Source organism: Planktothrix sp., from assembly GCF_046067725.1.
Taxonomy (GTDB): Bacteria; Cyanobacteriota; Cyanobacteriia; order Cyanobacteriales; family Microcoleaceae; genus Planktothrix.
In genome coordinates this window covers 1-57,671 of sequence record NZ_JBJUDF010000234.1, presented here as the reverse complement: position 1 = coordinate 57,671, position 57,671 = coordinate 1, and the positions used below count along the sequence as shown (strand labels likewise).

General features: G+C 40.2%; 52 protein-coding genes and 3 pseudogenes (1 of these 55 running past the window's edge). 28 read left to right on the top strand and 27 right to left on the bottom strand.

Annotation, left to right across the window (positions count from 1 at the left end):
* From ACKPEB_RS14560 to ACKPEB_RS14550, 3 genes are all read left to right on the top strand, one after another.
* Positions 1 to 428, top strand: the 3' portion of a protein-coding gene (locus tag ACKPEB_RS14560; RefSeq protein ID WP_408965644.1) for a phosphoribosyltransferase. Its footprint begins 76 nt before the window's first position; only the last 428 of its 504 coding nucleotides appear in the window; the start codon falls outside the window, past its left edge; the stop codon is at positions 426 to 428.
* Positions 429 to 884: 456 nt separating this feature from the next.
* On the top strand, positions 885 to 1,166 hold the full coding sequence (locus ACKPEB_RS14555; protein ID WP_408965643.1) for a 4a-hydroxytetrahydrobiopterin dehydratase: 282 nt from the start codon (positions 885 to 887) through the stop codon (positions 1,164 to 1,166).
* Between the two features lie 103 nt (positions 1,167 to 1,269).
* Positions 1,270 to 2,913 carry an HD domain-containing phosphohydrolase gene (locus ACKPEB_RS14550; protein ID WP_408965642.1) on the top strand — a complete coding sequence of 548 codons (1,644 nt, stop codon included), beginning with the start codon at positions 1,270 to 1,272 and terminating at the stop codon, positions 2,911 to 2,913.
* Between the two features lie 176 nt (positions 2,914 to 3,089).
* On the opposite strand, the gene ACKPEB_RS14545 is transcribed toward ACKPEB_RS14550, so the two are convergent.
* Positions 3,090 to 3,698 (bottom strand): CHAP domain-containing protein, encoded by a 609-nt coding sequence (locus ACKPEB_RS14545; protein ID WP_408965641.1) that lies wholly within the window; start codon positions 3,696 to 3,698, stop codon positions 3,090 to 3,092.
* A gap of 535 nt (positions 3,699 to 4,233) precedes the next feature.
* Between ACKPEB_RS14545 and ACKPEB_RS14540 the strand changes: the two genes are divergently transcribed.
* The gene (locus tag ACKPEB_RS14540; protein ID WP_408965640.1) at positions 4,234 to 5,046 is read left to right on the top strand and encodes a creatininase family protein; all 813 of its coding nucleotides are present in this window, start codon (positions 4,234 to 4,236) and stop codon (positions 5,044 to 5,046) included.
* An 86-nt stretch (positions 5,047 to 5,132) separates the two neighbouring features.
* Positions 5,133 to 5,876, top strand: coding sequence for a DUF561 domain-containing protein (locus tag ACKPEB_RS14535; protein ID WP_408965639.1), 744 nt, complete (start codon positions 5,133 to 5,135; stop codon positions 5,874 to 5,876).
* A 95-nt stretch (positions 5,877 to 5,971) separates the two neighbouring features.
* Here the strand turns inward: ACKPEB_RS14535 and ACKPEB_RS14530 are convergent, their stop codons facing one another.
* Positions 5,972 to 6,604 carry a hypothetical protein gene (locus tag ACKPEB_RS14530; RefSeq protein ID WP_408965638.1) on the bottom strand — a complete coding sequence of 211 codons (633 nt, stop codon included), beginning with the start codon at positions 6,602 to 6,604 and terminating at the stop codon, positions 5,972 to 5,974.
* 197 nt (positions 6,605 to 6,801) lie between these two features.
* Here ACKPEB_RS14530 and ACKPEB_RS14525 point away from each other — a divergent pair, with 197 nt between their 5' ends.
* A complete protein-coding gene (locus tag ACKPEB_RS14525) occupies positions 6,802 to 7,458 on the top strand; it encodes a DUF2301 domain-containing membrane protein (RefSeq protein ID WP_408965637.1) in 657 nt (218 codons plus the stop codon).
* A gap of 50 nt (positions 7,459 to 7,508) precedes the next feature.
* On the opposite strand, the gene ACKPEB_RS14520 is transcribed toward ACKPEB_RS14525, so the two are convergent.
* Positions 7,509 to 8,846, bottom strand: coding sequence for a cytosine deaminase (locus ACKPEB_RS14520; RefSeq protein WP_408965636.1), 1,338 nt, complete (start codon positions 8,844 to 8,846; stop codon positions 7,509 to 7,511).
* Between the two features lie 578 nt (positions 8,847 to 9,424).
* Here ACKPEB_RS14520 and ACKPEB_RS14515 point away from each other — a divergent pair.
* The 8 genes and pseudogenes from ACKPEB_RS14515 to ACKPEB_RS14480 all read left to right on the top strand — a co-directional run.
* Positions 9,425 to 10,954: pseudogene (locus ACKPEB_RS14515) on the top strand (ferredoxin--nitrite reductase); the annotation flags it as partial.
* 33 nt (positions 10,955 to 10,987) lie between these two features.
* Entirely contained in the window at positions 10,988 to 11,281 is a 294-nt protein-coding gene (locus ACKPEB_RS14510; protein WP_408965648.1) for a 2Fe-2S iron-sulfur cluster-binding protein, read from the top strand.
* 65 nt (positions 11,282 to 11,346) lie between these two features.
* Positions 11,347 to 12,684: a CmpA/NrtA family ABC transporter substrate-binding protein gene (locus ACKPEB_RS14505; protein WP_408965635.1), complete on the top strand. Its 1,338-nt coding sequence runs from the start codon at positions 11,347 to 11,349 to the stop codon at positions 12,682 to 12,684.
* 89 nt (positions 12,685 to 12,773) lie between these two features.
* The gene (ntrB, locus tag ACKPEB_RS14500; RefSeq protein WP_408965634.1) at positions 12,774 to 13,613 is read left to right on the top strand and encodes a nitrate ABC transporter permease; all 840 of its coding nucleotides are present in this window, start codon (positions 12,774 to 12,776) and stop codon (positions 13,611 to 13,613) included.
* 42 nt (positions 13,614 to 13,655) lie between these two features.
* Positions 13,656 to 15,659, top strand: a complete 2,004-nt coding sequence (locus ACKPEB_RS14495; RefSeq protein WP_408965633.1) for a nitrate ABC transporter ATP-binding protein — start codon at positions 13,656 to 13,658, stop codon at positions 15,657 to 15,659.
* Positions 15,660 to 15,692: 33 nt separating this feature from the next.
* Positions 15,693 to 16,523: pseudogene (locus ACKPEB_RS14490) on the top strand (nitrate ABC transporter ATP-binding protein); the annotation flags it as partial.
* 1,205 nt (positions 16,524 to 17,728) lie between these two features.
* The gene (locus tag ACKPEB_RS14485) at positions 17,729 to 19,909 is read left to right on the top strand and encodes a molybdopterin oxidoreductase family protein (protein ID WP_408965632.1); all 2,181 of its coding nucleotides are present in this window, start codon (positions 17,729 to 17,731) and stop codon (positions 19,907 to 19,909) included.
* Positions 19,910 to 20,170: 261 nt separating this feature from the next.
* The gene (locus tag ACKPEB_RS14480) at positions 20,171 to 20,893 is read left to right on the top strand and encodes a hypothetical protein (protein WP_408965631.1); all 723 of its coding nucleotides are present in this window, start codon (positions 20,171 to 20,173) and stop codon (positions 20,891 to 20,893) included.
* Between the two features lie 286 nt (positions 20,894 to 21,179).
* On the opposite strand, the gene ACKPEB_RS14475 is transcribed toward ACKPEB_RS14480, so the two are convergent.
* Together ACKPEB_RS14475 and ACKPEB_RS14470 are read right to left on the bottom strand one after the other, a co-directional pair.
* Complete coding sequence (locus ACKPEB_RS14475; RefSeq protein WP_408965630.1) at positions 21,180 to 21,590, bottom strand: response regulator; 411 nt, start codon at positions 21,588 to 21,590, stop codon at positions 21,180 to 21,182.
* Entirely contained in the window at positions 21,587 to 22,786 is a 1,200-nt protein-coding gene (locus ACKPEB_RS14470; RefSeq protein WP_408965629.1) for a GAF domain-containing protein, read from the bottom strand. The genes ACKPEB_RS14475 and ACKPEB_RS14470 overlap by 4 nt, the downstream gene beginning before the upstream one ends.
* Before the next feature lie 383 nt (positions 22,787 to 23,169).
* Between ACKPEB_RS14470 and ACKPEB_RS14465 the strand changes: the two genes are divergently transcribed.
* The 6 genes from ACKPEB_RS14465 (at position 23,170) to ACKPEB_RS14440 (ending at position 28,812) form a co-directional block, all read left to right on the top strand.
* Entirely contained in the window at positions 23,170 to 24,204 is a 1,035-nt protein-coding gene (locus tag ACKPEB_RS14465; RefSeq protein WP_408965647.1) for a hypothetical protein, read from the top strand.
* A 205-nt stretch (positions 24,205 to 24,409) separates the two neighbouring features.
* On the top strand, positions 24,410 to 25,705 hold the full coding sequence (purB, locus tag ACKPEB_RS14460) for an adenylosuccinate lyase (RefSeq protein WP_408965628.1): 1,296 nt from the start codon (positions 24,410 to 24,412) through the stop codon (positions 25,703 to 25,705).
* Positions 25,706 to 25,971: 266 nt separating this feature from the next.
* Positions 25,972 to 26,667 carry a M15 family metallopeptidase gene (locus tag ACKPEB_RS14455; protein WP_408965627.1) on the top strand — a complete coding sequence of 232 codons (696 nt, stop codon included), beginning with the start codon at positions 25,972 to 25,974 and terminating at the stop codon, positions 26,665 to 26,667.
* Between the two features lie 165 nt (positions 26,668 to 26,832).
* Positions 26,833 to 27,021: a hypothetical protein gene (locus ACKPEB_RS14450; protein ID WP_408965626.1), complete on the top strand. Its 189-nt coding sequence runs from the start codon at positions 26,833 to 26,835 to the stop codon at positions 27,019 to 27,021.
* 1 nt (position 27,022) lies between these two features.
* On the top strand, positions 27,023 to 27,832 hold the full coding sequence (gene menH / locus ACKPEB_RS14445) for a 2-succinyl-6-hydroxy-2,4-cyclohexadiene-1-carboxylate synthase (protein WP_408965625.1): 810 nt from the start codon (positions 27,023 to 27,025) through the stop codon (positions 27,830 to 27,832).
* Positions 27,829 to 28,812: an o-succinylbenzoate synthase gene (locus ACKPEB_RS14440; protein WP_408965624.1), complete on the top strand. Its 984-nt coding sequence runs from the start codon at positions 27,829 to 27,831 to the stop codon at positions 28,810 to 28,812. The genes menH and ACKPEB_RS14440 overlap by 4 nt, the downstream gene beginning before the upstream one ends.
* 63 nt (positions 28,813 to 28,875) lie before the next feature.
* Here the strand turns inward: ACKPEB_RS14440 and ACKPEB_RS14435 are convergent, their stop codons facing one another.
* The 14 genes from ACKPEB_RS14435 to ACKPEB_RS14370 form a co-directional block, all read right to left on the bottom strand.
* Positions 28,876 to 29,625, bottom strand: a complete 750-nt coding sequence (locus ACKPEB_RS14435) for an MAE_28990/MAE_18760 family HEPN-like nuclease (RefSeq protein ID WP_408965623.1) — start codon at positions 29,623 to 29,625, stop codon at positions 28,876 to 28,878.
* Between the two features lie 33 nt (positions 29,626 to 29,658).
* On the bottom strand, positions 29,659 to 30,177 hold the full coding sequence (locus ACKPEB_RS14430; protein WP_408965622.1) for a DUF262 domain-containing protein: 519 nt from the start codon (positions 30,175 to 30,177) through the stop codon (positions 29,659 to 29,661).
* 189 nt (positions 30,178 to 30,366) lie between these two features.
* Positions 30,367 to 31,428 (bottom strand): N-acetyl-gamma-glutamyl-phosphate reductase, encoded by a 1,062-nt coding sequence (gene argC / locus ACKPEB_RS14425; protein ID WP_408965621.1) that lies wholly within the window; start codon positions 31,426 to 31,428, stop codon positions 30,367 to 30,369.
* Between the two features lie 120 nt (positions 31,429 to 31,548).
* A complete protein-coding gene (locus tag ACKPEB_RS14420) occupies positions 31,549 to 32,742 on the bottom strand; it encodes a tetratricopeptide repeat protein (RefSeq protein WP_408965620.1) in 1,194 nt (397 codons plus the stop codon).
* Between the two features lie 47 nt (positions 32,743 to 32,789).
* Entirely contained in the window at positions 32,790 to 33,398 is a 609-nt protein-coding gene (locus ACKPEB_RS14415; RefSeq protein WP_408965619.1) for a fasciclin domain-containing protein, read from the bottom strand.
* A 24-nt stretch (positions 33,399 to 33,422) separates the two neighbouring features.
* On the bottom strand, positions 33,423 to 33,986 hold the full coding sequence (locus ACKPEB_RS14410) for a fasciclin domain-containing protein (RefSeq protein ID WP_408965618.1): 564 nt from the start codon (positions 33,984 to 33,986) through the stop codon (positions 33,423 to 33,425).
* Between the two features lie 46 nt (positions 33,987 to 34,032).
* Positions 34,033 to 34,836: an MBL fold metallo-hydrolase gene (locus tag ACKPEB_RS14405; protein ID WP_408965617.1), complete on the bottom strand. Its 804-nt coding sequence runs from the start codon at positions 34,834 to 34,836 to the stop codon at positions 34,033 to 34,035.
* Positions 34,837 to 34,875: 39 nt separating this feature from the next.
* The gene (locus tag ACKPEB_RS14400; protein ID WP_408965616.1) at positions 34,876 to 35,463 is read right to left on the bottom strand and encodes an anthranilate synthase component II; all 588 of its coding nucleotides are present in this window, start codon (positions 35,461 to 35,463) and stop codon (positions 34,876 to 34,878) included.
* A gap of 11 nt (positions 35,464 to 35,474) precedes the next feature.
* Complete coding sequence (locus ACKPEB_RS14395; RefSeq protein WP_408965615.1) at positions 35,475 to 35,984, bottom strand: diacylglycerol kinase; 510 nt, start codon at positions 35,982 to 35,984, stop codon at positions 35,475 to 35,477.
* Positions 35,985 to 36,236: 252 nt separating this feature from the next.
* Complete coding sequence (ybeY, locus tag ACKPEB_RS14390; RefSeq protein ID WP_408965614.1) at positions 36,237 to 36,776, bottom strand: rRNA maturation RNase YbeY; 540 nt, start codon at positions 36,774 to 36,776, stop codon at positions 36,237 to 36,239.
* Positions 36,777 to 36,809: 33 nt separating this feature from the next.
* Entirely contained in the window at positions 36,810 to 37,010 is a 201-nt protein-coding gene (locus ACKPEB_RS14385) for a DUF3285 domain-containing protein (protein WP_408965613.1), read from the bottom strand.
* Between the two features lie 120 nt (positions 37,011 to 37,130).
* A complete protein-coding gene (locus ACKPEB_RS14380) occupies positions 37,131 to 37,748 on the bottom strand; it encodes a thylakoid membrane photosystem I accumulation factor (RefSeq protein ID WP_408965612.1) in 618 nt (205 codons plus the stop codon).
* A gap of 209 nt (positions 37,749 to 37,957) precedes the next feature.
* Positions 37,958 to 38,095: a hypothetical protein gene (locus tag ACKPEB_RS14375; protein ID WP_408965611.1), complete on the bottom strand. Its 138-nt coding sequence runs from the start codon at positions 38,093 to 38,095 to the stop codon at positions 37,958 to 37,960.
* The gene (locus tag ACKPEB_RS14370; protein ID WP_408965610.1) at positions 38,085 to 38,327 is read right to left on the bottom strand and encodes a cation transporter dimerization domain-containing protein; all 243 of its coding nucleotides are present in this window, start codon (positions 38,325 to 38,327) and stop codon (positions 38,085 to 38,087) included. The genes ACKPEB_RS14375 and ACKPEB_RS14370 overlap by 11 nt, the downstream gene beginning before the upstream one ends.
* A gap of 562 nt (positions 38,328 to 38,889) precedes the next feature.
* Here ACKPEB_RS14370 and apcA point away from each other — a divergent pair.
* The 6 genes from apcA (at position 38,890) to ACKPEB_RS14340 (ending at position 48,093) form a co-directional block, all read left to right on the top strand.
* The gene (gene apcA, locus ACKPEB_RS14365) at positions 38,890 to 39,375 is read left to right on the top strand and encodes an allophycocyanin subunit alpha (RefSeq protein ID WP_408965609.1); all 486 of its coding nucleotides are present in this window, start codon (positions 38,890 to 38,892) and stop codon (positions 39,373 to 39,375) included.
* A gap of 68 nt (positions 39,376 to 39,443) precedes the next feature.
* Entirely contained in the window at positions 39,444 to 39,929 is a 486-nt protein-coding gene (gene apcB, locus ACKPEB_RS14360; RefSeq protein ID WP_408965608.1) for an allophycocyanin subunit beta, read from the top strand.
* Between the two features lie 306 nt (positions 39,930 to 40,235).
* Entirely contained in the window at positions 40,236 to 40,439 is a 204-nt protein-coding gene (locus ACKPEB_RS14355; protein WP_072720266.1) for a phycobilisome linker polypeptide, read from the top strand.
* A gap of 179 nt (positions 40,440 to 40,618) precedes the next feature.
* Positions 40,619 to 42,724 (top strand): hypothetical protein, encoded by a 2,106-nt coding sequence (locus tag ACKPEB_RS14350; RefSeq protein WP_408965607.1) that lies wholly within the window; start codon positions 40,619 to 40,621, stop codon positions 42,722 to 42,724.
* Between the two features lie 138 nt (positions 42,725 to 42,862).
* Positions 42,863 to 46,399: an AAA-like domain-containing protein gene (locus tag ACKPEB_RS14345; RefSeq protein WP_408965606.1), complete on the top strand. Its 3,537-nt coding sequence runs from the start codon at positions 42,863 to 42,865 to the stop codon at positions 46,397 to 46,399.
* A 677-nt stretch (positions 46,400 to 47,076) separates the two neighbouring features.
* Entirely contained in the window at positions 47,077 to 48,093 is a 1,017-nt protein-coding gene (locus ACKPEB_RS14340; RefSeq protein WP_408965605.1) for a type I glyceraldehyde-3-phosphate dehydrogenase, read from the top strand.
* A 147-nt stretch (positions 48,094 to 48,240) separates the two neighbouring features.
* Here ACKPEB_RS14340 and thiL read toward each other — a convergent pair whose 3' ends face one another.
* Both thiL and ACKPEB_RS14330 read right to left on the bottom strand, forming a co-directional pair.
* On the bottom strand, positions 48,241 to 49,239 hold the full coding sequence (gene thiL, locus ACKPEB_RS14335; protein ID WP_408965604.1) for a thiamine-phosphate kinase: 999 nt from the start codon (positions 49,237 to 49,239) through the stop codon (positions 48,241 to 48,243).
* A gap of 48 nt (positions 49,240 to 49,287) precedes the next feature.
* Positions 49,288 to 50,769: an isochorismate synthase MenF gene (locus tag ACKPEB_RS14330; RefSeq protein ID WP_408965603.1), complete on the bottom strand. Its 1,482-nt coding sequence runs from the start codon at positions 50,767 to 50,769 to the stop codon at positions 49,288 to 49,290.
* A gap of 339 nt (positions 50,770 to 51,108) precedes the next feature.
* Here ACKPEB_RS14330 and menA point away from each other — a divergent pair, with 339 nt between their 5' ends.
* Positions 51,109 to 52,008, top strand: a complete 900-nt coding sequence (gene menA, locus ACKPEB_RS14325) for a 2-carboxy-1,4-naphthoquinone phytyltransferase (RefSeq protein ID WP_408965602.1) — start codon at positions 51,109 to 51,111, stop codon at positions 52,006 to 52,008.
* A 185-nt stretch (positions 52,009 to 52,193) separates the two neighbouring features.
* A complete protein-coding gene (locus ACKPEB_RS14320) occupies positions 52,194 to 52,613 on the top strand; it encodes a DoxX family protein (RefSeq protein ID WP_408965601.1) in 420 nt (139 codons plus the stop codon).
* Here the strand turns inward: ACKPEB_RS14320 and ACKPEB_RS14315 are convergent.
* The 6 genes and pseudogenes from ACKPEB_RS14315 to ACKPEB_RS14290 form a co-directional block, all read right to left on the bottom strand.
* Positions 52,591 to 53,964: a 2-succinylbenzoate--CoA ligase gene (locus ACKPEB_RS14315; RefSeq protein ID WP_408965600.1), complete on the bottom strand. Its 1,374-nt coding sequence runs from the start codon at positions 53,962 to 53,964 to the stop codon at positions 52,591 to 52,593. The genes ACKPEB_RS14320 and ACKPEB_RS14315 overlap by 23 nt on opposite strands.
* A gap of 98 nt (positions 53,965 to 54,062) precedes the next feature.
* Positions 54,063 to 54,842, bottom strand: a complete 780-nt coding sequence (locus ACKPEB_RS14310; RefSeq protein WP_408965599.1) for an SDR family NAD(P)-dependent oxidoreductase — start codon at positions 54,840 to 54,842, stop codon at positions 54,063 to 54,065.
* Positions 54,843 to 55,080: 238 nt separating this feature from the next.
* A complete protein-coding gene (locus ACKPEB_RS14305) occupies positions 55,081 to 55,416 on the bottom strand; it encodes a XisI protein (protein ID WP_190515429.1) in 336 nt (111 codons plus the stop codon).
* Positions 55,404 to 55,817 carry a XisH family protein gene (locus ACKPEB_RS14300; RefSeq protein WP_408965598.1) on the bottom strand — a complete coding sequence of 138 codons (414 nt, stop codon included), beginning with the start codon at positions 55,815 to 55,817 and terminating at the stop codon, positions 55,404 to 55,406. Before ACKPEB_RS14300 ends, ACKPEB_RS14305 begins: the two co-directional genes overlap by 13 nt.
* 133 nt (positions 55,818 to 55,950) lie before the next feature.
* Positions 55,951 to 57,123: a hormogonium polysaccharide biosynthesis glycosyltransferase HpsP gene (gene hpsP / locus ACKPEB_RS14295; protein ID WP_408965597.1), complete on the bottom strand. Its 1,173-nt coding sequence runs from the start codon at positions 57,121 to 57,123 to the stop codon at positions 55,951 to 55,953.
* A gap of 113 nt (positions 57,124 to 57,236) precedes the next feature.
* Positions 57,237 to 57,671 (bottom strand): annotated as a pseudogene (locus ACKPEB_RS14290) (MFS transporter); the annotation flags it as partial.

The window sequence follows — 57,671 nt, the reverse complement described above, 5'->3', positions numbered from 1 at the left end:
AATGGCAATTTAATCAAATTGTTTGTTTAGCCCGGGGAGGCTTACGAGTCGGAGATCTTCTCTCCCGTATTTTTGAACAACCTATGGCAATTTTAGGCACATCATCCTATCACGGTGTCGGAGGTAAAGTTCGAGGTAAAATCAAAATTGCTGAACACCTAACCATGACAACAGATACCTTGGGAAGTCACGTTTTATTAGTCGATGATTTAGTTGATTCTGGGATGAGTCTACAAGAATCAATCCATTGGTTAAAATCTCGCTATCCTCAAATTCAAGATTTAAAAACCGCCGTTCTCTGGTATAAAAGTTGTTCAGTGATTCCGCCGGATTATTATGTCGATTATCTAGGGGATAACCCCTGGATTCATCAACCCTTTGAATGTTATGAAAACATGAACTTAGCCGAACTCAAACCTCAAACTTAAGAAATGCTCAACCGTCAACCCACAGCGAACAAACTGCCATAGATTGCAAATATTAATTTTACTGCCGTAAAATATTTGATTTTCTTACGCATTGGAAACACACAATTCTAAAATCCTGTGTTATCTTGAAAATCGTAAACACTGAACGCATAAAACCGTTTAGGGAGCCAAGGAGGTGATGCCCATGATTGAAAGTAGTAAACCCATGGGTCACCGGATTGGAAAATGCCGGCTGTGCGCCGGGGCTGTCCTCTAGTGAAATGTCTGTGTTCCGTTAGGACACTTGCTGACCTAGATAACCGGACTCATTAGAGTGATCTTCCGGCAGTCAGGTTTCAATCCAGGAGACCCGCTAGACCGCTCTCATCCCACTTGCACTGACAACTCGCAGAGCAACTTCGGGGTGAGAGCGGATAGTTATTTAATGATCAGTTGATGATAAATCCAGAACAGCCAATGGTAAGATTACTAAGTGATAGTGAAATTGAAACCTATGCGAGTCAACTCTCCGGTTGGACGGTTGAAGGAAAGACTTTAAAATTAGTCAAAAGATTTAAAGATTTTATTGAAGCCATTGAATTTGTAAACAAATTAGTTGAACCATCTGAAGCCGCTGGACATCACCCGGATTTAACAATTTCTTATAATCGCGTCACAATCAACCTAACAACTCATGACGCCGGGGGTTTAACTCAAAAAGATTTTACTTTAGCTCAAGAAATTTCAGCGCTGAAGTAAATATTAACTCTAGGTGCTGATTTTAGGGATTGAATATTTTAATTCAGAGCAGCTTAAATCTAGCAGGGTTAATACTCAGAGGGAACTGGAGCAAAAACACTACATGAAGATCATTTTTGAGAAACCCGAATTGTTCCATAACTTTGATGAGCAAGCTGAACTGATTGAGAAACTACTTGATATCGGTACGGCTTTATCTGAAACTCAAGATTTAAGTGTTCTACTCAATTTAATTTTAACCAAAAGTCGAGAAATTACTTGGAGTGATGCGGGCAGTGTCTATCTCATCGATCACACCGATAACACCTCGAAATTACTGTTTAAAGTTGCACAAAATGCGTCTTTACCCAATTTATCCTTTCAAGAATTTTCCATCCCTTTAACACCCCGAAGTTTAGCCGGATATGTCGCCTTAAAATCGGTTTCATTAAATATTCCCGATGCCTATAATTTACCCGCAAATGAACCGTATCAACTTGATCGCAGTTTTGATGAAAATATTAGTTATCGTACCTGTTCGGTTTTAGTGGTTCCGATGCAAAACCGCAAAGGAGAGGTAATAGGGGTTCTACAACTGATTAACCGTAAAGTTAAACCGGGTGTGGAAATTACGGCGGAAAATGCAGTGGAAATGACGCAACCTTATTCGATTTGGGAAGAGCGAATTTTGCGCTCGCTGGCTTCCCAAGCCGCAATTTCAATTGAACGAAATCATTTACAAGAAAGTATTGAACATCTCTTTGAGGGGTTTGTACGAGCTTCTGTCCAAGTCATTGAAGCCCGTGATCCCTGCACTTTTGGTCACTCAGAGCGAGTTGCAAAATTAGCTGTGCGTTTAAGTGAAGAAGTTAATACCATCACTTCAGGTTCCTTAGCTTCATTTTCTTTTAGCAATCGTCAACTACAAGAACTCCGCTATGCAGCATTACTCCATGATTTTGGTAAAGTCGGTGTTCCTGAAGCCATTTTAACTAAACCGAAAAAACTTTATCCGCTTCAATTAGAAATCATTCGTCATCGGTTTGCCTTAGCACAACGTACCTTAGAATTAGAAACAACGCAAAAAAAATATGAACATTTATTGAAGCATTCTGCTCAAAAAATGACAAAAGAAACTGAATGTAAGTTTTGTCAAACTCTGCCAGAATTAGAAACAAAATTATCAGAATCACTTGCTAAATTAAGCCATTATTGGACAGTTTTATTAGAAGCAAATGAACCCAGAGTTTTAGCAGAAACTCCTATCAATCAACTCAGGGAAATTGCTCAGATGACCTATCAAGATTTAGACGGAGAAATGAAACCGTTATTAACTCCCGAAGAAATCGAACAGTTATTAGTGGAACGAGGGAATTTAACCGCAGAAGAACGAGAAAAAATTGAATCCCATGTCACTCATACCTATGGATTTTTAAGACAAATTCCTTGGACAAATGACTTAAAAGAGGTTCCAACCATCGCCTATCGACATCATGAAAAAATCGATGGAAGCGGATATCCTTTAGGATTAAAATCATCCGAAATTCCCATTCAAGCTCAAATTATTACCATAGCTGATATTTATGATGCACTAACAGCAGGCGATCGCCCATATAAAACCGGATTACCGACTGTAACAGCTTTAAAAATCTTACAACAAGAAGCCGCCAAAAATAAAATTAATGCTGATTGTTTAGAACTGTTTAAACAACGAAGGGTTTATGAAGTCTTAGGACATACAATTGATGTCGTCATGGAATTAGCATAAACCAGCCAGACTAGCCAGAAAAACTAATGGGGATATCAGGGATTGTAGGGGGGTATCCTATTAACTGTTCGGATTATTCTCATGAATCAGGACGCTCAAAAGTTAAGCTGATGGTAAATATCAATAGACAGGGAACATTAAGAAAAGTCCCCGGTCTATTCATGAATCAAATTTAACTATTTTTTGGGGGATGAATTGGATTTATTACCAATCAATCGATCAACTAAATCTTTATGATAATTTGGAGGAACTTTAGGAACTTCTCGATGGGGAGGGGCGGGGGTGGGTGTCGTTGGACGGGAGACTTGAGTTTGAGAAGCAACAGGATTGGTATAGGGTGGCCGTCCGCAGCCTAAAATGATCCCAGGAGTCCGAGTTCGACGCATCACTTCACCGCCATTCGCATCATTTCCGATCCCTGTATTCCCTTCAATACTAATAATACTGCCATCGGGTTTAACAGATTCAACGATTCCCACGTGATCGGCTATTCCATCTCCTCGCCAACAGAAAAATACAACATCTCCCGCTTTGGGGTCATGGAACCATTGACCCCGGTTTCTAAACCAAGACACACCATCGGGACAGTAAGCAAAACCCTTCGCGCTTCTGATAGGAAGAGGTAAATCAATTTGATCAAAACAGTAGGAGACAAAAATTGCACACCAAGGCACGTAATTCATCCCATACCATTGACCATACTTGTTACCATTACTACCCGGAGGAGATTCCGTGTATCCGACTTCACCAGCAGCAAAGCGAATTAAATTGGCAGCAGTTGTCATTAGAATTCTCCAAAATTGTTGATTAATTGGAATCAAGTAGGGTGCTCAGTGCATGATGGGTTTCGATTTTGGCTGAATTTTAGCCCCCCCTACTGCAAGGCTCTTTACTTCTGTTCTAACATAGTTTTTCAAGGGTTTTCAGGTATTAAATTCAACTTAACATTAGTGCGATCAAGTGGGATGTCTCTAAATAGGTCAGGATTTGGATTATCTAAGAAGGTTTAGAAATCATAAATATTTGGCTCAGAATCATTCATAATATCCTCAATTTTCTTTAAAAAACCTTAATCGTAGGGTGCGTAAGCGCAGTGCACACATCAACATTATATCACATTTGTTTAAAAAACCTTAATCGTAGGGTGCGTAAGCACAGCGCACCCACCAATATTAGATCACAACCCCAGAGATATTTATTATGCACTCAATTTATTGTCAGCGATCGCACAATCTTTTGAGCAATTTATATTAAAAATTAATGAACCTGAATTAGTATACAATAGTTCAATCATTATCTTGAATTAACAAAATTGAACCCATGCTCCACAATTTTATTCCCCCTGAACGGTTTTTTCCTTATTTAACCTGGACAGAAATTGAATCAATGGCTGATAAAAATAATGTGGTTATTTTACAACCCATTGGAGCGATTGAACAACATGGCCCCCATTTACCGTTAATTGTTGATGCAGCGATCGCAACGGCTGTAACAGGTCAAGCTTTAGCCCAACTTAATGATAACATTCCAGCTTATGCTTTACCCACAATTTATTATGGAAAATCTAACGAGCATTGGCATTTCCCCGGAACAATCACGTTAAGTTCCCAAACTTTAATGGCGGTATTAATGGAACTAGGCGAAAGCATTTATAGGGCGGGATTTAGAAAATTAGCTTTTATTAATGCTCATGGCGGACAACCCCAAATATTAGAGATGGTAGCACGAGATTTACATCAAAAATATGAAGATTTTTCCGTATTTCCTTTATTTGTTTGGCGGGTTCCTAACGTTGCTGGGGAACTCTTAACCCCGAAAGAATTAGAGTTAGGAATTCATGCCGGAGATGCTGAAACCAGTTTAATGTTATCCTTACTGCCAGAACAAGTTAAAATGGAGAAAGCCGTTTGTGAATATCCGCACGGTTTACCTGAAAATAGTTTATTAAGTATGGAGGGAAAATTACCCTTTGCTTGGGTAACGCAAGATTTAACGAAAACTGGCGTTTTAGGGGATGCAACGGTAGCGACAAAGGAAAAAGGCGATCGCATTTTAGCGTCTTTAGTCAACAGTTGGGTGAAAGTTATTGAGGATTTATATCAATTTAAACAACCCCAAAAGTTTAAGGAGTAAAATAATTTTTCGGGTGAGGATGACCTGAATGTCATCGATTATGTCACAATATTGTTTACGAAAAATTGACAAAAACAATACTATCCATGAATTCATCCTTACAACGGGCATTCAACCAAGGTAACGCCCTGAAAGTGATTAGCGGTTTAACCAATTTTAACGTCGGACGGGTTGCCTCTGTGGTGAAAGCAGCCACTCAAGGCGGCGCAACCTTTGTGGATATTGCAGCCGATCCTAGCTTAGTTCAAATCGTCCGTCAATTAACTTCTCTCCCCATCTGTGTTTCTGCGGTTGAACCTGAAAAATTTCTCCCTTGCGTCGAAGCAGGTGCAGACTTAATTGAAATTGGTAACTTTGATGCGTTCTATGCTCAAGGACGCCGTTTTGAAGCCGCAGAAGTTCTGCAACTGACCCATGAAACTCGCGCGTTATTACCCCATATTACCTTGTCGGTTACTGTTCCCCATATCCTCGAACTTGACCAACAAGTTGAACTCGCCTTAGAACTCGTTAAAGCGGGTGCAGATATCATCCAAACCGAAGGCGGAACCAGTTCTTCCCCAGTTCATGGTGGCACATTAGGGCTCATTGAAAAAGCAGCCCCGACCTTAGCCGCCGCCTCAGAAATTTCTCGCGCTGTCTCCGTCCCGGTGTTATGCGCTTCGGGTATTTCTAATGTTACAGCACCGATGGCTATTGCTGCGGGCGCGGCGGGGGTTGGTGTGGGTTCGGCCATTAACCGCCTCGATAACGAAGTCGCAATGGTAGCTGTAGTTCGGAGCTTAGTTGAAGCTTTAGCAACGGTTCAAGCTAACCGAGTTTACGCTTAAAAAGGCAATAGGGAATTACAATTACGAATTACGAATAGGGAATGGGAAAGAAAGCTTCTATTTTCTGTTCCCTATTCCCTATTCCCTGTTCCCTCTTATAAATAATTGACAAACCAGGTTAAATAATCTTCTATTAAACTATAGTTTGGCGACTCTTCATCAGATGCTTTTAATTCAGCTAAAGGAATGGTAAATTTTCGATTATCACTCACTCGTTTAACATCAACAATAATTCCTTCCATTTCATCGGTTTTTTCTTGAAATTTTCCTAATAAAAAAATATCGGTGTAAGAAGGATTTGTTTTTTTCAGTTTTTCATAATCCTTAGAACTTCCTGAACCATAGAGATATTCTTCTTCCCAGAGAAATTCCTCTGTTCCTGTTAAATAACAAGGTAATTTAATCTGAGCTTTTAAATATTTCAGATATCGATTTAAAGTTTTAGGAGTGACTTCTAGGTCATCAGTACCTAGAATTTTTTCCATTTTCGCCTCAAATTCTTCTACATTAAAATCATCATCTTCAAACAAACTGGAAACATTCAAAAATCCCATTGACTCCATTTGTTCAATAATATTAGTCATGGAATTGAGTAACTCTTCTTTAAAATTCTCTCTTTGCTTATTAACTAAACCCGATACAATTGTTTCATCAATTTGCAGGGGTTTTAAATCCTCTCCAGGGGGTTGTAATTTTTTTTTGTTTTTGTTTTGATACAGTTTAGACATTCCGTTATACCAAGCACAGTAGTTCTTGATCTCAACCCTAGATGATTTTAAATTGATCTTTTTTAAGGTTTTAAGTTGTAGAGACGCTTGAAGGCAGATCTCGACCCATTTCGACCTCAAGATTTTTTAATTGGGAAGGGAGTAAAATTTAGTATATCGTGGTACAGGTCTTTTTTGAATTGCCAAGGGAAACAATTATGGTACAAACAGAACAACCCGCTATACCCGTTATTTATCAAGGACAGTTTGGAGAGTACACAATTAACGAGGGGGATCGTTGGGGTGTGCTCATTTATCGCGCTGGCTTAATCATAGCAGCCCTATGCTTTACGGTGGCAACAGCATTAGTTTTGTTTCAAGGAAATAACCCTTTAGTGATACAAGCATTAACGCCTCTCTACTTCGGTTTTTGGTTGGGGTTAGGAGTGAGTTTATTAACGATTCATATTTATTTAATTCCTTTACACCAATTATTACAACTTTTTTGGTTAATTGGAGGAATTGCTTCTGCGGTTTTTGCTTGGGTCGATGAAGAACCTTTGGCTTTAACTATTTATCACCATCCCTATACTTTGTTTGGCGTCGGTTTTACCTTTGTTGCTTTAACGGGAATTTATTTTAAAGAAGCTTTCTGTTTTAATCGCATGGAAACTAAACTATTAACCCCGCTAGTTCCTTTATTATTACTGGGATTTATTGCGGGAATTTGGTCGGTTTCTGCTCAAAAAATTTTCTTAGCATTTTGGGCGATTCAATTTATCATTTTTGCAGGTCGAAAAATCTTTCAGGATATTCCTGGGGATATTGGGGATAAAAGCGTTTTTGACTATTTAAAAAATAGAAAAGCCGCCTAATACATTAATTTTGGGCGTAAGGGCGAGGTCACCTCGCCCCTACCAGTAATCTAAAGATCACTTTGAAAATCAAAAATTAAATCATCTAATTCTGAATAATCGGGTAAGTTATCTTCTAATATTTTACCGTTTCTAACGACAATGCGATCGCTTTGTTGACGGGATAAGATTTCACTGAAATAACGACCTTTAAAAATAATAAAATCTGCTGGAAGTCCGACACCAATTCGTCCGACATCTGATAACCCCATTAAATCGGCTGGAGTTGTTGTAACACTGCATAACCAATCTTCAAACGGTCGATCTAAATGACAAATTCTCACCGCCATTTTAAACACTTCTAAGCCATCATGATCGCCAAATCCATAAAATGGATCACGACAATTATCACTCGCAAATGCAACAGGAACCCCGGTTTGTTTCAATTCATGAACTAAGGTTGTCCCGCGCCAGTGAGGGGTTTTTGGAGATTGAGATTGATCAGATTGACGATCTTGTAAATACAGGTTACACATCGGTAAACTAACCACCCCAATTCCGGCGGATTTCACTAACTTTAAAGTTTGTTGAACAACATCATCGGGTTGTACGGCTAAACTACAACAATGTCCGCAAACAATTTGACCTTCAAACTTATATTTTAACGTGGCTTCTGCAATTTTTTGTAAACAAATAGATTCTATTTCTCCATTTTCATCTACATGAAAATCTAAGTTTAATTTCCGCTCTTTTGCAATTTCAAAAACTCGGTCAATTTGCTGATCTAAATCAGGATTCATATAGGCAACTCCCCCTAAAATACCGCCTGATTCTGAAATTTTATTAACGAGTTTTTCAGCCTCTGGCGTTAAATAATAATCTAAAGAAGCTAAAGCAACCGCCTGCAAAATTAAGCGATTTTCCCATTGTTTTCTTAGGGTTTTAAACGCATCCCAACTTAAATCTATTAACCGTCCTGAAGAATCTAAATGAGTCCTAATCGCTTTTGTTCCATGTACATAACTACACTTTAATCCAAATTCCATACGTCGATAAATATCTTCCGCCGTCCAGATTTCTTCATCTTTAAACGTCGCCGTTAACGCATCGTTAAAGGTTCCTTTTTGATTCGGCGAACGTTCCCAAATATGACCTTTATCTAAATGGGTATGAACATCTACAAAACAAGGCCAAATTTGTTTCCCCTGTAAATCTACTGTGGGAATAGAATCTGACTCACTTTGACCCGCAATCACAATTTTCTCAAAGAGTCCCGATGCTATTTTAACATCCACTAACGTCATCCCATCTTGATTGGCTGAATTTGCGATCGCCTCATTTTTATCTTTAAGTACACAAACGGGAACACGAACATTTTTTAACCAATAACCAGAGGTATTAGGAATCATAAGTGGGGACTAGAAACCGCGTTTCTCTACTTTTTAACATGATTTCAGCAAGCATGGAGAAGAAACCCGGTTTTTGAGCTTAAGCAGGGAACTAGAAACCGCGTTTCTCTACTTTTTAACATGATTTCAGCAACCATGAAGAAGAAACCCGGTTTCTGAGTCTAAGTAGGGGAATAGAAACCGGGTTTCTCTGCTTTTTTAGCATTGTTTCAGCAACCATGAAGAAGAAACCCGGTTTCCCGCCAAAGCTAAAAACTGTCTAAAGATTCAGGGTTATGCAAAAAACGTATGGTATTAATGCTAAATCTTCATAAAGTTTTAAGTTTTGTAACATTAGCTACGATTATATCGAGTTTCCGGCACTAACTTATTCATATTCCTTAACCTTTCGGTTGAAGAACACAGGTGAAAGCTCTCACTTGAGGATGATTTTCACCCTAAACTTAAGCAATTTTTGACATTTGAGTCTCGCATGATACGGTTTGCCTTCAATAGACCTGTTACGATTTGGCCAAATTTGATCCATTTCTCATTTTGGCCTAACAAGTTCGAGACCGAGCAATACTGAGGAATAGGTTATGACCAGCACACTCCCACAAAAAGTGGCTACCAACAAATTTGAGAAGATCAAAGCAGAAAAAGACGGTTTAGCCGTTAAAGACGAAATCGAAACCTTAGCCCGTTTAGGTTGGGAAGCAATGGACGAAACTGACCGAGACTACCGCCTGAAATGGTTAGGGGTCTTCTTCCGTCCGGTGACTCCGGGTAAATTCATGCTGCGGATGCGTTTACCGAATGGGGTCATCACCAGTGAGCAGATGCGGGTTTTGGGGGAAATCGTGCAACGCTACGGTGATGACGGTAATGCTGATATTACCACAAGACAAAACCTTCAGTTAAGAGGAATTCGGCTTGAAGATATTCCTGACATTTTCCGACGCTTTGAAACCGTTGGGCTCACCAGCATTCAGTCAGGAATGGATAACGTGCGAAACATCACAGGTTCACCCGTTGCGGGGTTAGATGCGGATGAACTGTATGATACCCGTGAGTTAGTCCAACAAGTTCAAGACTTAATTACCAATCACGGAAAAGGCAATATTGAATTTACTAATTTACCGCGAAAATTCAATATTGCCATCGCCGGATGTCGGGATAATTCCGTTCATGCTGAAATCAATGATATTGCCTTTGTTCCCGCATTTAAACAGGATATTTTGGGGTTCAATGTCTTAGTGGGAGGCTTCTTTTCTGCCACCCGTTGTGCGGCTGCTATTCCCTTAAATGTCTGGGTACAACCTGATCAAGTTGTGGGGTTATGTCGTGGTATTTTAGAAGTTTATCGAGACAATGGGTTAAGAGGAAGTCGTCAAAAATCTCGGCTGATGTGGTTAATTGATGAATGGGGAATTAATAGGTTCCGTTCAGAAGTGGAAAAACAAATGGGTTATTCCTTAGAACCTGAAGCCGAAAAAGACGAAATTCTCTGGGAAAAACGGGATCATATTGGGGTTTATCAGCAAAAGCAACCGGGATTCAACTATGTGGGATTAAACGTTCCCGTTGGGCGGTTGTATGCCAACGATATGTTAGAATTAGCCCGAATTGCTGAAGTTTATGGTGCTGGTGAAATTCGCTTAACCGTTGAACAAAATGTCATTATTCCCCATATTTCTGATAGCCGTTTAGAAGCTTTTCTCACTGAACCACTTTTAGATAAATTTTCCATTAGTCCCTCTAGTTTAAGCCGAGGCTTAGTGTCCTGTACAGGCGCACAATTCTGTAACTTTGCTTTAGTTGAAACTAAAAATAGAGCTACGGCATTAGTGAAAGAATTAGAAGCAGAATTAACCGTTGAAAAACCTGTGCGAATTCATTGGACAGGCTGCCCTAATTCCTGCGGACAACCCCAAGTCGCTGATATTGGATTAATGGGAACAAAAGCCCGCAAAGACGGTAAAGTTGTTGAAGGCGTTAACCTCTATATGGGCGGAAAAGTTGGGAAAGATGCTCAACTCGGTGAATGTGTTCAAAAGTCCATTCCCTGTGAGGATCTAAAACCCATTTTGCGACAAATTCTTGTAGAGCAATTTGGTGCTAGACTTAAAGATGGAGTCGATTTAACGAGTTCAGACTCTAAGATTAATTCCCCAAACAGTACCGATGATACACCTGCTAAACCAGCAACAATTGTTTTTGCAAAATCGGGTAAAACCATTACCTGTGCAGAAAATGAACTCATTCTCGACGTAGCAGAACGGGAAGGGATTTTGATTCCCAGTAGTTGCCGTTCAGGAAATTGTGGAACCTGCCAACAAAAATTAATTGAAGGGCAGATCCAATATAATAATCCTGATGCAGCAAAAGACCTAGAACCGGGTATGATTTTAACCTGTAATGCCCAGGCAATAAATACAGTCGTTATTGATGCTTAACGACTCAAAAATTGAACAAGAAAACTCCATCAATTATTGACCAACACGGAATAAAGATATAGGACATGAGTAAGCTTTCACGACGTAAATTCCTTTTGACGGCTGGTGTGACTGCGGCGGGTACTATCTTTGTACATGGCTGTACTTCCGGTACTAATTCTTCAACAACGACTACTAATTCTTCCCCGGCTGCAACCGCAGTTCCCGCAGCGAATATTAATCCGGCTGATGCACCAGAAACACCAACAGCAACATTAGGATTTATCGCTTTAACCGACTCTGCCCCCTTAATTATTGCCTTAGAAAAAGGGTTATTTGCGAAATATGGCATGACCGATGTTAAGGTGGTTAAACAAGCTTCTTGGCCTGTGACCCGTGATAACTTAGAATTAGGGTCTGCGGGTGGAGGAATTGATGGGGCGCATATTTTATCTCCCATCCCCTATTTAATGACATTAGGAACGATTACCAAACAACCCGTTCCCATGTATCTTTTAGCCCGATTAAATACTAATGGTCAGGCAATTTCATTAGGAAAAGATTACCTAGATGCTAAAATAACCGTTAATGATAGTGCTAAATTTAAAGACCTTGTATTAGCCGCTAAAAATTCAGGAAAAGAAGTCAAAGCCGCCATTACATTCCCCGGAGGAACCCACGATTTATGGATGCGCTATTGGTTAGCTTCAGGAGGAACAATTCCTGATAGTGATATTTCGATTATTCCAGTTCCGCCTCCCCAAATGGTTGCTAATATGAAAGTTGGCAATATGGAAGGCTTCTGTGTGGGTGAACCTTGGAATGCTCAATTAGTCAATCAGAAAGCAGGATATACGGCATTAATTACCGGAGAATTGTGGAAAGATCACCCGGAAAAAGCCTTTAGTATGCGCGCCGACTGGGTAGATAAAAACCCCAAAGCCGCAAAAGCATTAACAATGGCGGTCTTAGAAGCGCAACAATGGTGTGATAAACCCGAAAATATTGAAGAAATGTGTCAAATAGTTTCTCAGGATAAGTGGTTTAAAGTACCTGTAAAAGATATTATTGAGCGCTCTAAGGGAAATATTGACTTCGGTGATGGTCGGGTTGTAACCGCCAGCCCCATTGCGATGAAATTCTGGAGAGATAACGCTTCTTACCCCTATAAAAGCCACGATACTTGGTTCTTAACGGAAGATATTCGCTGGGGATATTTACCGCCTGATTTAGATATTAAAGCCACCGTTGATAAAGTCAACCGCGAAGATATTTGGAGGGAAGCCGCAAAATCGTTAAATGTTCCCCCAGACCAAATTCCAGTAACCCCTTCTCGCGGCGTTGAAACCTTCTTTGATGGTGTCCAATTTAACCCCGATGATCCTCAAGCTTATCTCAATAGTTTAGCCATCAAAAAAATCTAATATCCTCGATTTGACCCCCCTAACCCCCCTTACAAAGGGGGGAACTAGAGACTTAAAGCCTGATTCAAATTCACTCATCTCTAACTTATATGACCACTAGCATTAAAGCCCGTTCTAGCAGTAATAATCCGCTTAATTTCTTCTTTGATGGGTTTAATAAAAACCGCAATAAAATCCTTCGTCCCTTAATTGCAGTCGTTATTTTCCTGGCAATTTGGCAACTGTTATGTTCAGGAGAAAACCCTAATTTACCTTCTCCCATTACCACCATTAAAGAATCTTGGGAATTAATTATTAACCCATTTTTTGATAATGGAGGTACGGATAAAGGGTTATTTTGGCAAGTTTTAGCCAGTTTACAACGGGTTGCTATTGGATTTACCTTATCGGCAATTGTCGGAATTGCATTAGGGATTTTAATTGGGACAAATGCCTTTATGTATGATGCCTTAGATCCCTTATTTCAAATCCTCAGAACAATTCCTCCCCTGGCTTGGTTGCCCATCGCCTTAGCTGCCTTTCAACAATCGAATCCTTCTGCAATTTTCGTGATTTTTATTACGGCAATTTGGCCGATTATTATCAATACCACCGTCGGCGTTCAACAAATCCCCCAAGACTATAAAAACGTAGCTAGAGTGTTACGTTTACCCCGACAAAAATACTTCTTCAAAGTGTTATTTCCCTCGGCTGTTCCTTATATCTTTACCGGGTTAAGAATTGGGATTGGTTTATCTTGGTTAGCCATTATTGCGGCGGAAATGTTAGTCGGAGGTGTAGGGATTGGATTCTTTATTTGGGATGCCTATAATAGTTCTCGAATTAGTGCGATTATCGTTGCTTTAATCTATGTCGGGGTTGTGGGTTTAATCCTCGACCGCACCATTGGTTTTATTGCTTCAAAAGTGGTTCCCGCCGAGCAAAAATAAACTCTGATTTCCGTCAATTGTTCACCTTTCTTACCTGAAATTATGTCTGTATTCGTTGAAGTTGATCACGTTCATCGCGTTTTTAATCTCCCCAATGGAGAACAATATATTGCGCTGAAAAATATTGAACTCAAAATTAAAAAAGGTGAATTTATTTCCTTAATCGGACATTCGGGCTGTGGGAAATCAACCTTATTAAATATTATTGCCGGGTTAGATCAAGCCAGTCAAGGTGGAATTATTGTTGAAGGTCGAGAAGTTCGTGAACCTGGGCCAGATCGCATGGTGGTGTTTCAAAATTATTCCTTATTACCTTGGTTAACAGTCCGAGAAAATATTGCCTTAGCCGTTGATGAAGTTTATCGCAAACTGTCTAAAACTGAACGCCACAATATTGTTGAACATCATATCAAATTAGTCGGTTTAAGACACGCGGCGGATAAACGACCGGGCGAAATTTCCGGGGGAATGAAACAACGAGTTGCTATTGCCCGTGCCCTGGCTATTCGCCCCCAATTATTACTTTTAGATGAACCCTTTGGGGCGTTAGATGCGTTAACAAGAGGCGGGTTACAAGAGCAGTTAATGAAAATCTGCGAAGCGAACCAAGTTAGTGCCGTAATGGTGACTCACGATGTCGATGAAGCCTTGCTTTTATCCGATCGCATTGTCATGTTAACCAACGGCCCAGAAGCCCATATCGGGCAAATTTTAGAGGTGAATATTCCCCGTCCTCGTCAACGGATGGATGTGGTCAACCATCCGAACTATTATGCCTTGCGAAATGAAATTGTTTATTTCCTGAACCAACAGAAAAAAGCCAAAAAATCAACGGTCAAAAAAGCTCCTACTGTTATTGCCCAAAATGGCTTAGAAAAAGTCAACTTAGACATCGGTTTTATCCCCTTAACTGACTGCGCTCCTTTAATTATTGCTAAAGAAAAAGGCATTTTTAAGGAATATGGCTTAACAGAAGTTAAATTAAGCCGAGAAACCAGTTGGAAACTGTTAGGTCAAGGCGTAGTTGAAGGGCGTTTAGATGCAGCCCAAATGGTGGCAGGAATGCCCTTAGCCATGACATTAGGCTTCGGTAAAAATCCCCCAATTCCGATGGTAACAGCCTTAACTTTATCGCGTAATGGGAATGCCATTACCCTCAATAAAGATTTGTATGAAAATGGGGTTAGAACCTTAGAAGATTTTAAAACTTATATCGACAATCATCTTGACAAAGTACATACATTAGGCATGGTTCATCCGAGCTCCATGCACAATTTAATGCTCAGGTATTGGTTAGCCGCAGGAGGAATTAACCCGGATCAAGATGTTAATTTAACCGTGATTCCACCGCCTCAAATGCAAGGGAATTTAAAAGCGGGAAATATTGATGGTTATTGTGTCGGGGGGCCTTGGAATGCGCGCTCTGTTCATGAGGGGTTAGGCTTTATTATTGCCAATAGTTTTGATATTTTCCCCAATGGACATACAGAGAAAGTTTTAGGGGTGACAGAAGACTGGGCAAATCGTTATCCTAAAACCCATATTGCCTTGGTAAAAGCCTTAATAGAAGCTTGCGATTATTGCGATGATCGCCGAAATCGAGAAGAAATTTTAGAGATTTTATGCCGCGATGAATACGTGGGCTCTCATGCCGAATATACTCGATTAGGATTTATTGATCCAGTTGAACGGGGAGATGGTCAACCACCTAAATTATTAATCAATTACAATCAATTTTTTGTGGATAAAACCAATTGCCCCGATGCTACAGAATTTCTCTGGATCATGGCAGAAATGGCACGTTGGGGCATTATTCCCTTTCCGAAAAACTGGGTTTCCATTATAGAACGGGTGTTAAGAACGGATGTTTATGGTCAAGCTGCCAGAGAGTTAGGATTATCCGATGTGGGACGCGATCGCCAAAGCATTAAATTATTTGATGGCACGATTTTTAATCCCCATGAACCGATTAAATATCTCAAAAATCTGAAGATTAAACAGGAGATTCAGATTGAAGAAATCATCCTTGATCCGATCGCTGCTTAACTGTAAACTATCAACCGTTAACCGTCAACCCTTATGCAAATTTTAGATAATATTTCCTCTAAACCCAATTCTTCCTCAAAATCCGATGCCTTTTTAGTGATTGATCAAGTTTCCAAAGTGTATGACACCCCAAAAGGGAAATATATTGTGCTTGAAGATGTCAATCTTCAGGTTAAAGAAGGTGAATTTATCTCCATTATTGGTCACTCAGGGTGCGGAAAATCCACGCTTTTAAATATGGTAGCCGGGTTTAATCAACCCACAACCGGAGTTGTATCCGTTCAAGGACAACTGATCACTGAACCAGGCCCAGAACGGATGGTGGTGTTTCAAAATTATTCCCTGTTACCTTGGTTGACCGCTAAAGAAAATATTCACTTAGGCGTTGAGTCAGTATATCCTGACAAATCAACCGCCGAACAACTGGAAATTGTCAAAGAAAATTTAGAGTTAGTCGGGTTATCCGAAGCAGCCAATAAAAAACCGGCTCAACTCTCAGGAGGCATGAAACAACGGGTTTCCATCGCCCGCGCCCTAGCCACTCGTCCCCAAATCTTAATTTTAGACGAACCCTTTGGCGCGTTAGACCCAATTACCCGCGAAGAATTACAAGAAGAACTTCTTAATATTTGGCAAGATCATCGCATTACCGTGTTGATGATTACCCATGATATTGATGAAGCTTTGTTTTTAGCCGATCGTTTAGTGATGATGACCAATGGCCCCGCCGCCCAAATTGGGGAGATTTTAGACATTCCCTTCTCCCGTCCTAGAAATCGGGCGAAAATTATGGAAGACCCCCGATATTATGAATTACGGAACTATGCCCTCGATTTTCTCTTCCGACGTTTTGCCCATCATGAGGAAGACGAAGAGACCATCGCAGAGATCATCCCAGAAAAAACCGAAGAGACAACCCCTGACATGGGATCGGCACAAAGCACTACAATAGCACCCAGTTCTAGTCATCGATCAGTAGAGGTGCTCAAGATGCAACCCAATCAACCGAACCCCAATGACAATCCTTATGCTACACCTTCTGAACCTGAGTTAACCTATGCGCCTGATCCTGCACCCCCAATGCCATCAGAAGAAATGTCACCTGCGATGAAAACAGGGATATTATTTGGTTTGTGGGGAGTGATTATTGCGACCTTAGTCGGATCATTAGTCTTAAACCCAACATCCACCACCAACCAAGAGGCAGAAACAACAGAATCTCCCTCTGAGGTTACGGCTACAACATCCACCTCGGTTACTCAAACGGTTACTCCCATCACGACACCCACAGCCACCTTATCACCAAGCCCCACAGCCACCTTATCGCCCTCTCCCATTCCAACGGTCAGTCCCTCTCCCGCTCTAGGTTCAACGCCAACTTTCTCCCCTAATACCATCCCAACAACGTCACCGAGTCCTGATAGTTTGGCATCAACCACAACCCCTAGTTCAACAACAGCAACATCACCAACAACCACAACTTCCCCATCCCTGACGGCTTCTCCGTTTCCCATCGCCACGGCATCCCCAACCCCAGAGAGTTTAACCTCGGCGACAACTTCACCTTCTGTAACGGCAACATCCCCGACAACCACAGCTTCTCCTGTTTCAGAGGGAACTTTCTCTCCTACTGACTCAACAACAGTAGCCAGCAGCACCACAGCAGCCACTTTGAGTGCTGGAGAGCTTGAACAGCTAAATGAAACGGTTTTTGCTACGATTAATGAAGCTTGGACAGACACACCCGTCACAGCCGTCTCTGTTTATATTGTTAAAGTGAGTCGCACTGGGGATATTTTAAGTTATGAAGCTCAATCTCCCGATGCGACTCAAAATGTTAACAATACCCCTCTGCCAAAGTTAGTCAAGTCGGATGTTACTCAAACTCCCTATACTCAATTTGAGGCAACTTTTGACCCGGAAGGAACATTAGAAATCAAACCCGCTCAATAGATGATCAATGATGAGGAATTGGGAACCTATACTCCTCCCAATTTCTCACTCTAATCTATATTTCATATTAAATTTTCACTTCATTTTTTGAATTTAGCATTTTTTCTAATAACATTATGAATCCTATTAAAACACTTTGTCCCTTTTGTGGTGTAGGTTGTGGTTTAGAAATTGTCTCTACACCAACCTCTGATCAAGACATTAAACGGGATACCCAAGGAAACCCGGTTTGGAAAGTTCGAGGCGATCGCCAACATCCCTCTAGTCAAGGCATGGTGTGTGTTAAAGGAGCTACCGTCACAGAATCTATTCGCCGCGATCGCCTTTTACACCCAATGATCCGAGAAACCTTAGATCAACCCTTCCGACAAGCCAGTTGGGATGAAGCCTTAACTTTAATTGTGGATCGGATTAATACTGTTCGCAGCCAGTATGGTTCCGATGCCTTATGTATGTATGGTTCCGGTCAGTTTGTTACCGAAGATTATTATATCGCCCAAAAACTAATGAAAGGGTGTTTAGCAACCAATAATTTTGATGCTAATTCTCGTTTATGTATGTCATCGGCTGTCTCTGGTTACGTCCAAAGCTTGGGTTCCGATGGCCCACCCTGTTGTTATGAAGATTTAGAATTAACCGATTGTGCATTTATCGTAGGCAGTAATACCGCCGAATGTCATCCGATTATTTTTAATCGTTTCGCTAAATATCATAAAAAAAATCCTGACGTTAAATTAATTGTTGTTGACCCTCGATCTACCCCAACCGCAGAAGCCGCCAATCTACATTTACCCATTCGCCCTGGAACCGATATTGATTTATTGAATGGTATTGGTTATTTATTATTAAAATGGGGAGATATTGATGCACTATTTATTGATGAATGTACCCGCAATTTTCAACAATATGCTCAACTTTTACAATCCTATACCCCCAATATTGTCGCTGAACGCTGTGGAATTCCTATTGAAGACTTAGAAACCGCAGCCCGCTATTGGCAACAGTCTAAACGGATTTTATCCCTATGGTCAATGGGGTTAAATCAATCTTCTGAAGGCACTGCAAAAGTCCGATCACTGATTAATCTACACTTAATGACAGGTCAAATTGGGAAGCCCGGATGTGGCCCCTTTTCCCTGACTGGACAACCAAACGCAATGGGCGGACGGGAAGCCGGAGGTTTAGCCCATCTATTACCCGGTTATCGCTTTGTCAGTAACCCGCAACACCGGGCTGAAGTTGAACGGTTTTGGCATCTTCCTGAAGGTCATATTTCCCCCACCCCCGGACGCACCATTTGGGATATGGTTTTAGGTTTAGAACAAGATCAAGTCCAGTTTCTTTGGATCGCCGCCACAAACCCAGCCGTTAGTTTGCCCGATCTCGAACGCACCAAAGCCGCTTTATTAAAATCTCCCTTTACCGTTTATCAAGAAGCCTACTATCCCACCGAAACCTCAGCTTATGCCCATGTTCTCCTTCCTGCTACCCAATGGAGTGAGAAAACGGGAGTAATGACCAACTCAGAACGCCGCGTTACCTATTGTCCAGGGTTCGATCAACCCCTTGGAGAAGCTCGACACGACTGGGAGATTTTTGCCGAAGTCGGACGACGCTTAGGGTTTAAGGAACAATTTGCCTTTCAAACCTCGGCTGAAGTTTATGCAGAATTTGTGCAACTGACGTCAGGTCGTCCCTGTGATATGTCCGGGTTAAGCCATGACCGTTTACAGCAACAGGGGCCGACCCAATGGCCTTATCCAGAAGGATGTCATGATCCTGAACCCAAACGCTTATACACCGATGGTTATTTTGCCACCTCTGACGGTCGGGCGATTTTTGCTGGGTATCATTCTAAAGGGTTAGCCGAACCCAGTGATCCCAATTATCCCTATGTGTTAACAACCGGTCGTTTGTATGGTCATTGGCACACCCTCACCCGCACCGGACGAACCAACAAAACCCAACAAATGCACCCTGACCCGTTTATTGAAATTCATCCCAAAGATGCAGGGCATTTAGGAATTCAAAATGGCGATATGATTGAAGTGCGTTCTCGACGAGGAAGTTGTCAATTTCCCGCTAAAATTACCGCCTTTATTGCCCCTGGAACCGTATTTGTACCCATGCACTGGGGAGCATTATGGGCAACGGAAGCGGAAGCTAACACTTTAACCCACCCTCATGCCTGTCCCGACTCCCGCCAACCGGAATTAAAAGCCTGTGCTGTTCAATTAATTCCTCAATCTATCATCACTCAACCGTTATCCGTGCTCAGTCAAGAAGTGGATAGTTGATTAACTCTTAAAGCTTTTACTAAATATCGAGAGAAATTGGGTTTTTGGGTTCTCGCTGGCTAGGGAACCTTTGGCAATGTCCATCGACTATTAAAGTAAGTCAGGAGTTAGAAAAATTGCTGACTTACCTTTTCCTAGATCACCTCGGAATTCTGATCACAACTGTTAAACTCTCCTTTCAGGGTGATGCAAACTAACCTTAAAAAATTATAGCTTAAAATTAACAAAAGAATCCTCTATTTTATTAAGTTGAGTGAACCTATGAAACCGACATTAACCTTAGCAACATTGGTATTAGCAGCCAGTTATATACTTCCAGCTTATGCTGTCATTCCTAATACCCGTATTAACACCCAATCTCCAACACAACCATCCCAAGATTTAATTTTAGCTCAAAATAATTTTGATCAATATCGTCAACGTCGTCATGCGGAGTTAGAACAACAAATGCGCGAAGAGGTGAAAAAACCTCAATATAATAATTTATCCCAAGCTCAAAAAGCCCAGATGATTCGAGATGCTCATAATGCTTTAGATCAACGTTTAGATCAAGAATATGACGCTTTAAAACAACGACAATCTAACAATAACCGTAATAACAATAACCGCAATAACAATAACCGTAATAACAATAACCGTAATAACAATAACAATGATCGTTATAACCAACAATCATTTGATCAATATCGTCAACGTCGTCATGCAGAGTTAGAACAACAAATGCGTCAAGAGGTGAAAAAACCTCAATATAATAATTTATCCCAAGCCCAAAAAGCCCAGATGATTCGAGATGCTCATAATGCTTTAGATCAACGTTTAGATCAAGAATATGATTCTTGGAGACGGGGTGAAAATAACGGAAATTATAATAATGGTCGGTATGATTCAGGCAATTATAATCGCGATCGCTATGATCGTTATAATAATCGCAACAATCAACCTTATCCCCAACCCTATCCGAATAATGGGCGTTACACTCGTTAACTTTAGGGTGTATCCCCATCGCAAACAGCTATAGCACTACTTTTCGAGGAAACTACGATTCACTGGGAACAGTAAGAAGTGAAACAGTTTACTGGTTTCACTCCCCAGTCTTAACTGTAATGCGTCGTGCTCTAGCTTCCTGTCGTCAGATTGCTAATCACGTTGATGCCTAAAGAGAAGAATGCAGGGGGTTGACAAAACTCTTCGCTGAGGAGATAATGTTGTAAGGGGGAGTTCGCACATACACTTGATTATTTAATCAATACCTAAAACCAACTCACTCCGATTACCCCTGCGATCGGAATGATTGGTTTTCAGTCAGTGAATTGGCATAAGCAGATTCGATCATGATTAATAATTCAGGAATATCAAAGGGTTTAGAAATAAAATAAGAAATTCCTAATGAGGTGGCGAGAGATTCTAATTCGCCATAACCTGTTGCTAATATCACGGCTAATTTAATTCCTTGGAGTTGTAGTTTGTGGTAAACTTCTGCCCCAGTTAGTTCAGGCATTCTATTATCTAAAATTAATAAATCGGGTTCCTCATCAATTGTTTTTTCCACCGCTTCTTTCCCATCCTTAGCTTCTTTGACCTCCCAACCTTCCTCCTCAAGAATAAACGTGAGGATCGCTCTACTGGCATCGTCATCATCGGCAATCACAACTTTTCGCTTTTTTGCATTCTGAGTGTTCATCTGGGAGTCCTTTTGATCGGTAAATAAAAAACCTGTGAATGAGGTGCTGATAAAGATAAATTAACGACTGAAATCGCTTTTAAACTAACTTCTACTAACTCTTCATTAGCAGTTTTATGGACAACTACTTGGACTTTTCCTCCTTTACCAGCTTGATCAAAGGCTTGAAGAAAATAACGCAGTAAATCATGTAAAAGGCTTCTCGGATCAGCAAAAACTGTGATCGGTTCGTACCAGTCCGGTAAGATTGTAACCTGGCGGATGGCGGTTTCCGTTGAGAGAACATCGATTAAATTAGAGATCTGATCAGTTAGCGACACCGATTGAACTGTGCCAATTTCAAAGGAAGCTAAAGTGCGCCAAATTTCAGCACGACGCCGAAAGATGTCAATAGAATGTTCAGCCTGTCCTAACAATTGCATCGCGTAGTCTAAACGGTTAACCGCCACCATCCGCGACACCACTTCCAGTTTTAAGCGTGCGGCATGATTCGCTTGAATAACATCCTGACGTAAATCTTCTAGGGGCTGATATTCATTGGGATTAGACTTTAATACCCGACGAATATGTTTTTCTAAGTTAGCAACTAATAAGTCCGCTTCAATGCCGTGAGAAGCGCATAGTAATATTTCTTTAAGTCTTTGTCCTGCATCTGGACGCAGCATTGAGATACTCAGGGCCCCGACAATTTCTTGTTTGTCATTGCGTAGCGGAATTCCTTGACAAGTGAACGGATGAAACCCCTCAATAAAATGCTCTGCACTAATAATTTCCACATAATCAGCTTCGGCTAGAGGCGTCCCGATGCCGTTTGCACCCGCGACAGATTCGGACAGCAGAGAACCTGGCCCTGGGAAAGATTCTGTTTCTTGTACCGTCTGCTTATCACCCACAACATCCAATAAAATCGCTTGCTGATCGCTTAACATGACAGCATGACGATCAACCCCTGCCGCCTGTGACAGCATCCGAATGTAAGGACTGGCAACTCGGATTAAATCACTATTTTTCGTGATTAAATCTTCTGTATCGGAAGGTGATAATTTTTCAGCTTGGAGGGTATAGGGGTTAGCACCTTGCAGGTGTGATCGCTCCCACGCTCGATAAATTTTTGATCGCAACATCCGAGCCGGAATCGCACCCATCGACTTGTATATGCGTCCTGCTTCTAAGACATCAGTTTGCAGAGCTTTCATGTCCCTAAGCTCACTTTTTTTATGATATTAAATGTTAGTTGGCTAACCGCACGACACAATTAGAACAGATAGGTTAATAGCCCCAAACTTGATAAATTTTCATCATTTTCTAGTTAAATTTAGTCAAATTTTGATGAAATGACTAAAATTTATAGCAATGGAGCAAAACTTTACTCGATGTAAAAATTTCCGATTGTTCTATTGTCATTATAAACCGAATAAGTTACAAATGCAACTCAAACGACTAATCAGCCTATTTTATAGAGCAAATTTAAAGGAATTGTAAAGAATATCATCATCCCTTAAAAAAGATCGAACTATTCCAGAAGTTCCCTAATTGTGCAATAATGATCCGGCAGTCTCCCAACCCGCCTTTGCATCCGATGGCCGATCATCCTCAAACTCCTGATGAACTAGCCCAAGTCTTAGCTGAATTTCAGGATCTCCATTTTGAACTGCCTGATCCAGAAGCAGAAATTCCTGAATTCGATTTTGAACGCCAAATTGATGTCGCTTGGAAAGTTTGCGATCGCTTCGATTTGCAAACGGAAATCTGGCGAGGTAGAATTTTAAGAGTTGTCCGCGATCGTGAGAAAAAAGGCGGCGAAGGACGAGGTACAGGGTTTTTAAATTGGTTAAAAGAACGAGAAATTAGCAAAAGTCAAGCCTACGCATTAATTGAATTAGCAAATAGTGCTGATACTTTATTAATTCAGGGACATCTGAACCCAGATGCGATTAATAATTTTAGTAAAAGAGCCTTTGTAGAAACGGCAAAAGCTCCCGCAGAAGTGCAACAAATGGTGAGTGATGCCGCTTGTAAAGGCGATCGCATTACTCGCCGTGAAGTTCGACAATTAAATGATGAATGGACGGCGATGAGTTCGGATTTAATTCCTGATGAAATTCGGGAAAAAGCCACAGAAGGTTCCATGCCGCCTCGATATCTGGCTCCCTTGGTTCGAGAACTGGAAAAATTACCCGAAGCTCACATCACAGAATTGCAACGGGAAATGATAGAAAATCCCGATGTTGATACGATTAAACAGTTAACATCCGAAGCTAAAAATTTATCGAAATATTTAGATGCAGCCGCTCAAGTTCAAGCGTTAAATCAATCTTCTGTGGATATGGAAATGGCATTAGAAGAAGCCTTACGGGTGGGATGTTTAAATACGGCTTCTGATTTAGTTAAACAAGCGACTGTGCTCGAACAAACCATGGTTAAACTGTATAGCAGTTGGAAACGAGTCGGAAGTTTAGCGGATCGATTATATGTCGATACGGGAGCAAGTACCCCCCATTTGCGATCGCTTTTAGGATGTTTAGAACAGTTAGCCGGACAAATTATTGAAGTGCAATTAGGAGACGGTAGTGAAGGTCGAATTCGGTTACAAATTCTATCCGATCATGAGTAAACCTGGTTTTTGAGCACTTCCGATCAGATCCCGCTATCGCGAATTCCCATGAAAAGTTAAAATGAAACAGTTGTGCTGAATGGGGATGTGAGTGACGTTGTTGAGATGCCGTAGATCAGGAATTGAGATTAAACCGTTTCATCGTCTACTGTTGCTCGATTCACGTCTCTTTTAACATCAATGTGATAAAATCTAATCCTACAATATGATAGAACGGTATACTTTGCCCGAAATGGGCAATTTGTGGACAGAAACTTACAAGCTGCAAACTTGGTTACAAGTAGAAATTGCCGTCTGTGAGGCGCAGGCAGAGTTAGGATATATTCCATCAGAAGCCGTTGAAGAAATTAAAGCTAAAGCGAATTTTGATATCAAGCGGGTGCTGGAAATTGAGGCAGAAGTCCGCCATGATATGATTGCGTTTTTAACCAATGTCAACGAATATGTCGGGGATGCTGGACGTTACATTCATTTAGGCTTAACCAGTTCTGATGTCTTAGATACCGCCTTAGCTTTGCAGTTGGTGGCGAGTGTGGATGTGTTATTAGAACGCACAGAAGCTTTAATTCAAGCCATTCGTTACCAAGCCCAACAACATCGTGATACGGTGATGATTGGTCGTTCCCATGGCATTCACGCCGAACCCATCACCTTTGGGTTTAAATTAGCGGGATGGTTGGCGGAAGTCTGCCGTAACCGGGAACGTTTGGTGCGTTTGCGTCAAACCGTTGCGGTGGGTAAAATTTCTGGGGCTGTGGGAACCTATGCTAATGTTGATCCCAGAGTCGAAGCGATCGCTTGTCAAAAATTAGGACTCGAACCCGATACCGCTTCCACCCAGGTGATTTCCCGTGATATTCATGCCGAATATGTACAAACTTTAGCGTTATTAGCGGCAAGTATTGAACGGTTTGCGGTGGAAATTCGTAACCTACAACGCACTGATGTTTTAGAAGTAGAAGAATTTTTTGCTAAAGGTCAAAAAGGTTCCTCTGCAATGCCGCATAAACGCAACCCCATTCGCAGTGAACGTCTAACGGGAATGGCGCGAATTATTCGGGGAAATGCGGTCGCTGCGTTAGAAAATGTTGCCCTTTGGCATGAACGGGATATTTCCCATAGTTCCGTTGAACGAATGATATTACCTGATTCTTCAACGGTGGCTCATTTTATGTTAGTTGAACTCACAGATTTAGTCAAAAATCTGTTAGTTTATCCCGAAAATATGCAGCGTAATATGAACCTGTATGGTGGAGTTGTCTTTAGTCAACGGGTGTTATTAACCTTAGTTGAAAAAGGCATAAGCCGCGAGGAAGCTTATAAAATTGTGCAATCTTGCGCCCATACCGCTTGGAACAAAACCGATGGGGATTTTCAAGCATTAATTAGGGAGAACGAACAAGTTAAAGCTCAATTATCTCCTGAAGAAATTGATGCTTGTTTTGACCCCCGACATCACTTGAAAAACCTTGATCAAATTTATCAACGGTTAGATATTTAAACGTTAAAAACTGGGTTTCAATCTCTGATGAGGGATAGATAGTTAATCTCAATGAGCCAGAAAAATAGATTAAAATCCAATTAATTGTAGGGGTTAGGCGTACCTCGCCCCTACAATTAAAATTTGGATATTGTTCAGAATTAATCTTCTTGCTCATACTTTTTTACACTTCATTGATCCTGGCTAGATTATCAAATATTCCCTAAATTAACCCGGTTTCTAACGACTCATATCAACCTTCTTTTAACCTGAATCTTCCTAAACCTATGATGCGATTATTTTTATTTTTATTCCTAATTTTGGGTGTGAACTGTTACCCCGTAAATGCCCAAAATTTAACGCCTCCTCCCGCTTCTCCTGCGGCTTCTCCGCCTCCAGTTGTGGTTCAAGATTATAATCAAGTTCCGGCTTCTGAAAAATTAGTGGATATTAGAAGTGTTAACTTGAATATTCGTCTTGATATTCGGTATGCCACAACCAACAATTTTTTAAAGAAAAAACTGTATTCAGTTCCCCGTTGTTTATTACGGTCTGATGTTGCCCAACGGTTATCACGGGTACAACAAGATTTAGAGGGAATGGGGTTAGGATTAAAAGTCTATGACTGTTATCGTCCCCTATCAGTAACGCGACAAATGTGGGAAATTTTACCCGATACCCGTTATGTCGCAAACCCCGCAAGAGGGTCTCGCCATAACCGAGGGGCGGCAGTTGATTTAACTTTAGTTGATTTACGCACAGGCGCAGAGTTAGAAATGCCAACAGCTTTTGATGATTTTACCGATAAAGCCGCAAGAGATTACCCTGGAAATTCCCCCCAAGTTCGTCGTAATAGTGACTTATTAGCGGCTAAAATGAAACAACAAGGATTCATCCCATTAATTACCGAATGGTGGCATTTTGATGCCCCAGGATGGGATAAATATGGCCTTTTAGATGTTCCATTAGAAAATATTCGTTAACACCCGTTGGGGCGAGGTTTTCTCGCCCCAATTGCTAAGTTTAGATAAGTTTTTTAACTTTATTCTTTCAAGTTATTTCAAATCTCCCCTATTTCAGAAAATTGGAGTAAAATTCTAAGTATAGCTACTTAAACCTAGCTGAATCTAAAATTGAGCGAAAACACAATGCAGTATTACTTCACCGCATTTATCGTTATTTTCTTTATCGCCTGTTACGGTTATAGTTATTTTATTGTTAAACTCGCAAAACAAAAAGGCGAAGAATTCTTATTTTTTGGAATGTTATTAGGGTTATTTGGATTTATGGCTTTTTGTGCCGCTTCTGTACCCTTTTTACATTGGATGCTGGATTAAAATGCCGTTTTTAAGGTTAAATAATTACCGATTTTATTATACCCTAAACGGCGATATTAATCAACCTGTTATTTTATTTTTACATGGATTTCTAGGGAATAGTCAGGATTTTAACACCCGACTTTCCCCCTTATTTTCCCAGTTTTGCTGCTTAACCCTTGACCTCCCCGGACATGGACAAACCCAAGTCTTAGGGGATGATATTTATTATAGAATGTCAGAAACCGCAACGGGGTTGATAGAATTATTAAATTATCTTCAGATTTCCCAATGTTATTTAATGGGATATTCTATGGGAGGAAGATTAGGATTATATTTAACCCTTTATTTTCCTCAATATTTTAAAAAAGTGATCTTAGAATCAACCTCCCCAGGACTTAAAACCGAAGCAGAACGCTTACAACGGTTAATTTCCGATCTTCAAAAAGCCGAACAATTACAAACCTTAAATTTCAAAGAATTTTTAGAAGAATGGTATCATCAACCTTTGTTCAAAACCTTGAGAAATCATCCCGAATTTGAACAAATTTTTAACCATCGTTTGAATAATAATCCCCAAGAATTATCAAAATCTCTGCGTTATTTAGGAACTGGAAATCAACCGTCTTTGTGGGAAAAACTTTCTTCCAATCAAATTCCGTTATTATTATTAGTCGGAGAACTTGATCAAAAATTTAAACGCATTAACCAAGAAATGCAACAGTTATGTCCGGTTTCCCAGTTGCAAATTATCCCCAATTGTGGTCATAATATTTTAATCGAAAACCCTCACGCCTGGATGGAAGCTCTTGTTAAATTTGTATCGGAATGAACTATCAATTTCAATTTGAACCTTATCAACGTTCTTTTAAAACGCCTCTGAAAACCGCTTACGGAATTTGGGAAACGCGCTCTGGAATTATTTTAAGTTTAACCGATGAACAAGGTAGAATTGGATGGGGGGAAATTGCGCCTTTAAGTTGGTTTGGGTCAGAAACCTTAGAAGATGCGATCGCGTTTTGTCAACAACTTTCCTCTGTCATTTCAATTGAAACAATTTTCACCATTCCCGACTCTTTACCCGCTTGTCAGTTTGGGTTTGAATCTGCATTTATGGAGTTAAATGCTAACGCAGATGTTGATTTATCCCAACTTCAGTATAGCGGATTATTACCCACTGGAGAAACAGCATTAACCGTTTGGGAACCTTTATTTCAACAAGGATATCAGACCTTAAAATGGAAAATAGGCGTTGATACAATTACAGAAGAAATTAATCTTTTTAAACAGTTAATAGACAAGATAACACAAACCCTAGAAACCCGGTTTCTTGAAGAAACCCGGTTTCTATCTGGAACTTCAAAAATCCGTCTGAGATTAGATGCAAATGGCGGTTTAACCTTTGAACAAGCGCAACGCTGGTTAGAAACCTATGATTTAATTAATGCAGATCATAAATTAATCGAAATTGAATTTTTAGAACAACCTTTATCGATTTCTCAGTTAGAATTAATGTTAGAATTAAGCGATCGCTATTCAACCCCCCTCGCCTTAGATGAATCCGTTGCTAATTTCCAACAATTAAACTCTTGTTATCAACAAGGATGGTCAGATATTTTTGTGATTAAACCTGCTATTTTTGGTTCTCCGAAAATCCTCAAAAACTTTTGCGATACTCATCATATCGATACGGTTTTTTCTTCAGTTTTTGAAACAAATATCGGTCAACAATCCGCTTTAAAACTTGCATCTGAACTTTTATTATATCATCGTGCCGTGGGATTTGGAATTAATCATTGGTTTATTGCTTAAATGAATTCCTCTTCTATTTTCATACTGAAAAATTAACTATTTTCCAGTATGTCTAGTTTTCTACTAGGATTTTTTATACTTTTTATTATCAATATAATCATTAATGTTTTGCAGCAGATGAGTCAGATACTTAACTATATTTTCTTTATCATCAATCAAGTATCTGAATTCACTTTTGTGATCATCAGCATTGTCACCAGGCTTTTTCCAAATAATTTGATTTGATGCGTCACAAAATGAAACATTTCCATGAGCTAAATCGCATCGTATCTTAACTATAAAGTTAAGGATGACATCTATTTCTTTATCAGGAACTCCTAGATTACCGTGAAAACCATACATATCTATAAGTTTTTTAATTGTCTTAGCGTCTAGGTTGCCAGATATGGGAATATTAGTTGGATCTAATGTAACTATTTCATCCTTTATAACTGCTCTAATTGTATCTTGAAGATTATTCGCTATCGTTTCCTTTTTAATATTAGAAGCTATGAAGCTTTTGCTTTGATCATTTAATAACCATAACTTCTGAATTTTTTCACTTAAATTTTGGTAAGTTAGCTGATCCATTAAAATCGCATCATGGATTGCAATTATCCCATTCCTAATCGAAGATTCAATTAAGTTGTATAAAAGTAAATAGCAATGCGATTTCAGAATTTTTTGAAGCTCGCTATCAACTGTGTACTCACCTGATGGAAAAATGATTGAGTTCGTAGAAAAAGGCCCCATGTTTTCAATCCTATCTACTAACTCAAAATATTTATTAATCTCGGCTACTCGCTTGTTAAATTCCCTGATGAAATCTTTCATAGACTGTGCTTAAGCAGGGTATCTTTAACATCGTCAATGGCTAGTGGGATTGATTCGCTCAAACATATCTTTTCTTACGCTTTCATTGGCTTTGTCTGAAAGAATAATCATTCTAAGAGGAGTATTCTTAAACTTTCTCTGGCGTGATGGTGCCAAATCTTTAAAGCAAAAACCGTTCAAGGAATCTAATGTGCTCAAGTTAGTTAATCGCAACTGGTTTCTGAGAAAAGCTGCAAGAGTTATAATTCTTTGAGAGCCATCAACAATTTCTAGCCTTCCAGATTCTTGAATTTCAGCCACGAAGACCGGAGGGATAGGTAAACCGAGAATAATAGATTCAATTAATTTAGATTGACGATTAATATCCCATACAAACTCTCTTTGATACTCAGGCACATAAATGTCGCTTTCATCCTGATCATCTTTCTCTAAGTATTTATTGACGATCATCTCTATTGTATATTCTCTAGTATCATAGTCAATTTGTTGCTTTTTAGCCTCAATTTGCTGTTCTGCGGCAGTAATTCTGTCTTGCTGAATTGCTTTAACCATAAGACCTCAGCCTTCATTGAAACAGTCATTCTTAAAATTATAGCCAAATCATGAAAATATTACAACGGATATGAAAAAACGGGGTTTAGGTGTAATTGTTAGTATTGTAGAAAAACAGTTTAAATCGAAAAAATAATTCCGTAGAGACGTGCCATGGCGCGTCTCTACCTGGCACGTCTCTACAACGATTTAAGGATAGAAACACAATTGAGGTAAACCTAATGTTTCTTCCCAACCCATCATAATGTTCATACACTGCACTCCTTGTCCAGCTTGACCTTTAATTAAGTTATCAATAGCTGACATTACAATCACTCGTCCCGTGCGTTGATCGACTTCAATTCCTAAATAACAAAGGTTGGTTCCGCAAGCCCATTTGGTTTGGGGGTAGGTTCCTCCGGGTAAAATTTTAACTAACGGAGAATTGCGATAAAACGCTTTATAAATGGTAATTAAATCTTCTCGAACTAAACCCGGATCTCGCAAAGTTGCATAAACTGTTGCTAAAATTCCCCGTACCATTGGCATTAAATGGGGGGTAAATTGAACTAAAATATCATGTCCGGCTAAATCACTACAAATTTCTTCAATTTCTGGAGTATGACGATGATGACCGCCTACGGCGTAAGCTTCCACAGAACTATCTGCTTCTGCTAATAACATATTAACTTTGGCTTGTCTACCGCCTCCAGAGGTTCCTGATTTTGCATCAATAATAGCGGTATCAGGAACGACTAATCCTTGTTTTAATAAAGGTGCAATGGCTAATAAACTTGCTGTTACATAACAACCTGCACAACCAACTAATTGAGCCGAAGAAATGCGATCGCGATACAATTCTGGTAAACCATAAACCGCCGTTGCTGCGATCGCTTGATCTTGACGGTTTCCCCCATACCATTTTTCATAAACTTCTAAGTTAGAAAATCGATAATCCGCCGATAAATCTAACACTTTGCACCCTTTTTCTAGCAATTGGGGCGCCATTTGATACGCTAAACCATTGGGGAGGGATAGAAATACAATTTGACATTTTGAGGCAATTTTATCAATATCAATCGGTTCAATGACTAAATCCACACATTCGCTTAAATGGGGATAAAGACTGCAAAAAGGTTTTCCCGCGCTACTATCTCCCCCTAAATAAGCAATTCTCACCAGAGGATGATCCTGTAATAGACGAACCAGTTGTACACCTCCATAACCTGATGCTCCCACAATCCCGACGGGAATTCGTTCTGTATTATCCATATGACCTAACTCCTAGAAAAACCACATCATCCGTTTTACAAGCGACTAACCAGCTTTTGCTGCATGATAGCGGATTCTGTAAAACTTTGGAAAACTGTTTTATCATTGTTTCGCGATGTGTCAAACGTGGAAACCCATTTCCTCTAGTCCTTGGCGTAACCGTTTCGCTTCTGGGGAGTTGTTTTGTTCGTGGAGTTCAATGGCGGCTTTAAACATCATTAAACTATCGCTAAGTTGACCAATTTGTAGGAGCAGAACTCCTAAATTTTGAAAGGTTTCTGCTGAGTTAGGATTTAATTCGATGGCTTTTTGATAAGCTGCGATCGCTTCTTGATACGCTCCCATTCCTCTCAACGTCATTCCTAAATTATAATGAGAGATCGCTAAATTTGGATCAATTTCTATTGCCATTTGATAAGCCGTTTTAGCGGATTCTAATTCTCCTTCTTGTTTAAAAATATTGCCTAAATTATTATAAGCGCCTAGCTTTAATTGGGGTAAAATATTAATCTCAACAGCTTGTTGATAATGGTGTTTTGCCGTTGAAAATTGCTGTTGTTTTCCATAAGCAATTCCTAAATGATAATGCAATTCATATAAAATCCCTTCTTCTATATCACTGTCTTGAGATAACCCTGATTTTAATAATTCAATTCCTTGCTCTAAATCTCCAATTTCGACATACAAAGCTCCTAATTTACTAATAGCATAGGCATCATTAGGATGTTCTGTTAAATAACGTTCCATTGCAGCTTTTGCCATTTGCCATTTATTGCGTTTAGCAATGGTTTCGGCTTGATATCCTTCATGTAAAATAGCAATATTCCCCAAATTTCCGATTTTCCATTGTGGTTTTTGGCGAACTAACTCAGCCACACTATCATCCACCATCGCATGATAGGGACGAGAAAAACAAATTTGGGGATGATTTCTAAATAATCGAGATACTAAAGAATAGGGAGATTGACTCGCGCCAATTTCCTGTCGAATTAAGTTAACCACAATTAAATCACGGTTTTCCATGATTTGGTGCAGTTGCTTCCCAATTCCCGGTGCTAAGGTTTCATCCGCATCTAACACTAAAATCCATTGTCCGGTTGCATAACTTAAAGCCGCATTTCTGGCTTTAGCAAAATCATCACACCAGTCAAAGGAATGAACTTTTGCCCCAAATTGTTGAGCAATTTTAGGGGTTTTATCCGTTGAACCCGTATCTAAAATGATAATTTCATCAACGATTCCTTGAACACTGTTTAAACATTTTGCTAAAGTTTCCTCTTCATTTTTAACAATCATGCAAAGGCTTAATTTCATAACCAGAAATGGGAGAGTTTATTAGATGCAATCATAACAATTGTAGCTTATTGGGGTAAAATTAGAACTTGATCAATGACATGAATTACCCCATTACTCGCCGGAATATCTCCATCAATCACCGTTGCATTTCCAACCTGAATCTGATGATGATTCGTTTTAATCGTGAGTGAATCTCCTTCTAAGGTTTTGAGGGTTCCTGATTTTAAATCGGTTGACATCACCTTACCCGGAACTACATGATATTCTAATAATTCCGTAAATCGGTTTAAGTTTCTCGATTTCAAAATAGCATCTAAAATTTGTTGGGGTAATTTTGCTAAGGCTTCATCCGTTGGCGCAAAAATCGTAAAATCTCCTTGTTTTAAAGCGTCTAATAAGCCAATCGATTGCAAAACCATTCCTAAAATTTTAAATCGCTCATCCGCTAAAATAACAGTTGCTAAATCTCCCACCACACTTTGAATCACTTTTGGAGAAATCGACTGTTGAGTAACATCTTGACAAGGTTGAGGACATATTGTTTCTAAAGGGGGAGAACTTTCAACTTCTGCTGCGACAACAGGAGCAACCAGTCCTAACGTTAATAAACTGAAAAGACTCAGGAGTCCAACCCTTTTAATCGAGTTTTTGGCTTTTCTTAAAGAATTCATCATTTCATCCTCCCTAAAGCCTAAAAATTATTCAGGTAAAATCACAGTATCAATCACATGAATCACTCCATTTCTAGCAGGAACATCGGCTTTAATGACCGTTGCATTATTAACTTTGACTGATGCACCTACTTCAATATTAATCGTATTTCCTTCGACGGTTTCGACTTCTCCAGATTTAAGGTCAGTTGACAAAACTTTCCCAGGAACCACATGATAGGTCAAAATCTTAACTAATTGTTCTTGATTTTCCGGTTTCAATAAGGATTCTAAAGTTCCGGGTGGAAGTTCTGAAAAGGCTTTATCCGTTGGTGCAAATACCGTAAAAGGCCCATTTTCTTTCAGGATATCCACTAAATCAGCAGCTTGCAAGGCTTGGGTCAAAATTGTAAACTCACCCGCACTCACGATTGTATCTACAATATCCAAGGATTTTGTAGCAGGAATTTGAGCCACTTCGACCGAGTTTGTTAAGGTGTGATGATTAGGTTGTGCTTCACCCGGAAAACTCCCCAATAAGAGCACCCCAACAACACTTAAAAATGCAGTAATTTGTTTCACGTTTTGAAAGTAATTTTTTTGAGTATTCATAGATTAATTATCCGTTATCAGGGAACCCTTAACGGTCAACAGATTCCTAACTCTGGGAATTTCTCTCAAAGTTATAACTTAAAACATCAATCACCGGGCCTTCTTTGGGTAAATTATCGGCGGTGAATGTTAGTGTATCTGTTTTTTGAATTTGGATGGGGGTTCCCGCCATTAAGGTTAAAAAATTATCAATGGGTTCAAGATCACAAGTCGTTGTATCCGCCGCTAAAGTTCGATAATGGGTGGGAATTACAATTCTGGGTTTGAGAAATTCAATGGTTTTTTTTGCTTCTTCAGGAGTATAGGATTTTGGGCCTCCCCCCACAGGAATTAACATTAAATCAGGACGACCTATTAAAATTCGTTCCTCCATTCCTAACGGCGCTGCTAGTCCCCCTAAATGTAAAATTTTAATTCCCGCTTGTTTCCATAACCAAGCTACATTCACCCCAAATCTTCGACCTTCAAATCGGTCTTTAATGGTGCGGATTCCTTGAATTTGAGTACCATTAAATTGATAAACACCCGGTTCATATAATAAAGCCGGATTTCCCGTAAATCCTTCGATCACTCCTTCATCTAAAAGACGGCTACTAATTAAGACTAAATCCGTTTTAAATTGTTGCGGACTGCGATAACCACTGGTACACCCAATTTGACGAAAAGGATTGACTAAAACTCTTAATCCACCGCCTGTAAACAAAAAAGCAGTGTGCCCCAACCATTGAACGGTTAAGCTATTATCAGACGAGGATTGTGCTAAGGATTTTTGCCATTGAGTTGTTAAACCCGTTGCTAACGTTGTTAATAACGTTGTGGTGGTTAACTGAATTAATGTTCGCCGTTTCATAGGTTAAGGGTGACAGATATAACGGTTTCGAGGGAACCATTATATCTGTTCTAGGAAGTTTTTTAAGAGTTGTTTTCCTGAACGAGTGAGAACGCTTTCCGGGTGAAATTGTACCCCTTGAATATGGGGATAGTCCCGATGACGCACCCCCATAATTGTTCCATCCTCCACCCATCCAGTAATTTCTAAAACCTCTGGACAAGTTTCTCGTTCAATCACTAAGCTATGATAGCGAGTAGCAGTTAAGGGATTTTCAACATTTTGGAAAACTCCCACCCCAGTATGATGGACTTGAGATGTTTTTCCGTGCATTAATTCCGGTGCAGAAACAATATTGCCTCCGAACACTTGACCAATACTTTGATGACCTAAACAAACCCCTAAAATCGGTAAATTTGACCCTAATTCTCGAATTAATTCTAGGGAAATTCCAGCATCTTCTGGACGACCTGGCCCCGGAGAAATCACCACCGCATCGGGTTTCATTTGGCGAATCTCTTCGAGCGAAATTTTATCATTTCTAAACACCCGCACCTCAGAAGCAATGGGTAAGTCTTGACCGAGTTCTCCTAAATATTGAACAATATTGTAAGTAAAACTATCGTAATTATCAATAACAATAATCAACGTTTAAACTCCTAAAATGCAAATTGAATCCAGACCATCAGGGGAGGGAAAAGTAAGATAGACGCCACAAATAATGCCACAATTGCAGAGATTAAAACTGCCGCCGCCGCACAATCTTTAGCAATTCGAGCTAAATCATGGTAAGACTGTCCAACCGTTAAATCTACAACGGATTCGATGGCTGTATTTAACAATTCCATCGTCATGACAGCACCAATGGTTAAGCCAATAATCACTATTTCTACCCTTGTTAAATGTAAAAAAAGACCCAAGCTAATTGCTAGGGTTCCAATGATAGTATGAATGCGAAAGTTGCGTTGGGTTCTAAAAGCATAACTAATTCCCGTCCAAGCATATTTAAAGCTTACGAATAAATTAGAAGCAATTTTCCACGATAATTCCCTATCATATTTTTTCCCCATAGAATCTGGATGATGTGACTTTGATACAGTGGTTCCTTGATGAAGGGGAATCAATGGTGTTGGAAATGTGGATGAAAGAGAGGGTTTTTCGGCATTCATGAGTAAATCCTTTGCTGACTATGACGCCTGCACTGAATCGGTTTATGGTTGATCTAGCCAGCAATTTATCACAGTTTTATTAATAATTGGTTGATTGAATGGCTAGAATTTCCGGCTTTCAATCAGCACATCCAGAAATTTAAGAAGTTCTGTTGTCTTGTCCTCTCCCTAATTCCCAGAATTTCTGATCTTGTATTATCCCTGATAGGATTGACCCGATTTCAGCGCGAACGCAGATTTTAAACTCACCTGTTAAACCGTTAATTCAATCGCTTCCAGTAGCACCCGTTGTTGGTTTAACATTGCGGTTAAACTTTCATCATCAGGATGATCCCAACCTAAAAGATGTAATAACCCGTGAGTTGCTAACCATCCTAACTCAGTTTTCAGGGAATGTCCCTGTTGTTGAGCTTGATGATAAGCAGTTTCTACGGAAATCACAATATCACCCAAATACAACGATTGAGTCGATAAAATTTCAGGAGGTAGGGGACAATCGACCTCCAATGTAGCAAAAGCTAACACATCGGTGGGTTGATTTTGGGAACGATACTGAGTATTTAACATTTCTATCTCCGTATTATCCGTGAGACGTAAGCTTAACTCATAACTCGATGCGGTAGGAAGATAGGAATATAATTGTTCCAGCCAAATTTGGAACCAATTTTCCCATTCTGTCTCATTCAACGGACAATCAATTTCAACCGATGGAGATTCGCCAGTTAACGGAGTTTCTAACTCAGACCCATCCCAAAAGTAGTTTTGTATACTGATTTCAAACGGAACGTTCATTAATAACTAACAAATTGAAGACGATTTCAAAACTTAGCGAGTTAGGTACGCCATTCCGATGAGAAATCCTAACAAACCCATGGTGGTTAAAGCAAAGTGAAACAAAGACTTTCCGCCTTTACGAACCATATTTCGCATCGCTAATTTGACATAGCTGGGTTGAGGTTCGTTGGACTTCACCCCAGGTTCTAGGTCTGGAGTTGGGGTGGAAGGAGAAGAGGTGGGGGTATTCATCACTTAAATTCAGGAATTTGCAGAAAAGAATAGACCGACTGACTCGATTTTAACAAAAATGTTACATTTTATGAAGCGATCGCCCAGTCGAATCTACTGTCTGCAAAATCTCGGAGAAATTTAACGCTGGGTTTCCACTAACTCCGTGTTAAATTCATTAAAGGAACGTCGACGCAACTCAACGGATTCAGAGCGAGGTAGCAAGTCAAACACCTGACGAAACACATCATCAACGGTTTCAAAGGCAATTTGTCCGTTTTGATCGAGAACGACTTTCCCCGCCTGATTAATTAAGACCGTTTGAGGAACATAGCCTTTGTAATAATAGCCGGGTTCTTCGGCCGAATAGGAGGTATCAGGTAATAAAGTGTCCACATTAACCGGAATAAAATCCGCAGCCCTTCCGTAAAAACGCTGAAGTTCGGATACAGTGGTTGTAAATTTTTTACAATCTTTGCTATCGTCCAAGAAAAAGACTAATAAAGCCGGTCTACCTTGCCTGCGGGATTCCGCTAAGGTGACTCTAGGAGGAACTAAAGAACCATTGCCCCCATAGAGCGCGAAAATATTACCATCAAAGTGATCATCATCTAAATTTGCTAACGCTGAAGGAGTAATGGTAATAAAAAATACACAAATGAGAACAAAGGTTGTCAGTAGGGTTTTGAAACCTTTAAAACCCTGAAAGTACGGTTGTCGGAGATTAAACCGAGGACAAGTCCATCGAGTGAGACGCATATTATGGCAGTAACAATTTTAGATCATAAACAAAATCTATTGTTACATTTTTAGAGTAGGGTCGGAAATCGAAAATCGGAAATTGGGAACCGATAACGAAGAAAAAAGCCTGTTGTCATATGAATTTGGAGGCTTTGTAGCGGATCAATCTTGATAGTTTGATCGCCCTATTGTGAATCTAAGCGATCGCTTTTATTAGGAGTTGAATTTCAAGTTATAACCGATCGCAGTCCGAATCTTTGCTGTTTTTCCGGGCGATCGCCACTTTCATTTTGCCATTGAAGTTGCGCTAATTTTGCTTGTTCTTGAGGGAGTTGTTGCTTGAGGTTTGAGTAGTCATGGTACATCTCGATCAAGTTCTTGATCTTGCCATGAGATAGGGTCTTCTAAAGGTTCTAAATGAGTGAAAACATAAGTTCCAGGTAACGAGCCTCCAATTGTCAGTTCAATCTCTTCACAAATATCATGTCCCTGCTGAACAGTCCAAGCACCCGGTACTAAAACATGAAGGGAGACAAAACGACGGGAAACTGCAACTTTTCTGATAGGACAGACGAGTGAGATCCATTGTTTCAGCAATTCAGCCCTGTTTGATGGAGGTTTTGGAATGATATCCGGTCATTAATGTTAAAAACTATTACAATCCCGCTAAGAATGTGGGCTCTATGCCTCAAAATACAAGCGATAGGTACTAACGGCATTGGGCAAATGTCCAAAGTTAGTTACAGTCGCCGGACGGCATTCGGAGACTTTAAACGGGCGTGGAAAAATGATAAAAGCTCAGAATTTAGGCTGTTATCCACGAAACGCCAACCCATCAGATGCCAACCCCCAAAGGGAGCAGGCTGGGAATTCACTTGCTCTTAGGCAGTGGAGGATGTCAAGCTTGTAGGCTGTTGCTTCAAAACCTAAAAAAATTTTGAGGACACGAACAAGCCGAACGTGAACCGATAAAAATCTTAAAAAAATAGATTTGATTGCGGATCACAAAGCAGATACACTCTTAAGATCATGCCTTGATCCAGAATGTATCGGAACAAGCAGGAACGCTCAGAGGGAACTCTGAGACTCTCCAACTCAGTTCCATGGGTTTTCGGGAGAGTGTCAATCAGAAAACGTTAGCTAAACGCTTTTGTAGAAAATGAGTATCGTCACAAAATCCATCGTTAATGCCGACGCCGAAGCGCGTTACCTCAGCCCTGGTGAATTAGACCGGATCAAAGCCTTCGTCACCTCTGGTGAGCGTCGCGTTCGCATCGCCGAAACGCTGACCGGTGCCCGTGAGCGCATCATCAAAGAAGCTGGAAGCCAACTCTTCCAAAAACGCCCTGATGTGGTCTCTCCTGGTGGCAATGCTTATGGCCAAGAAATGACCGCTACCTGCTTACGCGACCTCGACTATTATCTGCGTCTGGTCACCTATGGAATCGTTGCGGGTGATGTTACCCCCATCGAAGAAATCGGGATTGTTGGCGCTCGGGAAATGTACAAATCTCTGGGTACCCCCGTTGAAGCCGTTGTCGAAGGAATTCGTGCCACGAAGAACGTTGCGACAGGTTTGTTATCTGGTGAAGATGCAGCCGAAGCCGCCGCTTACTTCGACTATGTGATCGGTGCAATGTCATAAGTCCGATTGCTTTATCACATTTTTTAAACGATTCCTAGATTCAGCGACTACAAGGAAATAGAACAATCATGCAAGACGCCATTACTTCCGTAATCAATTCTTCTGACGTTCAAGGTAAGTACCTGGATGCCAGTGCCCTGCAAAAATTAAAAGCCTACTTCGCCACTGGCGAACTGCGGGTTCGTGCCGCTAGCACCATCAGTGCCAACGCAGCCACCATCGTCAAAGAAGCAGTAGCCAAATCTCTGCTGTACTCTGACGTCACCCGTCCGGGTGGAAATATGTACACCACCCGTCGCTATGCCGCTTGCATCCGCGACTTAGACTACTACCTCCGTTATGCCACCTACGCTATGTTAGCTGGCGATCCTTCCATTCTCGATGAGCGTGTTCTCAACGGTTTGAAAGAAACCTATAACTCTCTGGGCGTTCCCATCGGTTCTACCGTTCAAGCCATCCAAGCCATGAAAGAAGTGACCGCTAGCTTAGTGGGCGCTGATGCTGGCAAAGAAATGGGGATTTACTTCGACTATATCTCCTCTGGCTTAAGCTAAGACCGATGTTAGGGTTTTGAGGGTGAATCTCTAAATTCCCGATTCAAAATCTGAACAACCTTCAAGGCCAGGGAAGTCGGGAGTGAATACTAGACCGCCAAAGGCTTGTCTGTTTCTCCTGATAAGTTTTAGTGAGCTAGTATTGACTTCCGACTCCCGGCCTTTGAACATTTAACACTCATATAAAGTTTTAGAAGCAACCTCCGAAGAAATTAAAAGCCTACACTCGGCATCGGGAGAGTTGGTGTTGCGTCGTTTACAAATTGATGTAAAACTTGTTCAATTTGCTCAGGAGAGACGAAAAAAATGCGGATGTTCAAAGTAACAGCTTGTGTTCCAAGCCAAACCCGGATTCGTACCCAACGGGAATTACAAAATACTTACTTTACAAAGTTAGTACCCTATGACAATTGGTTTAAAGAACAACAACGCATCATGAAAATGGGCGGCAAAATTGTCAAAGTGGAACTGGCAACGGGTAAGCCCGGAACCAACACCGGGTTACTGTAGAAGGCAGGAGGCAGGGGACAGCTATGTTGAGGGAACTGGGATACTAGAACTAAAGATGAATTCTTAATTCTTGATTCTTGATTCCTCCTGCCTCCTGCCTCCTGCCTCCTTTTCTTTCCTGACGCCCATTCCGCTATTATATTGGAGAAATCAAACACCAGAACCGATAGAGGCGGGAAATGGCAAGTTGGGAATTTCTAGTACAGAAAGAAGGGGATAATAGTTGGCTGACCTTAGAATCCCCGGATGTTGAAATCTTGGAAGGGCGCTATCGGATGGTCGCCCGGTCTGGCTATACCAACACTTCGATTAACGTTCGGATTATTTATCAAGATCTTGATGCTCTGCCACCAGTTCAACAGGTTCAAACTCGAACATTAACCACCAATGGGGAAGGGTTAATGGTGGTTATGCCTTACACCTCCCTAAAACCGGGAAATTGGCAGTTTTCTTGTTCGCCTCAACTGACATCTGAATTATTGTCAACCGTTGGCAAAAGAACCATACAATTACGGGTTCTCCCCTCCGAAATAGAAGACATTGATCCATCCTTTGAGAACATCGAACCTCCAACAGTCAATCGCATCTCCACAGAAACGACCTCCGTTGATATCACACCGGAACCTTCCTCCAAAGTCATCCAGTTTCCAACCGCTTACTCGAATTCGTTTAATGAGGCTAAAGAACCTCAAGTTAATGATAATACAACCTTTCTTTCTTGGGTTGAAACCTCTCCGCAGCCACTTCATGCAGTGGAGACATTCTTAAAGGAACTACATCTCACCCTTGATCAAGATTCCTTTGTCGCCCGTTTGGGACAAGCCTTAATGGTATTAGGTCGCATCGAACTGCCAACGACTTCCCGATCTCAACCGAGTTATCCGGTTCTTTCTGAAGCAGAATTACAATTTCGTTTGCGTGATCCTCAAACCGGAGAATTATTATTTGAGGTTAGCCATCCTCTTCCCGCGTCGGACTTTCCCCTGTGTTTTTCTGGTGTCGTTTATATTCCCTTTGAATGTAAAACCCGTTTAATTTTAGGAGAAGTGATCTTTTCCCATGATGGGGTTGCAGTCACTAGCCAATCTTTTAATATTGTCACCCAGGTTGAACATCTCCTCGAAGCCATTGATCAAGGGTTTGGCTCCGAATTGGGGCCAGAAGATTTTCCCGATCTATCAACTTTGGATCTAGGCGTTTTGGAATTACCCGACCTCAACGATGGAACAAAAACGGCTGAATTGATTTCGACTCCATCAGGGGCTGAAATTGCCACCATTCTACCCCCCAAAATTAATGATTCTGTCAGTGAATCTCGACCCTCTACCCCCTTAGATTTACCGACCTTTAGCCAAAGTTCAAATCCTCAGCAGATCCAGCCATCGCCTTCGCTTTGGACGGTGACATCTGCGTCTGAGGAGTTATCAACAGGTGTTGAGCCATCTGAATTAACAGCGACTGATACAGAAGTTTCAAGATCACCCCTGTTAAACCCGACTCCAGAGACGATAATAGAATCCAGTGTCACCCCCAAACCTAAAAAAGATCACCAAGTGCAACAAGCCTTTCAAGCGTTGGATCTGAATAATCGGTTTTGGTCGCGTTTAAATGCCTTAGCGCAGGATCAGGAATGGTCACAATGGGTTAAACGCGCTAACGTTAATCCGATGCCAGAAACTCCGTTTAATGCGACGACAGATCGGGTGATTCGCTCTGAGCAGGAGAGTCAAAATCCCCCAGAGGCGGGGTGTTCCCTCCCAACTTCCCGCCCAACCCCAGATCTGATTTATCCCCAACAAGAATTAGAAGAAATTGTGGTAGATGATGAACCCTTAGAATCTCCATCCGCCTTTTTTCCCAAACGAAAACCCCAGAAAAGCACAAAACCAGAAACCCCAGCTACAAATCAACCCATTCCCTACGTTTTGCCTCCTGATCAACCTGTTCCTGAGCCAGAGATGGAGATTTTAACCTCAGAGATGATTGCCGGACGAGGAGTGAAAGTTCGGGTGCGACTTCAGGATGGTTTACCTCGAATTTATGTCAAAGTTTGGCTATTTGATCGACAAACTCGCAGTGTGGTGGATGGCCCTCGCTGGTTAACAGAATTTTCACCCAATGGGTTTGATCAAATTGAAACAACTGTTGATGTGGAAATCCCCTACAGTAGTTTAGAGGTACTTTTTGAAGCGATCGCCGTTGAAATGCAGACTCAACGAGAAAGCAATAAAATTACAATTGAGCGTTCTGTTAACCCTCCTCCAGCACCTTCTTTACCCCTGTAATCAGGAACAAGAGGGGGTAAGGTGTGGAATGACCGGGTTGTCAGCTTAAGAGAAAAACACAAAAGAGGAGGACAAGAGCATAGAAAAAAGAAATAATATTTTTTAAATAACTGATACATAATAACTGATATATGATACATGATCAAATCCTATTATCAAGTTGGAGGGAGTCTTGCCACTTATATACCGAGTTACGTTGAACGAACGGCGGATAAAGAATTGTATGAAGCTTTAATCAAGAGAGAATTTTGTTATATTCTCAATTGTCGGCAAATGGGTAAGTCTTCCCTTTTAGTTCGTACAACCCATCGACTGCAAGACCAAGGTTTTCTTTGTGCTACTGTTGATTTAACGATCATGGGGAGTGAAAATGTAACTCCTGAACAGTGGTATAAAGGAATTGTTGCCGAGTTGTGCAGATGTTTGGATTTATTTGGAAAATTTAATTTAAAAGCTTGGTGGCAAGAAAACGCAGAATTATCCTTAGTTCAGAGATTAAGCTATTTTATTGAAGATGTTTTATTGGAAGCTTATCCTGATCGAAATATTATTATTTTAATTGATGAAATTGATAGTATTTTAAGTTTAAAATTTAAAGCGGATGATTTATTTGCATTGATTCGATTATTTTATAATAAAAGAGCCAATCATCTTAAATATTATCGAATTACTTGGGCAATTTGTGGAGTAGCAACACCGAGCGATTTAATCTTAGATCGAAATCGAACCCCGTTTAATATTGGAAAAGCCATTCATCTTTCCGGTTTTACCGTGAATGAAGCCCAACCTTTAGGTTTAGGATTAAATGATCAGTGTGAAAATGGAACAGAAATTTTAAAACAAATTCTAAATTGGACATCAGGACAACCGTTCTTAACCCATAAAATTTGCCAACTGTTCTTTAAATTAATTACCCTTAATTCTCCCTCAAAGTTAACAATTAAACCGGGAGAAGAAACTATTATTGTTGAGTCAATTATCCGAAAATATGTGATTGAAGCTTGGGAAAGACAGGATGAACCCGAACATTTAAGAACCATCCGAGATCGCTTGCTCAGAAATGAACAAAAAGCGGGAAGGTTATTAGGGATTTATCAACAGATTTTAAAGGGAACAGAAGTTTATATTGACGAAAGTCAAGAACAAATTGAACTGATCTTATCAGGTTTAGTGATTCCCCATCGTAACGTTCTGAAAGTTAAAAATCTGATTTACCAAGAAGTTTTTAATTTAGAATGGGTCGAACAAGAATTAAATAAACTCCGCCCTTACTGGCAACTATTAGAAGATTGGGTAGCCTCAGAACAGACGGATCAATCTCGTTTATTACGGGGAAAAGCCCTAGAAGATGCCCAAACCTGGGCACAAGATAAAACGTTAAGCCCCTTAGATTATCAATTTTTAGCCGCGAGTGAAGCCATTGATCGGCAAGAAGTTCAACAAACCTTAGAAACTCAACGACTCAAAGAAGTAGAGAAAAACGCCACAAGACAACGGTTATTAATTGTGGTATTAATTGTGGCATTTATTACCGTAACAGGTTTAGGATTAATGAATTTTTGGCAATATCGTAAAGCCATTATTAGTGAACGAAAAGCCAGGATTAGCGAAATTCAAGCGTTAACATCTTCTTCCGAAGGACTATTTGCATCGAATCGTCGTTTAAATGCCTTAATGGAAGCATTACGAGCGAGAAAAAAACTCTTACTCTTAGGTCAAGTTGATCCTGAAATTAAAACCAAAGTGGAATTAGCCCTTCAACAAGCGATTTTAGGAATCGATGAATATAACCGCTTATCCAAACCAGGAGCCGGAAACCGAGGTCTGGTTTTTAGTCCAGATGGACAAATCATTATCGCAAGTGGTCAGAATAATACTATTAATATTTGGACAAAGCAAGGCCAACTCCTCAAAACCTTCAAAGGTCAGATAGGGATCATGGGTGATCTGGCCATCAGTCAAGATGGTCAACTCGTAGCTTCCGGTAGTGGTGATCGGCTGATCAAACTCTGGCAACCGGATGGAACTTTACTCCGGGTTTTAAAAGGTCATCAAGCCGCTGTTCAAACGGTAGAGATTAGTCCCAATGGGCAATTAATTGCCTCTGGGAGCGAAGATGGAACCGTAAGACTGTGGAGACGAGATGGAACCCTGCTGAGAACCTTAATGGTTGGGAACCGTGTTAATTATGGATTGACATTTACTTCAGATAGTCAAAAAATTTTGACCAGTAGCGAAGATGGAAAGCTCCGAGTTTGGCAGATTGATGGTCAACCGTTAGCCACTGTTACCGGCCATCAAGAAATGATTATGAGTATTGCGATTAATCTTCAAGGAGATACCCTAGCAACAGCTTCTGTCGATGGCATTCTGAAACTGTGGAAATTGGTCGGAAACAACCTGATACCACTGACGACTCTAAAAGCCCACAAGAGCATCATCTGGGATCTCGCTTTCAGTCCAGATGGTACAAAGCTGGCCTCGACATCCGATGACAAAACCATCAAAGTTTGGGAACGACTTGGCTCAACCTGGAATCATTTCCAACTCCAAAATACCTTTGCCGGATACCAAGGGCTGCTCTTCAGTGTCAAGTTTAGTCCAGATGGTCAAACCCTAGCTTCTATCTCTTCCGACAGTACAGTAAAGTTTTGGAACCTAGAGAACAGATTATTGAAACCCTTAAAAGGTCATCAAACGGGGGTGCTGGGAGTCGCCTTCAGCCCGGATAGTAAAACGTTGGCTTCTGCGAGTCTGGATAGAACAGTCAAACTTTGGGAAATTAACGATCGGATCAAGTCGGTCGTACCAGTGGGTACGTTAAAAACTCAGGGGCCATTGATGGGAGTCAGTTTCAGTCCCGATGGTCAACGGTTAGCAGTTTCTAGTGTCAATGGTAGCGTCCAACTGTGGACAAAAGACGGTCAATTGTTGGCGACTCTCCAAAGACATCAAGGAGGAGTCAGAAGGAGTCAGTTTAACTGGGATGGAACCCGACTGGTGACGGGTAGTGGAGATGGAACCATCGGACTCTGGAATGTAGGCAGGAAAACCCCGATTTTATTAACCCAATTTAAAGGACATCAAGCCGGAGTTTGGGTCACGACTTTTAGTCCTGATGGTGAGATGATTGCGTCCTCCAGTGGAGATGGCACGATTAAATTTTGGACAAAAGACGGTCAGTTATTAAGAACAATTCAGGCTCATCACATGGCAACTCGGTCAATCGCTTATAGTTCGGATGGTCAATTTTTGGTCAGTGGCAGTGATGATCAAACCATCAAACTCTGGAAACCCGACGGAACCTTAGTCAAGACTTTAAGGGGACATCATGAGATTGTCCGATCCGTCGCCATTAGTCCCGATGGACAACTGATCGCCTCTGGTAGTGGAGATGGAGTCGTGCAATTGTGGCAACAAGACGGAACTTTATTAACAACCCTCAAAGCCCATAATGGAGGAATTTGGGAGCTTGCCTTTAGTCCCGATGGCCAAAAACTAGCTTCAGCCAGTGACGACAGTACAACAATCTTGTGGAATCTTCAGCAAGTGCGATCGCTCGATCATTTAATCGCTCAGGGATGTAACTCGGTACGGGATTATTTACAAACGAATGGAGACTTAGAAGAAAGCGACAGACAGTTGTGTGATGATGTCACATCTGCTGGGAGATAGGAGTAGGGGGAGCAGGGGGAGTAGGGGGAGTGGGTGGGGAAATCATTAACTTCTGAGTCCTGAAACACATACTGTTGAAACACTCCGCCCTAAAAGTGCGGAGATTCTTTAAAAAGGAGATATCACGAATAGCATTGCTCGAAACCACGACTCCCAAAACCGTTTACTCGTCTTTCAGTGTCGTGCAATGCGCGGTGCCAATTGCGCCTACTCCCTCCGGCAGTGCGTAGCCTTAGCATTGGGTCTACTTGTTGTGTATTTATTGCTTCACTCGCTTAATTGTCTTTGCTTGCAGAGGCTAGAAGTAGAGTATCTACCGATACCGAGCAACCTATTTTAAATTGTCGCCTTTTAACTAGAACGCCCAACAGCCGGGAGTTTCACCCACCAATTAAGGTCTTTGTGGCTGTGTTCATTATAGCATATAAAGCCGTCCTACAAGAGCTTGCCCTGAGCATGTCGAAGGGACGGGGTTTCAGACCCAAGGAGTTTCGATGATCAAACCTAGACGGTAAAATGTTTTCCTCCCAGTTCCCAGTTCCCAGTTAAGCTGTTTCCTACGAGAAAACAGAAGAATGCGACAGCCTTTACGGTATGATTGGGGTCAATAGAAAACAACCATCTATCCAGTTAAACTTTAGCCTGGTGTGGGCGATGACATTGTTAGGAGGAACAAGGTGATTAAAGTTGCAATCAACGGTTTTGGAAGAATCGGACGGAACGTTTTACGCTGCTGGTTAACTCGGCCTAATAGCAATTTAGAGTTTGTCGGGATCAACGATACTTCTGATCCCAGAACTAATGCTCACTTGCTGAAATACGATTCCATGCTGGGTACACTCAAAGGTGTGGATATCAAAGCCGATGAAAACTCCATTACCGTTAACGGCAAAACCATTAAATGTGTTTCAGATCGTAACCCCTTAAATTTGCCTTGGGCTGAATGGGGTGTTGATTTAATTATTGAATCCACCGGGGTATTTATTACCGATGAAGGCGCTTCTAAGCATATTCAGGCAGGTGCTAAAAAAGTCTTAATCACCGCCCCCGGAAAAGGAGACGGCGTGGATACCTTCGTTGTAGGGGTTAATGACAGTTCCTACAATCATGATCAACATCGGATTCTGAGTAATGCCAGTTGCACCACAAACTGTTTAGCTCCGTTTGCTAAAGTGCTGCATGAAAAATTTGGCATTGTCAAAGGAACCATGACCACAACCCACAGCTATACCGGGGATCAGCGTCTGTTAGATGCCAGCCACCGGGATGTCCGTCGGGCCAGAGCGGCTGCGGTGAATATTGTTCCGACTTCTACGGGTGCTGCGAAAGCAGTTGCGTTAGTGATTCCTGAACTCAAAGGAAAACTCAACGGGATTGCTTTCCGAGTTCCCACCCCTAACGTTTCCATTGTGGACTTAGTGGTACAAGTTGAGAAGCCAACCTTCGTTGAAGAAGTCAACCAAGCCCTGAAAGAAGCCGCTGAAGGCTCTCTGAAAGGGATTCTGGAATACAGCGACCTACCTTTGGTCTCTTCTGACTACAAGGGACACGATGCCTCTTCTATTGTAGACGCAAGCTTAACGATGGTTATGGGCGGCGATATGGTGAAAGTGGTTGCCTGGTATGACAATGAATGGGGTTATAGCCAACGAGTGGTTGATTTAGCCGAATTGGTGGCTAAAAATTGGAAATAGATTGAATCAGGAGAGGGGCTGTGTTTTTCGTTGGTGGCGACCGTTGGGATGCTAAAACTTAAAACGCCCTACTCCGATTTCAGTTGGGCTGATGATAGCTTCGAGTTTTGAATATTTAATTTTAAATTAATGATTCATTACTCCCGGTTATGATAAAAAGTGCTGAAATCCTCGGCTGAGAGAGAGTTCTTCAACGGTTGAGGATTCAGTATCGATTAACAAGACATTGGTGCTGGATGTGATCTCACCAATGATGGCGGCTGTATTTCCTAAGTGTTGCACCAGCATTTCACCGAGAAGCTTAGGAAGACTCAAGACCAGTTGAAAGTCTTCACCGCCATATAATGCCCAATTAACGGCTTGTTGAGGGTTAACACAGGTTTGTAACGCTTCTGATAGAGGAATTTGATTCCGTTGGACGTGAGCACCCACTTGACTAGCTCGACAGATTTGAACAATGGCATCCGCTAGTCCATCGCTACTATCCATTCCAGCGATCGCTATACAGGGTTGAGAAGCGAACAGATTTTGCAGTTTTGGTAGAACATCCAAGCGAGGTTGAGGACGTTGATGGGCTTGGATTAAAGATAATCGTTGATTGGGAGTTAAGGCACTTCCGACTTCAGGATGCAACAGTAATTCTAATCCCGCGCGGGAGTCGCCATGATATCCCGTAACAACAATCACATCCCCAGGACGGGCGACAGAACGCTTGATGGCGAAATCTGGCTTAACTGTACCAAAAGCGGTAATGGAAATACAATTCACTGAAGATCGGCAAATATCACCACCTAAAATGGGAGTTTGGTATTGATTTAAACAGGTGGTTAATCCTTGATAAAGTTGTTCAACCCAGTCAACGGTTTGGTTTTCTGTTATTCCTAACGCAACGGTAATTCCGAATGGAAACGCCCCCATCGCAGCCAGATCCGATAAGTTAACCGCAGCACAGCGCCATCCTACATCAAAAGCCGATGTGGTGCGATCGCTAAAATGCACATGATCGACTAACATATCCGTTGTAATCACTAAGGATTTATCCCCAGGAATTGATAAAATTGCCGCATCATCCCCCACCATTTCCGAGGGACAAAAACGCTGGACAATTGAGAGTAAACCTTGTTCTCCAATCTCTTTAACGAGCATAATTAATCAAATGGCTCTGTTAACTGTCAACTACAAACGATGAATCAATTAAACTAACGCTCTTAATAAAGCTTGTAATTTTAACTGAATTTCAGTCAATTCTTTTTCCGGTTCTGAACCTGCAACAATTCCGGCACCTGCATAAAGTCTAGCACGATTTCCATCTAATAAAGCTGAACGAATTCCCACAATAAACTCACCATTTCCCTGATGATCAATCCAACCAATGGGGGCGGCATAAAGCGAGCGATCAAAGGTTTCGTAATGATGAATTTGTTGTTGAGCAATATCTCTAGGAGTTCCCGCAACAGCAGGAGTCGGGTGTAATTGCGCTAAGACTTCTAAGAGATGAATATGAGTAGAAATTTGACATTGAATTGGCGTCCATAAATGTTGAATATTCGTTAGTTGTCTTAAACAAGGTGAACCTGTTAAATTCGGAGTTAAGCCCAAACTTAATAACCGTTCAACAATAAAATCAACAACGACTTGATGTTCTCGCAGATTTTTTTCACTACTGAGTAATTCTTGACCTAAATTAACATCTTCTAAGGAGGTTTTACCGCGCGGGGCTGAACCTGCCAAGGCATCAGTCATTAACTCTTTATTTTGTAAACTAATTAATCGTTCTGGACTGGCTCCAATAAATTGTTGACCCTTGCCATTTGCCGTTGAAAATACATAACAATCAGGGTACAAAAACCGAAGATTATTTAAGGAATTAATTAAATTAAAAGGTTGATTAAAAACAATATCAATGGGTTGAGAAAGAACTAATTTTTTTAAGGATTTAGATTGAATTAAATTTAACACTGAATCAACAGATTGTTTAAACTGTAAATAAGGTTTAGGGTTAGTTTCCACTTGTTGAGTTAATAATAAATTTGGAGTTTCACCCCTTACCGCCGGAATAGAAGTTTTTTCTAACGCATTAATTTGTTGACTTTTATACCAAACATCACTCAAAATATTTTCAATTTTAGAGTTTTTCTTTAAAACAATATTAACAATTAAAATACAGCGATTTTTTTTACGAATCACTTGCCATTTCGGTAGAAATATGGTAGTTGGCGGGAAATAAACCTCTTCCTGATCAACCGAAGCATCCTGTAAAGACTCTACGGATAAATTAGACTTAAAATATTCATCAAAAAACGTAAAACTACAACAAAAATAAGGTTTTGGTAAATTACTATTTTTAGAACCAATAATAACAGTCTTATCTAAACAAGATTGAATAAATTTTTGAGCTTCAAAAAAACGCTGTTTTCCACTGGTGGTGAACTTAAGCGCCGTATCAACCGCCACAAAGGATTCCTCAAGTTGAGGCTTTTCAAAATAAAAATGAATTAAATTAGGATGATAAAATTCCTGTAAAACCGCTAAAGGATCAATCCATTGAATTTCATGAGCAATACTCAGAATTTTAGTTTGATAGTCTTGTAGTCCATGATGCTGAAACTCTAACAAAAAACGATGCAGTTCTTGGCGATCTTGCAATAACGGGGTTGCAGAAGGAAAAACTGGCATATAAAAAATGAACAAGAAAAGGTTAGAACAGGGAAAAGTATTACCGAAAAATCGTTAACTTTTATGATCATAATATAACTTAACGATTTTTAGAGTGATTTACCCTTTATTCATAATCTCTCTTGTAAAAATCTTCCCTTCAGTCTGTAAAAAAAGTTTATATAGCAGGTGTCAGAAGCTAGAAGCTAATTATTTCCTCCCCCTACTCCCCGTACTCCCCTGCCTCCCCTGCCTCCCCTGCCTCCCCTGCCTCCCCCTACTGCCCCTGTTTGAAGTTCTCGACCCGGATCAGTTATTGTTATGGGACGATAGCATCTTATTGTTGAAAATCTTCTTGCTATGACCACAGAACTGATTACACCCTCAAAACATAAATTATGGTTAGCGGCGATTAAGCCTCCGATGTATAGTGTGGCTATTATGCCAATTTGGGTAGGAACCGCCGTTGCGATATTTGAAACTTCTAGCATTCATTGGACAGTTTTTACCACCTTTATTACAGCAGCCGTTTTAATTTTAGCTTGGGAAAATCTTCTCAATGATGTCTTTGATTCTGAAACCGGAATTGACACCAATAAGCATCATTCTCTCGTTAATTTAACCGGGAATAAATTATTAATTCAAACCTTGGGAAATAGCTGTTTAGTATTGGCAATTTTAGGATTATTAGCGATTTGTTGGTGGCAAAAAGATCTAACAGTTTTAGGAATTATTCTCCTTTGTTGTGGATTAGGCTATTTATATCAGGGGCCTCCATTCCGGTTAGGATATCAAGGATTAGGAGAATTTTTATGCTTTTTTGCTTTTGGCCCCTTGGGAGTTTCTGCGGCTTATTATAGTCAAACCCAAAGCTGGTCATGGGTCTGTTTAGCAACATCCATCTTAGTCGCCATTCCGATTACAATTGTATTATTCTGTTCCCATTTTCATCAAGTCAACGATGATATTGCTGCGGGTAAGAAGTCCCCTATTGTCCGTTTAGGAACTGAACGAGGGGCAAAATTGTTACCTTGGTTTTGTGGAAGTATTTTTGTGCTAACGGGAGGGTTTGTTCTATTGGGAATTTTACCCATTTGGACATTACTCAGCTTTGTGGGTATTCCTTCAGCCATTAAGCTCTGTCGCCATGTTAGTCAATACCATAACCAGCCTCACTTAGTCAATAATTGCAAATTCATTGCGATTTCTCTACAGTTTTGGAGTAGTTTATTGTTAGGGGTGGGGTTTATTTTAGCGTAAATAAACAGCCCTTTGCAATTGATTGATGGTTAGGGTAGGCTTGTCCTACCTAACAGGATTCAAGGAGATAGCAACCCTGTCTGAAGGTTAGAGTCAAGACTCATATAGCCAACCTAGACAGTCAACTTTTTTTGTTGCTATTCCTAATGACCCACTTGTTGTTTTCTACTCTTAATCGAGGTACAATGCTGATGCAATTTATTCCATTAATAGGACGAGCATTTTTAGCAACAATTTTCATCCATGCTGGGATTAATAAAATATTTGATTTTGCTGATACTCAAAGGATGATGACAGAACGAGGTTTACCAATTGCTACTGTATTATTAGCGGGAACCATTATTGTTCAAATTCTGGGAGGATTATCTTTAGTTGTTGGTTATAAAACCCGTTTAGGAGCTTGGTTTTTAATTTTATTCTTAATTCCAACAACCTTTATTTTCCATAATTTTTGGGAAGTTCCATCAGAAAGAATTGATTTCTTCAAAAATCTATCAATTATGGGTGGGTTACTGATGATTACCTATTTTGGCGCTGGGCCAGTTAGTGTGGATGAACATATTACCATGAGTAATACTGATTTTACTGATCCTGATAATTCTTAATTAATTCTCGAAGGCATTTGTGATTCAATTTTCCTTGTGAATTACGGGGTAATTGTTCTAAAGGAATCCATAATTTAGGATGTTTAAACTTAGATAATTTTCCAATAATTGCCTGTTGTAATTCTACGCCAGAAGCTGGTTTACAGCTAGGAACATAGACCGCAACCACGATTTCACCCCAGTATTGATCCGGTTTTCCCATGACACAAATATCTTGAACTAAACCCGTAGAACGAATCACCCCTTCTACTTCGCTGGGAAATACATTTTCCCCACCTGTAATAATTTTATTACTTTGTCTCCCCACTATTGTTAAATATCCCTGTTGATTCCTATACCCTAAATCATCAGGAATCCAACGATTAATTTGCATTTGAGGATTAAAATGATTCTGATAATATCCTAACATTAAAGAATCTGCTTCAATGGTAATTAATCCAGGTTGATTCGTTAGTAATTCTTCTCCAATTTCATTACAAATTTTAATTCTGGCATGGGGTAAAATCTGGCCAGAGCTATTATTTCCTGCTAAAAATTCTGAAGGTTTTAAGGTGACAATTTGAGAAGCCGTTTCTGTCATTCCATAAGTTAAAGCCAGAGGAATTTGAGATAAACGACTTTGTTCTAATAACTCTAACCAAGGAGGTGCACCGCCTAAAAGAATAACTTGAAATTGAGATAACCAATCAGTTAATACGGGATTTTTTAATAAACGCTGAAGTTGAGTCGGAACTAAAGAAATAAAAAACCGACTAGGATTAAAATTAATCCAATCTTCAGTTTCTACACTTTGAAAAGATGTTATCATTAATTGTCCATCTGTTAACAGCGATCGCATCCACTGCATTAAACCGCTAACATGATAAAGAGGTAAAGTACAAAAAGAATGAATAGTCGGGGTTTTAAAATACTGTTGAACACCTCGCACTGAAGCCGTTAACGTTTCCCAAGTATGAACAGCAAATTTAATATTTCCTGATGTTCCTCCAGTGGGAATCATAATCAAATTTTCGATGATTTCACTATCATAATTAGATAGATTTTGATAGTCTGTAATTTTACCTTGACAAATCAATAAATGAGGATTCACTAATGTATGAACTTGTTTCCATTCCTGGGTTCCCCAGTGAGGATTACACAAAAATACAGGACATTTTGCTGTCACCGCAGCTACAAAAGCTGATAAAAATAAAATCGGTTCTGATTCAGCAATTAAAATTTTAGGATAGTTTTTATTTGATTGAATCCACTGATTAATTGCATTAAAATATATTTTAGACCGATCAATTAAAGATTGAGTATGATTAAAAATAACTTGATTTTTGATTTCAATTTCATCGATCAGATTCATCTTAAATCTTGTTTACACCCTCTAAATTACAATCATTACTCGTAGGGGCGAGAGAACCTCGCCCTTACCAGAATATTTTAAGTTTTAATTTTCACATTTTACTTAGGTCTAAACTGTTTTTCCACAAGACTAACAATTGTATCTCTAGGGAAAAATCGCGGTAAATTGACAATCAATTGATTGGCAAACCCCCCCGTTACCAAGGTTGAAAAGTCTTTTTCTAATGCTTGTAACGTCTCTTGAACCACTTCTTCCGCCGTTGCATAATTTTGTCCTGCACCTGCAAAGGTTTGGGGAAATTCTGCTACGACAAAAAAGTTAGATTCTGTCGGGCCAGGACAGACCACTAAAATCCTCACCCCAGAGTTTTGATTTTCAGCCCATAAAGCTTCTGTAAAATTAACAACAAAGGCTTTTGTTGCTGAGTAAACAGAAGAATAAGGTAAGGGTTGATAACCCGCGATAGAAGCGATATTAACAATTGCACCAGACCCGCGTTTTTTCATATCTTTTAAAAAGATATGAGTCAATTCAACTAATGCCGTAATATTTAACTGAATCATTTGCACTTGTTTTTCTAAAGCTCGATCAACAAACGCCCCATAATCTCCAAATCCAGCATTATTAATCAGTAAATCAATCGTTAATCCTTGTTTCTCGATGGCATCAACAACCGCTTTTGTAGCACCGGGTTGAGTTAAATCTTGAGGAATGACATAAGCTTTAATATTATATTGAGTCTGCAATTGTTCTGCGAGTTGTTCTAATTTATCTTGAGAACGAGCCACTAAAACCACATCCATTTTCCGAGATGCCAGTTCCTTCGCAAACGCCGCCCCAATTCCGACAGAAGCTCCTGTAATTAACGCAGTCTTCATTAATCCTCAATCCTAGAATAACTTTCTATCGAGTCATTGTAACGCATTCTTAATGTGTTGTTGCGGTTGAAGTTGTTCTCAAGCTTACTTAGCAATCTTGAGAACAAGATAAAATTAATAAGCGTCTTTTGGACAAAGATTCTTGCTTATTCTGAGCAAATACTGATTCCTGAATCAAAGGATATTGAATAGCTGAGTATTCGTATTGCATCTTTATTTATTCTATTTCAAACTACAACTATCCCACAGCAAAATCGGTAAATTGGCGCTTAAAAGGAGAATGGAAGGCGAGTACAATATCCTGTTTAGGAATACCACGTTCTATCAATTCTTTAGCAATTCCGCCTTCTGTGCCATCATGTTGAATCCAGATTTTTTCGTTCTTAATATCAAGATGTAAAATGCAGCCATAAACACGCCGTTTGTTTGACCAGCCAACATGAACAACTTGATAGTGATCGTTCACTAAGTCAAAAATTGTTTCTGCCTCAACCTCTTCATTACTAGCTTTAATTTTACTATAAGCTTGCAATAATTCCTGAATGATTTGTCGATATTGTTCTACTTTTTCCATAGTACAATCACCTCATCTTCGGGTTCATAAACAATCAGATGGACTTGATAGCGTTGGATCAATAATTGCGGTAATTCTAATGTAAAGAAAGAGTCATAGGTATCAATCGGAATTGCTAGGTATAGAACGCGATCAGGCTGGACTTGCTCTAGGGCAAGTTGATATTTCAGAAACTGACCTAAAGCTGTATTAAATTCTACTGTGGTAGAAGGTGCTAAAAAGCTTTTGACTTCAACTGCTATTTTTTCTGTTCCTCGTTCAGCAGCCAGAATTTGTTCTGCACCCAAATCGATGTACATTTCAATGCCTCCAAAGCGCAGAAAGAGTGGATCATCAGTAATTGTCCAGCCATCTTTTTCAAGGGAACGTCTCACTACATCATGGAAAAAGTCCTTTGCCATTACTTTTGACCTACGCCTTCATCCCTTCACAAATCTCCTCTAGGTGGGTATCTAAAGACACACATTGCTAATAAAAAAATTATAACTCTACTAATGCAAAATAAAGTTTAAGTCAGCATAAAGATTTCTGACACTAATGAATTAATCCTTGATACGCTTGAATCATTTGTTGCGCGATCGCATCCCAACTATAATAAGTTAAGGCATAATTTTGAGCATTTAAACCTCGGCGTTGACACTCTTGAGGATTCGTTAATGCGGTTTCAATTAAACTTGAAATCTCATCAATAGTTCCATTCCCCACCCAACCTGCTTCGGCTGTTTCTACATCTTCCCAAATATAAATTCCTTTAGAAATGATCACCGGAGTTCCAACGGCCATCGCCTCTGCTACCGCAATGCCAAAATTTTCATAATAGGACGGTAATACAAATAAATCAGCTTTTGTTAATAAGGCGGTTTTTATTTCTCCCGTTACAAACCCAGAAATTATTGTTTTTTCAGCTAAGGCAGAACTTTGAATCTGTTGTTTAATTTTAGTTTCATATTCAGGGTCTTGAGGATTAGAACCTGCTAAAATAAACTGAAAGTTTAATCCAGTTGCTAACACTTTTTCTAAAGCTGGAATTAATATATCTAGTCCTTTCTTGGGTTCAATTCGAGATAAAAATAAAATAATCGGAACATTTGGTTGTATTTTTAAATGGGATAAAATCGCTTCTGGTGTTTTTGTTAATTCGGGTAATGTTACTCCTAATGGGATGATTAAATCGTTGGTTTTAACTCCAAATCGTTCAGATATTCTCGCTTCTTCGTGACTGGTAAAATGGATAGCAGACGCTCCCGCAATATTAGGACGTTCTAATAACGCTGCATAGAGTTTTTTTAACTGTTTTTTCTTGTTTAAATCGGCGGGGTCAAGGGTTCCTAATGGTCGTAAAATATAAGGTAATTTTTGAGAACGAGCGACGGTTGCAGCGGCTGAACTAACAGGAGAAAATAAAGCATGAATATGGGCTAAATCATATTCGGAAGCGTGTGTTTTTAACCAGTTTAATAAATCTAAAGAAAATTTATAACGACGAAAGGGAGAACAGGGAAAATAGCGAACTTGATAACCATTTTCATTAACAGGTTGATCTAAAGGAACATCTAAGGGGGCTTGACCGCTATCTCCGTTTGCATTTGTGGTTAAAATAGTGACGTCAATTCCCAGTTTAGCTAATGCAGTAGAAAGACCCCGTACCATTTGACTAGGGCCACCATAAACTAAAGAAATTGAAGGAATAATTTGTAAAATTTTCATAATCAGTTAACAGTTAATTATTAATAGTATTCAGTCATCAGTCAGAAGCGATTCATTAATCATAACTCGTAGCTACTGACTGATAACAGATCAACTCTTACACTAATAACTGATTACTGATAACTGATTATAGCAATGGCATCGGGAATTTCTTTTTCCACTCGTCGTAACCGAGGCATCCGATAGGCAACTAGAACAGCCACAATATTGAGAATACCAATTAACATAAATAATAACCCAGTTCCTCGTCCGGCTCCGACTCCGATAATTTTGCCAATACTATCGGCTAAAAATCCATCGGGTTTCATCATCGGTTCTAAAACTCGATCTGCTAATGGCCCAACGGTGATATGAGATAAGATTAACAGCGATCGCTCGACAATACTTTGTAGGGAAAAAATGCGTCCTTGTAACTCAAAAGGAACTTTAGATTGCCAAATGGTGTGATTACTACTCACAATAAAAGGACGAGCAAATAAATAGCCAAATCCTCCAATTCCTGCTAAAATAACGGAAGGTTTAAACCCTCCTAAACACAGGCATAAACC

Excerpts from the sequence above, each read along its gene's own strand:
- menH (WP_408965625.1), top strand. The coding sequence starts at position 27,023 with ATGCCGTTTTTAAGGTTAAATAATTACCGATTTTATTATACCCTAAAC.
- menA (WP_408965602.1), top strand. The coding sequence starts at position 51,109 with ATGACCACAGAACTGATTACACCCTCAAAACATAAATTATGGTTAGCG.
- ACKPEB_RS14535 (WP_408965639.1), top strand. The coding sequence starts at position 5,133 with ATGAATTCATCCTTACAACGGGCATTCAACCAAGGTAACGCCCTGAAA.
- ACKPEB_RS14380 (WP_408965612.1), bottom strand. The coding sequence starts at position 37,748 with ATGCGTCTCACTCGATGGACTTGTCCTCGGTTTAATCTCCGACAACCG.
- ACKPEB_RS14550 (WP_408965642.1), top strand. The coding sequence starts at position 1,270 with ATGAAGATCATTTTTGAGAAACCCGAATTGTTCCATAACTTTGATGAG.
- ACKPEB_RS14485 (WP_408965632.1), top strand. The coding sequence starts at position 17,729 with ATGAATCCTATTAAAACACTTTGTCCCTTTTGTGGTGTAGGTTGTGGT.
- ACKPEB_RS14520 (WP_408965636.1), bottom strand. The coding sequence starts at position 8,846 with ATGATTCCTAATACCTCTGGTTATTGGTTAAAAAATGTTCGTGTTCCC.
- ACKPEB_RS14480 (WP_408965631.1), top strand. The coding sequence starts at position 20,171 with ATGAAACCGACATTAACCTTAGCAACATTGGTATTAGCAGCCAGTTAT.
- ACKPEB_RS14495 (WP_408965633.1), top strand. The coding sequence starts at position 13,656 with ATGTCTGTATTCGTTGAAGTTGATCACGTTCATCGCGTTTTTAATCTC.
- ACKPEB_RS14305 (WP_190515429.1), bottom strand. The coding sequence starts at position 55,416 with ATGGAAAAAGTAGAACAATATCGACAAATCATTCAGGAATTATTGCAA.
- ACKPEB_RS14470 (WP_408965629.1), bottom strand. The coding sequence starts at position 22,786 with ATGAAAGCTCTGCAAACTGATGTCTTAGAAGCAGGACGCATATACAAG.
- ACKPEB_RS14410 (WP_408965618.1), bottom strand. The coding sequence starts at position 33,986 with ATGAATACTCAAAAAAATTACTTTCAAAACGTGAAACAAATTACTGCA.
- thiL (WP_408965604.1), bottom strand. The coding sequence starts at position 49,239 with ATGCTCGTTAAAGAGATTGGAGAACAAGGTTTACTCTCAATTGTCCAG.
- apcA (WP_408965609.1), top strand. The coding sequence starts at position 38,890 with ATGAGTATCGTCACAAAATCCATCGTTAATGCCGACGCCGAAGCGCGT.
- ACKPEB_RS14420 (WP_408965620.1), bottom strand. The coding sequence starts at position 32,742 with ATGAAATTAAGCCTTTGCATGATTGTTAAAAATGAAGAGGAAACTTTA.
- ACKPEB_RS14450 (WP_408965626.1), top strand. The coding sequence starts at position 26,833 with ATGCAGTATTACTTCACCGCATTTATCGTTATTTTCTTTATCGCCTGT.
- ACKPEB_RS14415 (WP_408965619.1), bottom strand. The coding sequence starts at position 33,398 with ATGATGAATTCTTTAAGAAAAGCCAAAAACTCGATTAAAAGGGTTGGA.
- ACKPEB_RS14525 (WP_408965637.1), top strand. The coding sequence starts at position 6,802 with ATGGTACAAACAGAACAACCCGCTATACCCGTTATTTATCAAGGACAG.
- purB (WP_408965628.1), top strand. The coding sequence starts at position 24,410 with ATGATAGAACGGTATACTTTGCCCGAAATGGGCAATTTGTGGACAGAA.
- ACKPEB_RS14315 (WP_408965600.1), bottom strand. The coding sequence starts at position 53,964 with ATGAATCTGATCGATGAAATTGAAATCAAAAATCAAGTTATTTTTAAT.
- ACKPEB_RS14505 (WP_408965635.1), top strand. The coding sequence starts at position 11,347 with ATGAGTAAGCTTTCACGACGTAAATTCCTTTTGACGGCTGGTGTGACT.
- ACKPEB_RS14385 (WP_408965613.1), bottom strand. The coding sequence starts at position 37,010 with ATGAATACCCCCACCTCTTCTCCTTCCACCCCAACTCCAGACCTAGAA.
- ACKPEB_RS14530 (WP_408965638.1), bottom strand. The coding sequence starts at position 6,604 with ATGTCTAAACTGTATCAAAACAAAAACAAAAAAAAATTACAACCCCCT.
- ACKPEB_RS14345 (WP_408965606.1), top strand. The coding sequence starts at position 42,863 with ATGATCAAATCCTATTATCAAGTTGGAGGGAGTCTTGCCACTTATATA.
- ACKPEB_RS14475 (WP_408965630.1), bottom strand. The coding sequence starts at position 21,590 with ATGAACACTCAGAATGCAAAAAAGCGAAAAGTTGTGATTGCCGATGAT.
- ybeY (WP_408965614.1), bottom strand. The coding sequence starts at position 36,776 with ATGAACGTTCCGTTTGAAATCAGTATACAAAACTACTTTTGGGATGGG.
- ACKPEB_RS14545 (WP_408965641.1), bottom strand. The coding sequence starts at position 3,698 with ATGACAACTGCTGCCAATTTAATTCGCTTTGCTGCTGGTGAAGTCGGA.
- ACKPEB_RS14350 (WP_408965607.1), top strand. The coding sequence starts at position 40,619 with ATGGCAAGTTGGGAATTTCTAGTACAGAAAGAAGGGGATAATAGTTGG.
- ntrB (WP_408965634.1), top strand. The coding sequence starts at position 12,774 with ATGACCACTAGCATTAAAGCCCGTTCTAGCAGTAATAATCCGCTTAAT.
- ACKPEB_RS14465 (WP_408965647.1), top strand. The coding sequence starts at position 23,170 with ATGGCCGATCATCCTCAAACTCCTGATGAACTAGCCCAAGTCTTAGCT.
- ACKPEB_RS14300 (WP_408965598.1), bottom strand. The coding sequence starts at position 55,817 with ATGGCAAAGGACTTTTTCCATGATGTAGTGAGACGTTCCCTTGAAAAA.
- argC (WP_408965621.1), bottom strand. The coding sequence starts at position 31,428 with ATGGATAATACAGAACGAATTCCCGTCGGGATTGTGGGAGCATCAGGT.
- ACKPEB_RS14320 (WP_408965601.1), top strand. The coding sequence starts at position 52,194 with ATGCTGATGCAATTTATTCCATTAATAGGACGAGCATTTTTAGCAACA.
- ACKPEB_RS14455 (WP_408965627.1), top strand. The coding sequence starts at position 25,972 with ATGATGCGATTATTTTTATTTTTATTCCTAATTTTGGGTGTGAACTGT.
- ACKPEB_RS14310 (WP_408965599.1), bottom strand. The coding sequence starts at position 54,842 with ATGAAGACTGCGTTAATTACAGGAGCTTCTGTCGGAATTGGGGCGGCG.
- ACKPEB_RS14555 (WP_408965643.1), top strand. The coding sequence starts at position 885 with ATGGTAAGATTACTAAGTGATAGTGAAATTGAAACCTATGCGAGTCAA.
- ACKPEB_RS14405 (WP_408965617.1), bottom strand. The coding sequence starts at position 34,836 with ATGAAACGGCGAACATTAATTCAGTTAACCACCACAACGTTATTAACA.
- ACKPEB_RS14440 (WP_408965624.1), top strand. The coding sequence starts at position 27,829 with ATGAACTATCAATTTCAATTTGAACCTTATCAACGTTCTTTTAAAACG.
- hpsP (WP_408965597.1), bottom strand. The coding sequence starts at position 57,123 with ATGAAAATTTTACAAATTATTCCTTCAATTTCTTTAGTTTATGGTGGC.
- ACKPEB_RS14540 (WP_408965640.1), top strand. The coding sequence starts at position 4,234 with ATGCTCCACAATTTTATTCCCCCTGAACGGTTTTTTCCTTATTTAACC.
- apcB (WP_408965608.1), top strand. The coding sequence starts at position 39,444 with ATGCAAGACGCCATTACTTCCGTAATCAATTCTTCTGACGTTCAAGGT.
- ACKPEB_RS14330 (WP_408965603.1), bottom strand. The coding sequence starts at position 50,769 with ATGCCAGTTTTTCCTTCTGCAACCCCGTTATTGCAAGATCGCCAAGAA.
- ACKPEB_RS14430 (WP_408965622.1), bottom strand. The coding sequence starts at position 30,177 with ATGGTTAAAGCAATTCAGCAAGACAGAATTACTGCCGCAGAACAGCAA.
- ACKPEB_RS14435 (WP_408965623.1), bottom strand. The coding sequence starts at position 29,625 with ATGAAAGATTTCATCAGGGAATTTAACAAGCGAGTAGCCGAGATTAAT.
- ACKPEB_RS14375 (WP_408965611.1), bottom strand. The coding sequence starts at position 38,095 with ATGTACCATGACTACTCAAACCTCAAGCAACAACTCCCTCAAGAACAA.
- ACKPEB_RS14355 (WP_072720266.1), top strand. The coding sequence starts at position 40,236 with ATGCGGATGTTCAAAGTAACAGCTTGTGTTCCAAGCCAAACCCGGATT.
- ACKPEB_RS14395 (WP_408965615.1), bottom strand. The coding sequence starts at position 35,984 with ATGAATGCCGAAAAACCCTCTCTTTCATCCACATTTCCAACACCATTG.